Below are 57,671 nucleotides of genomic sequence, written 5' to 3'. Positions count from 1 at the left end.
CTTCGCCACCGCGGCCTGGTAGGTTCCGGGGTCGACGCCGCCGAGGAGCCAGAACGTGTAGGGAACACCGAAGGCGTCCGGAATGCGGCTGAAGTCCTCGGAAGCGGTCTGCCTCTCGGCGGTGTGCACGGCATCCGCGCCGAAATGCGCCGTGAACGCGGCCCGGACCTGCCCTGTCACGGCGGGGTCGTTGCTGGTCAGCGGGAACTGGTCGTAGTACTCGAACTCGGGTTCCCGGGGCGATCCTGCGGTGATGCACTCGCCCTTGACGATCCGCTCAATCGCGGCGAGCACCGTGGACCGGACCTGGTTGTCGTAGGTCCGGATGTTCAGCAGGAGGGTGGCCCGGTCCGGGATGATGTTCGATTTCGCCCCGGCGTTGAGCGCCCCCACGGTGACAACCGCGAAGTCGCCAGGCTTCGTCTCCCGCGAGACGATGGACTGCAGCCTGAGCACGATCGAGGAGGCCAGCACCACCGGATCCACGGACATGTGCGGCATCGAGCCGTGCGCGCCCTTCCCGTAGACCGTGATCTTCAGCGAATCCCCGGCCGAGAGGACCGGCCCCGCCGTGGTGGCGAGTGTCCCCGCGGCCATCGGCATCACGTGCTGGGCGAGGGCGACGTCGGGCCGGGGCACCTTGGCTGCGAGGCCGTCGTCGACCATTGCCTTGGAGCCGGCTCCAATCTCTTCGGCCGGCTGGAACAGCGCGATATACGTCCCGGACCAGGCTCCGCGCCCGTCCGCCATGAGCTTGGCGGCACCGAGCAGGGCGCTGACATGCAGGTCGTGTCCGCACGCGTGCATGATTCCGTCCACCGCCGACGCATAGGCCAGCCCCGTGGACTCGGTGACCGGCAACGCATCCATGTCGGCGCGGGCCAGGACCGTTGGACCCTCCCCGTTCGCGAGGACGCCGACGATGCCGGTGCCGCCGATGCGGGTCACGGAATAGCCGAACGCGGCGAGTTTCTCCTCGGCAAGCGTCGAAGTCGTGTGCTCCTCAAGGCTCAGTTCGGGATGCTGATGCAGCTGCGTGTACGTTTCCCGGAGCCAGCCAAGCTCCTGATCAAGGCCTGCCAATACTGTTTCGCAACCGGTCATGGGCGTCACTCTCTGTAGGCGTCGAGGCGCCTGTGCCATCCAGGCGCAGCTGGCAAAATTCAGCATAGTCCTGACAGGCCGGTTGGGGGTTGGGTGATGCCTGGCTGCGGCCCCGGGGTTGGGAGCCCATCCGGCCGCAGCAACGTGGCCTGCAGGCCGGCCGCCCGCTTTGGCGGTAGTTTGGACCCATGAGTCAAACCGCTTCGAGCTACAACGATGACCTGCGCCTTGCCCATGTCCTGGCAGATTCCGTAGATTCCCAGACCATGAGCCGCTTCAAGGCGCTCGACCTTCGGATCGAAACGAAGCCAGACCTGACGCCGGTGACCGACGCCGACAAGTCCGCGGAGGAAGCCATCCGCGGCCAGCTGTCCCGCTCCCGACCGCGCGATGCCGTCCTCGGCGAGGAATTCGGCAGCTCCGGCCATGGCTCCCGCCGCTGGGTCATCGACCCGATCGACGGGACCAAGAACTTCGTCCGGGGCGTCCCGGTCTGGGCCACCCTGATCGCCCTCATCGACGAGGGCGAGCCCGTCGTCGGCGTCGTCAGCGCCCCGGCGCTGGGTAAGCGCTGGTGGGCGGCCAAGGGCGCCGGGGCCTACACGGGCCGATCGCTGGCGGCTGCCACCCGGCTGAAGGTGTCCAACGTCTCCAAGCTCTCGGACGCGTCGCTGTCCTACTCAAGCCTGGGCGGCTGGAAGCAACGCGGCAACCTCGACGAGTTCCTGGGCCTCACCGAGGAAGTCTGGCGCACCCGGGCCTACGGCGATTTCTGGTCCTACTGCCTGGTCGCGGAGGGCGCGGTGGACATCGCCTGCGAGCCGGAACTGAACCTCTACGACATGGCCGCGCTGGTGCCGATCGTCACCGAGGCCGGCGGCCGCTTCACCTCGCTGGAGGGGGAAGACGGCCCGTTCGGCGGCAACGCCCTCGCCACCAACTCCATCCTCCACTCCGAAGTCCTCAAGCGGCTCAACCCCGGCCTGGACGACCTGCTCTAGGCCCCGCCGTCCCGTAACAAACGGCTTCACATTCCAGTCCGGCCTTTTCCCCGGCGGCGTGGATGTCCTAGGCTCGTGGCAGGTCACGAGTGCCAGCGCTAAACCCCGGTTTGCTGGCCGGCAACCCTCCATTCGCGGCGGGGTGCCCCGGGTGACGACCTGGCCGGTCCGGAACGGACCCGGCAAGCGCGGATCCCCGGAGTGAGGGGTCCTTTTCGAGCGAGGTCCTTTTGACAACTGCCACTTTTCCCGCAAGCCCCCGATTCCGCCACGCCGAAGGTGCAGCGCACCCCGGGGAGCAGCCTGACGCCGACGCACGGTTTGCCGTCGCGGGCCACCCCCTCTCCGCGGTGACCGGGGCCGAGATCCAGGCCCCGCTGATCCAGGGCGGACACGTCCGCTACGCCAACCTGGACTACGGCGCCTCGGCCCCTGCTCTGTCCGTGGTGTCGGCCTACCTGAACGAGATTCTCCCGTTCTACGCGAGCGTCCACCGCGGCGCCGGCTACGCCTCCCAGATCAGCACGTCGGTCTACGAGAACGCCCGCACCATCGTGCGCGGGTTCGTGGGCGGCCGGGACGACGACTCGGTCATCTTCACCCGGAACACCACCGACTCCCTGAACCTGCTGGCCGGCTGCCTGCCCGTGAGCGATGGCAAGCACACCGGAGAGGTCCTCTACCTCGACATCGAACACCACGCCAACCTGCTGCCGTGGCAGAATGTGCCGCACCGCAGCGTCGTCGCCGCCCCCACCCTCACGGCCACCGTGGAGCGGCTGCGCGGGCAGCTGGCGCTCGGCGGGATCAGCCTGCTCGCCGTCACCGGAGCCTCCAACGTCACCGGGGAGATCCTGCCCATCCGCGCCCTGGCCGCCCTGGCCCACGAGTACGGGGCCCGGATCGTCGTCGATGCGGCCCAGCTCGCCCCGCACCGGCGCATCGACATCGCCGCGGACGACGTCGACTACCTCGCCTTCTCGGGGCACAAGCTCTACGCGCCGTTCGGTGCCGGCGTCCTGGTGGGACGGCCGGACTGGCTCGACGCCGGGACCCCGCACCTGGCCGGCGGCGGCGCCGTCAGCGACGCCAGGCTCGACACTGTCAGCTGGACCACCGGGCCCGCCCGGCACGAGGCCGGCTCCCCCAACGTCCTCGGCGCCGCCACGCTGGCGCGCGCCAGCCAGGTGATCGCGGCCCTGGACGAGGAGCAATGGCACGCCCATGAAAATGCCATCCGCTCTTTCCTCGTCGAGGGGCTCCAGCGCATCGACGGCGTGACCGTGCACCAGATCTTCGCCGACACGGAACCGGGCGCCGGGACCATCGGCGTCGTCAATTTCTCCGTGGCAGGCTACGACGCGGGCCTCGTGGCCGCCTACCTCTCGGCGGAACACGGAATCGGACTGCGTGACGGCCGCTTCTGCGCCCACCCGCTGATCCGCCGGCTCGGCCTGCCCTCGGGCTCGCTGCGGGCCAGCTTCGGCCTCGGTTCGCGGCTGGAAGACGCCCAACGGCTGCTGGCCGGCATCCAGGAGCTCCGGCGGGCCGGTCTCGGCTGGGACTACGTGGTGGATGCCGGCCGCTGGGTCCCTGCCAACGACACCCGCAGCTACCCGCACTGGGCGCCGAACACGCCGGGCACCGCGGGCGCGGCGCCCTGCTCGCTGGACCAGGCCTGACCGGACCGGGCCCAGGGCCGCTGCCCGCTGCCGCGTGCGGTAAATTCGAAAGGTACCCGCACCGGACCTGCCGAAGGAGATCGCACGTGGCACGCGGCGGCCCCAAACTCCACCATGAGCGACGCCAACAGCTCGGGCAGAGCTTCCAGGATGGCGGAGAGCACTATGAGCGGGTCCGTCCCGGGTATCCGGAAGAATCGGCCGGCTGGCTGATCCCCGCCGGTGCGAAGGACGCCGCGGACGTGGGCGCGGGAACCGGAAAGTTCACGGCACTGTTGGTCGGGCGCGGCCTGCACACCGTGGCAGTGGATCCTTCCCCGGACATGCTGGCGCAGCTGCACCGGACGCTGCCGGGCGTCACCGCCGTCGAGGGCAGCGCAGAGAACACCGGGCTTGAGCCCGAAGCCTTCGATCTTGTCACGGTGGCCCAGGCCTGGCACTGGTGTGATCCGCTCCTGGCCAGCACCGAGATCGCCCGCATCCTGCGGCCGCACGGCGTCCTGGGGCTGATCTGGAACCAGCTGGACACCTCGGTCCCCTGGGTGCACCGGCTCTCCCGGATCATGCACGCCGGCGACGTCCACAAACCCCACTTCAAGCCGTCCGTGGGCCCGGAATTCACCGGCCTCGAGAGCCACCTGACCCGGTGGGAGGATGCGCTGACCACAGAGGACATCATCGCGCTGGCGAAGTCCCGCAGCTACTATCTGCGCGCTTCCGAGGCCACCCGGGACAAGGTCCTGGCCAACCTCGGCTGGTACCTGCACGAGCACCTGGCCCATGCCCCGGGCGAGGTCCTCCGGCTCCCCTATCTGACCCAGACCTGGCGGGCCTTCCGGGCCTGACTGTTTACTTTCCGCATTGCATGCCGGGCCCGTCAGGCTTATGGTTTCGGTATGCCTAATAATTATCTTTAGGCCTACAACACTTTGCCGACGGCTGCCCCAGCCCGGCAGAAGCCCTTACGCGTCAATGCGGACGTGCCAAATTACGGGAGACCGCAGTGCTGGAAGTGACCGGACACGAACCCCAGTTCCCGGGAGCCCCCGCCCGGCGGACGCCGGGTGCCCGCAGGGCCCTGCTCGGCCTGCTTGGACCGGCCTTCGTCGCCTCGATCGCCTATGTGGACCCGGGGAACGTCGCCGCCAACCTGACGGCCGGCGCCCAGTACGGCTACCTGCTGGTCTGGGTCCTGGTTGTTGCCAACGTCATGGCCGTTCTCGTCCAGTACCAGTCCGCGAAGCTCGGCATCGTCACCGGAAAGAGCCTGCCGGAGATCCTCGGCGAGAGGCTCAAGCCGTTCTGGCGGCGCGCCTTCTGGGTCCAGGCGGAAATCGTGGCCGCGGCGACCGATCTGGCCGAGGTCGTCGGCGGGGCGATCGCACTTTATCTGCTCTTCGGCCTTCCGCTGCCGCTTGGCGCCCTGATCGTGGGCGCCGTGTCGATGCTCCTGCTGGCGGTACAGCGGAGGAACCGCCAGCGGCCGTTTGAATTCGTCATCATGTTCCTGCTCGGCATCATCACCATCGGCTTCCTGGCCGGCCTGTTCTTCAGGCCGCCCGATCCCGGCGGGATCCTTGCCGGACTCGTGCCCGGTTTCCAGGGCCCGGACACCGTGCTGCTGGCGGCCAGCATGCTCGGCGCCACCGTGATGCCGCACGCCATCTATGTCCACTCCGCCCTCTCACGGGACCGGCACCGCCCGAACCCGCACCTCCATGTTCCGGTCCCGGCCATGGCGCGGCTCGTCAGGGCCACCAGGCTGGACGTCGTCGCCGCCTTGGCCATCGCCGGAATCGTGAACATCGGCATGCTCCTGCTGGCGGCGTCAAGCCTGGGCGGTGCGGACGGGACCGACACGATCGAGGGCGCCCATGCCGCCATTACGGCCAGCCTGGGCCCCGTCGTCGGCGTCATCTTTGCCGTCGGCCTGCTCGCCTCCGGCCTGGCCTCAACCTCGGTGGGCTGCTACGCCGGCGGATCCATCATGCAGGGCCTGCTCAGGATCCGGATTCCGCTGCTCGTGCGCCGTGTCGTGACCCTCATTCCCGCGGTTGTGCTGCTGACGGTCGGCTTCGATCCCACCTGGGGGCTTGTCCTCAGCCAGGTGGTCCTGAGCTTCGGCATCCCCTTTGTCCTCGTCCCCCTGGTCGTGCTGAGCAGCGATAGGGCCCTGATGGGCCGCTTCGCGGATGGACTGGCCCTCCGGATCGCCGCGATCGTCAGCGTGGTGCTGGTGGTGGCCTTGAACCTCGTCCTGCTGTGGCTGACCTTCTCCGGCCGCGGCTGACGGTAGGCTTGGGTCTGTGAAGACCGGTACGCCCTCCTCCTCCATTGAGGACTACGTCAAGGTCATCTACTCCTTCACGGAGTGGCAGGACAAGCCCATCACCTCCACGCAGCTGGCGCAGCGGCTGGGCGTCGCCAACTCCTCGGTCTCCGAAATGGTCCGCAAACTTAAGGACCAGGGCCTCGTGGACCACAAGCCCTACAGTGCCATCACCCTGACCGGCGACGGCGTCCGGCTGGCCGTATCCATGGTCCGGCGGCACCGGCTGATCGAAACTTTCCTCGTCCAGGAGCTCGGCTTCCGGTGGGACGAGGTCCATGACGAGGCCGAGCTCCTGGAACACGCCGTCTCGGACACCTTCATCGAACGGATGGCCGTCAAGCTGGGGAACCCGCTGCGGGACCCGCACGGCGATCCGATCCCTGCCGCCGACGGATCCGTCCGGATGCCCGCCGCCCACCGGATGAGCGACCTCGACGACGGCCACACCGGCCGGATTACCCGGATCAGCGACGACAACCCCGAGTTGCTCCGCTACCTTTCCGCCGAGGAGATCGGCCTGGATGCGGAGGTCGAGGTGCTTGGCCGCAGGCCCTTCGGCGGCTCCCTCGTGGTGCGGATCGGCTCCGGCGGAACACGGCGGGAATTCGATCTCGCCGCGGAGGTCGCCTCAGCGTTGTGGGTCCACAGCGAGGCCGCCCATGCCGGCTGCAGCGTCCCTGGACGCTGAACGCCTGGCGGGACGAAGGCGTCCTCATCCGGCGGTCCCGCGGGCGGCGCCGTCAGGCTCGCCGCGGGGACCGTTCCGGATGCCGACGGCTGAGGCCAGCGCCCCCACAATGAGAAGCGCCGCCGTCACGGCCACCGTGGCGTGCAGGCCCGGCGTCGTTACGGCTGATCCCGTGATCAGCCCGGCAAAGGAGATGGCCACCAGGCCGGCAATGCGGGCCACGGCATTGTTGATGGCGGAGCCAATGCCGGCCTCTTCGGCGGCGACTGCTCCAAGGATCGCGGCCGTCAGCGGAGCCACCGTGATGGCCAGCCCCAGCCCGAAGACCAGCAGCCCCGGCAGCACCATGTCAGGGTAGTCCAGCGGCACATCCACGCCCAACAGCAGCAGGAACCCGGCGGCGCACAACAGCGGGCCGCCGGTCATGAACCAGCGGGGGCCGAAGCGGCCCGCGAGGGCGCCGATCCGGGAGGACAGCAGCAGCAGGATCAGTGTGGACGGAAGCATGGCGAGCCCGGCCGCCGTGGCCCCCAGGCCCGCGACCTGCTGGAGGAAGAGTCCCAGGACGAAGAACCCGAGCGACACCGCCCCGTAGATCGCCGTCGTCGCGATGTTGCCCCAGGCGAAGTTGCGCACGGCGAAAAGCCGCAGGGGCATCATCGGGGCCGGCGTCCTTGCCTCATGGACCAGGAAAACCGTGAGTGCCAGCACCCCGGTGGCCAGCGGCAGCCAGACCTGCGGACTGCCCCAGCCCAGGCTGCCCCGCGAGATGAAGGCATATACCGGGCCGCCGAGCCCCACGACCGCCAGTAGGGCCCCGGCGACGTCGATCCGGCTGTCAGGGCTGTGGGGCAGGTCCAGCTCCCGCAGCTTCCGGAGGAACGGCCAGACGGCAGCTGCCGGAACAACGTTGAGGAAGAAGATCAACCGCCAGGTCAGCAGGTCGACGGAGAGGCCTCCGAGCAGCGGTGCGGCGACGATCGCACCGGACGTCCACGCCGACCACCTGCCGATCGCGAGGGACTGCGCGGCCCCCTTGAATACGCTGACGATCAGGGCCAGCGAGCCCGGCACGAGCAGTGCCCCGGCAACACCCTGCAGTCCCCGGGCCAGGATCAGCGATTCGCCGCTCCAGGCGAGGCCGCAGAGCACCGAGGTGGCGGTAAAGCCGCCGAGTCCCCATTGCAGGACCCGCACCCTGCCGAACTGGTCGGACAGCGAACCGGCCACCAAGATGAGCCCGCCGAGGGTAAGGAGGTAGGCGTCAACGACCCACTGCTGGACAACGAGCCCGCCGCCCAGCTCCCGGTTGATCGCGGGGAGGGCAAGGTTGACCACCGAACCGTCCAGGAACACCATGAAGGACGCGACAATGGCCACGTACAGCACGCGCCTCTCCAGCCTCGACGCGGCGGCACCCGGGTTGCCGGACATGGCTCCTGCCTTCCTCCCAGCGTCCCCCGGGACAGGGCTCCGCGGGTGTGTGACGAGCCTAACACCGGGGTGCCGGGCAGACGCAGGGTCCGGGAACAGTGCGTTCCGGGGCCCGTCCGGACGGGGAATGACAGGCATCCGGCTGCCCTGTCATCCCGTATCGTTGAAGGATGGTTACCCGACGTGAAGCAGCCCAGATCCTCGACATTCCGCTGGAAATGGCACACCGTCACGGCATCCCGCCCCGGCTCTCCGATGCCGAACTCGGGGAGCTGCTGGATCATCCCCCGGCGTGGCTGCTCCAGTCCAAGGCCAACCGGACAGGCAAACGCCCGGTCTGGGTCCAGCTGACGTGCGCTGTCTGCGGTTTCTCCGAGGCGGCCCGGCCGAAGAAGTGGTGGCCGGACTTCACGTATGTCTGCTGTGCACACCATGCACCCTATGAGGTCCCGGCCGTGGGCGCGGGACTGGTCCGCGGCGAGTATGAGGGTGTCGGGAGCCGTTTCGTCGGCATCGTGGACGTCGCGGTGCCCGAGGCGTAACTTAAAAGCACGGGCCCATTCCGGACCCCCGCCGTTAGGGAGTGCACAATGCCTGACAAATCGCCGCACCGGAGCATGGCCAAGAAGCCGGTGAAGACCATCAAGGAAAAACGGGCCGAGAAGAAGACGAAGAACGTCGCGGAGACCCACGCCGACCCGGTGGCACACATCAAGAAGCGCGGATAGCGCAGGGCAGGCCAGGAACCGCTGAGCCGCTTAAACCAGAAGGCCGGAAGCTGATGCTTCCGGCCTTCTGGTTGGAACTTTACGGGGTGGAACTCCGTTGCCGGGGTTCCGATGGTGGAGATGGGGGGAATTGAACCCCCGTCCGATGTCGTGTTGTCAGGGCTTCTCCGGGCGCAGTTTGCGTCGGATTTTCTCGGCCCCAGCCATGCCGCAAACAGCTGGCTGATCCGGGCCCAGTCATCTAAGAGTCCCGTTCACCCCGATGACGGGGGTAAACAGCAGTGGCTATCTAAATGACGCCAGGATCCGGGGCAATAGCAACCTCGGGCTGACGGACTGTCTTACTGCTTAGGCAGCGAGAGCGAAGTCAGTGCGTTTTGATTCGGCACTTATTGGTTTGCAGACAGCGTTTACGAGATAATTCTGCATCCTCGGCCCGCTTCACCTGTCGCGACTAACATCGTCGAAACCGATCATCCCCGTATTTTTTTATCAAACCCGATGGTGAACCTCGCGGTTCCTTCCCGGACTATCAAGCATAACGCACGCCGGCGCGGAATCATTCCCGGTTTCCGGCAGCGGTGCCGGCGCTACTTCCGGTTGCGCTCGCGCATGACGCGCAGGGCTTCGCGCTTGTCCTGCTGCTCACGCAGCGTCTGGCGCTTGTCGTATTCCTTCTTGCCGCGTGCGACACCGATCTCCACCTTCGCCCGGCCGTCCAGGAAGTACAGCTGAAGGGGGACGATCGTGAAGCCCGATTCGCGGATCTTGTGCGAGATCTTGGTGAGCTCGTCGCGGTGCAGCAGCAGCTTCCGGCGCCGGCGTGCGGCATGGTTGGTCCAGCTCCCCTGGTGATACTCGGGGATGTGGATGCCCTCCATCCACAGCTCGTCATTGTAGAAGGTGCAGAAGCCGTCAACCATGGAGGCATGGCCCTCGCGCAGGGACTTCACCTCGGTGCCCATCAGCGCGATTCCGGCCTCGTAGGTGTCAAGGATGTGGTAGTCATGCCGGGCCTTGCGGTTGGTGGCCACTACCTTACGGCCACTTTCTTTGGGCACGGTAGAACTCCTCGGATCTCTTGGTGGCTCACTCCGGCCGGGCGGCGCGGAGTACATCTCCAGTTTAGAGCAGGGTCATCGGATCCACGGCCCGGCCGTTGAGCCAGGTCTCGAAGTGCGAGTGGCAGCCGGTGGAGTTGCCGGTGGTGCCCGAGTACGCGATCAGCTGGCCCTGGCTGACCTGCTGCCCCACCGAGACCGCCACCGAAGTGTTGTGGTAGTAAATGGTGGTCAGCGAGTTGCCCTGGATGACGCCGTGCGAGATCTTCACGTTGTTGCCGCCGCCGTCGTTCGCCCAGCCGGCGGAGAAGACGGTGCCGGCCGCCGCAGCATAGACGGGGGTGCCGCAGGGGGCGCCGAAGTCGATGCCGGTGTGCATGTAGCCGCCCTGGCCGTAGAAGTCGATGGTCCCGGGCGGCGTCGCACGCCAGCCGAAACCGGAGGTGATCGGGATATTACCCGGGAACGGGTGCTGCAGTCCGAAGGCCGACGGCGATCCCTGGGCCGGCGCGACGTACGGCTGGACGGCCTGGCCCTGGGCCCGGGCGGCCGCTGCCGCCGCTTCCGCGATGCGCCGCTGCTCCGCTTCCCAGGCTTCGCGCAGCTTCCGGTCGCGCTCGGCGATTTCCGAGGCGACGGAGTCCTGCTGGGCCTTGACCTGGGCGAGCTGGGTCTGGATGCCGGGCTTGGCAGCCTGAAGTTCGGTGTTGAGCCGCGTGGTGTCGTCGATGAGCTTGTCCACCTGCGCCTTCTTGGCTTCGGCCTCATCGCGGGCCGCCTGCTCCCGCGCCAGCGCGGCATCGGCCTTGGTCTTCAGGTCCTTGATTTCGGCTTCCACAGCCTCGAGTCGGGCCTGGGAGTTCACGTTGGTGGCGTTCTGCTGGGAAAGCTTGTCCATCGCGGAGTTCTGGCTCCGCATCGCCTGGTCGGCGAGGTCGATCGTGTCCGTCAGGCTGCCGCCCTGGTTCGCGCCGAAGAACAGTGAGAGGTTGGAGGGCACTCCCCCGGATTTGTAGGCCTGGGTGGCGATCTGGCCGATCAGCTTCCTGGTATCCGAAATCTTCTGCTTGTCGGTCGCCAGCTGCTGCGTGATCTTGGCCTTGTTCTGCTGCGCCAGATCCACGCGGGCAGCCAGTGCTTCCGATTCCTTGACGGCGCCGGCCACCCGGCCCTGGGCATCAAGGAGCGCCTGCTGGGCGCCCGGGAGCTGCCCCTGGTAGAGCACCAGATCCGCGGCGGCCTGCGAGATTTTGGCGTCCACGAACTCAAGGGAGTCCTGGACCTGTGCCGCCTGGTCCTTCAGTGCAGCCTGCTGGTCGTCAAGGTTGTCCGCAAATGCCACCGGAGCCGACGCGCCCAGGCTGCCCGCGAGGACCAGCGCCAAGCTGGCGCTGATCATGCGGCTGCGGCGTCCGACCAGGCGGAGCCGAAGGGGGCGACGGGCCATCGGTGTCATAAGCATTCCCTTTTCGTTGCGCACAGCTAGACCCGCAGGTATCGGCGGAGGGTCAGGAGAGAGGATATTCCGGCCAGGACAACACCCAGTCCGATCAGGGCAGGTGCCAGGATCAGGGTTTGGCCCGGCGAGATGAAGGCGGTGTCCGGGTAGAGCTTGGACAGGTAATCACCGAGGAAGAAGTGGGCGACCGCCCACAACGTGCCCGAGGCAAGGGTCGCCCCGATCACGGCCGCGATCACGCCTTCCAGGATGAACGGCAGCTGGATGACCGCCTTGGAGGCACCCACAAGACGCATGATGCCGGTCTCACGGCGCCGGCTGAAGGCGGAGAGCCGGATCGTCGTCGCGATCAGCAGGATCGCGCAGATGATCATCACGCCCGCGATGCTCACCGCCACGAGCGAGGCGGCATTCATCGCTGAGAACAGTTTCTCCAGGAGCTGGCGCTGGTCGATCACTGTCTCCACGCCGGCCTGGGAGGAGAAGGTCTCGCTGATGATCTGGTACTTCGCCGGGTCCTTCATATTGATCCGAAACGATGCCGGGAGCTGGTCCGGCGTGACCGAGTCCACGATCGGGGAATTGGAGAACTGCTCCTTGAAGTGCTTGTAGGCTTCATCCTTGGACTCGAACGCGAAGTCATTGACGTACTGGGCGACCGCGGGCGACTCGAGGAGCTTGCGCAGGTTGTCCTGCTGTTCCGGTGTGGCCGGGCCGGTGGCGCAGCCGGCCGCCGTCGACCCGTCACTGCAAAGGAAGATGGCCACCTGGACTTTGTCGTACCAGTAACCCTTCATCTGGTTGATCTGCAGCTGCAGCATGCCGGCAGCGCCGACGAAGGTCAGGGAAACGAAGGTCACGAGGATGACGGAAACCACCATGGACAGGTTGCGGCGCAGGCCGCTCCCGATCTCGCCGAGGACGAACGCAAGCCTCACAGCGCACCCTCCACTGCGGTGCGGGCTTCGTTGCGCGAAGACTCGGCGGCGGTCTCCGGGCCGGGGTCCCGGCCGCTGGCATCCTTCAGCCGGCGCGACTGGCCCACGACCGGAATCATGGAGGTGTACAGGGCCCTGGCCTCGTCGCGGATCACGACGCCGTTCTTGAGTTCCACAACCCGTTTGCGCATCTCGTTGACGATGTCGTCGTCGTGCGTGGCCATCACGACCGTGGTGCCGTCCTGGTTGATTTTGTCCAGCACGCCCATGATGCCCATGGAGGTGGTCGGGTCGAGGTTTCCGGTGGGCTCGTCGGCGAGCAGGATGTCGGGACGGTTGACGACGGCGCGGGCGATCGCCACGCGCTGCTGCTCACCGCCGGAAAGTTCATGCGGCAGGCGGTTTTCCTTGCCTTCCAGGCCGACCGTCTTGAGGACCTCCGGGACGGTGTCGCGGATGACGCTGCGGCTCTTGCCGATGACCTGCATCGCGAAGGCGACGTTCGCGAACACGGTCTTCTGCGGCAGCAGCCGGAAGTCCTGGAATACGACGCCGATGCCTCGGCGGAGCCTGGGCACGCGCCAGCTGGGGATCTTTGCCACATTCTGGCCGGCAACGTAGACGGCGCCGGAGGAGGCGCGGTCCTCCTTGAGGACCAGGCGCAGGAAGGTCGACTTGCCGGAGCCCGAGGCGCCGACGAGGAAGGCGAATTCGCCACGGCCGATCTCAAGGGTGATCGAGTCCAGCGCCGGACGCGCGGTCTGGTCGTAGACCTTGGTGACATTTTCGAAACGGATCATGGCCCTAAGTACCCTGCAGACACGGCCTTACGGCCCAGTTCTGCTGCCGGCGCGCGGGCTTTCGTTTGGGGGAAGTAGAGCCCCGGCTCCTCGACTATACGCACGGGCACCGGCGCGGCGGCCGGAGCGGCGGGGCGTGTCGCGCGATTGTCAGGGAGCTCCCAGCCGAGGCGCGGCCGGGGCTACTTCTCGGCGTTCCGGTTGTCGGTCCGCCACCGGATGCCGGCGTCGATGAAGTCGTCGATCTCGCCGTCGAACACTGCCGAGGTGTTTCCGACCTCATGCTCGGTGCGGAGGTCCTTGACCATCTGGTACGGGTTGAGGACGTAGGAGCGCATCTGGTCGCCCCAGGAGGCCTTCACATCACCGGCGAAGGCCTTCTTCTCGGCGTCTTCCTGCTCCTTCTTGAGCAGGAGCAGGCGTGACTGCAGCACACGGAGGGCCGCAGCACGGTTCTGAAGCTGTGACTTCTCGTTCTGCATGGACACCACGGTGCCGGTGGGGATGTGGGTCAGGCGCACGGCGGAGTCCGTGGTGTTGACCGACTGCCCGCCCGGGCCCGAGGAACGGAAGACGTCGACGCGGATCTCGTTGTCCGGGATGTCGATGGAGTCGGTCTGTTCGATCAGCGGGATCACTTCGACAGCGGCGAAGGAGGTCTGCCGGCGGCCCTGGTTGTCGAAGGGGCTGATCCGGACCAGGCGGTGGGTGCCGGCCTCGACGCTGAGCGTGCCGTAGGCGTAGGGCGCCTTGACCTCGAAGGTGGCGGACTTCAGTCCGGCCTCTTCGGCGTAGGAGGTGTCCATGATGGTGGTCGGGTAGCCGTGGCGTTCGGCCCAGCGCAGGTACATCCGGAGCAGCATTTCGGCGAAGTCCGCGGCGTCCACTCCGCCGGCCCCGGCCCGGATGGTGACCACGGCTTCGCGCTCGTCGAACTCGCCGGACAGCAGCGTCACGACCTCGAGCTCCTGGAGTGCCTTGCGGATCGACTCCAGTTCCGTGGCGGCTTCGCCCATGGAGGCGGCGTCATCCTCGTCCTGGCCCAGTTCCACGAGGACCTCGAGGTCGTCGATCCGGGAGGCGAGCGAGTCCAGGCGTGCCAGTTCGGACTGGCGGTGCGAGAGCCTGGAGGTGATCACCTGGGCGGCCGCGGGATCGTCCCAGAGGTTGGGTTCGCCGGCCCGTTCGCTGAGTTCGGCGATGTCTTCCTTGAGCGCGTCGACATTCGAAACGTTCTCGATCGAGGCGTAGGTGGCGCGGAGGGCGCGGATTTCAGCGGGAAAATCAATGTTTGCCATGGTTTTTTAAGCGTACGCTATCGGCCCTGCCCGGCCCGACGTGTGTCAGTGGCGCCCCGGCGGCAGGCCACGGTCCGCTTTGGGGGCGGTGCGGTCAACGGGTCAGCCGCGAGCGCGCCGTCGAGCTTGCCTCAATCCTGATGCCATCAGGGACGAGGAAGTTGACCACCGGTGGGTGGACGGCGGCGCTCAGGACCACGACGGCGGTGGAGCCGTCCGGACTCCCGGTGGCCGGAGTGACGGCAAGGCCGCCGAACCGCGTGAATGCAGCGTTTCGATTCAGGTAGTCGACGGCGGCGCTGTGGACCCGCCCGGCACTGAGGACTGCGGTGGGGGTGCCGCCGGCACTTTCGAGCTGACCGAGAGTGAAGCTGTCCGCCGCGGCCACGGATGCGCCGTCCGCCATCGAGAGCAGCTTCTTGTGCTCGATATAGACGCTGGACGCGGCTATCACGACGGAGGTGACAAGCAGGGCCACAAGGACATAGCCGATGATCAGCACGGCCAGCTGGCCGTCTTCCGTGCTGTCCCCGCCGAAGCCCTTATTCCCTTCGCGTTTCCCTTCATGACGATGGGCTGCCCTGCGCGGGCACCGGACGTTTTCGCGGCGGGGTCTCATTTGAAGCGTCCGACCATCTGGGTCGCCGAGGCGCTGAGCTGGCTCGCGTTGAGGTGGAGCGCCTCGCTGAACGGCACAAACGGCAACGGAACCGTCAGGTGGACCGTGACAGTCACGGCCGAACCGGCAGCCATGCAGTCCGCGGGCTGACAGCTGGTGTCAATGCTCGCGTTGCCCGCCGGATGACCGTAATCGGCGAGCGCAAGGAGGACCGCCTGCTCGGCGGCCGCCCGGCCGCTCGCCGGGTCCGGCTGGGCAACATAGACCTTGGCGGCCTGGTCCGCAGCGCCGACCACCGCGAACGATCCGCCCTGGATCTGTCCCACGGTAATGATGAAGTAGACGAGCGGGACCATCAGCAGCAGGGACAGGAAGGTGAACTCGACGACCGCGCTGCCGCGTTCGGCGTCGGCCGCCTCGCCGGCGCCCCCGGAGCGTGATCCGGGGGAAGGGCCCGCGGCGGTGCGTGCCGTGCCGGGGGAATGGCGGGGTACTTCCGTTTCATGGCTGAATGGCCGCATGGCCGGTCACCTCCAGCAGCGCACCGGGACCGATCAGCCCGATCACTGGCAGCGGGGCTCGGACGGTCACCGCCAGGGTGCGGATCCCCTGGTACGTGGATTCAACGGTGACCACGTCCCTGGCGAAGTCGGGATTCAGGGCTGCGCCAATCAGCTGTGCCGTCCTGGCGCGGGCATCGCCGGCGTTGCGGTCCGCGAGCGTGCCGTATCTGGCACCGGAGGCAGCGGCGTCGATCAGCGTGTTCCGGATATGGAGGACCAGGGCCAACTGGACGACGGCAAGGAAGAACATGGTCAGCAGCCCGCCGACCAGGATGAAGTCCACCACTGCCGAACCGCGCTCGCCGGTGCTGCCGGCCAGAGCCCTTCCCCGGATGCACCAAGGGGTACTGTTCCGGTTCCGGTGCCGCCCGTTGCCCCGGCCTGGGCCGGGTGCGCTCACCGGCTACCCCCTGACCTTGTCCATGGCCTGGTTGAACAGCGCCTCAAGCGCCGGACCTGCGAGAGCCAGGAGTGCAGCGACGAGAACGGCAGACATCAGGGTAATCATCACCCAGCCCGGGACGTCACCGCGCTCGTGATCGTCGTTGCGGCGGGCAGGCGACTGCCCGGCCCCGGGCCCCGGGGCGGAGTGCCGCCGGAGCAACAGGCTGTACGTGGAAATCAACAACGCGAAGCGGATCCCGATATTCTTCATTTTCTCCCCTTTTTTCAGTGTGTGGTTACGTCTGGTGGCCTTCTGCGGTGCTGCTTGTGTCTTCCCGGTTCGGACTTCCTGGTTCTGGTTTCTCCTGATATGGACGCCGGCTTCTTCGCGGAGTCTTTGCGGAGGATCTGGACGGGGCCCCCGTTCACAGTCCCAGGCTGATGGCGGCCAGACCCGGGAAAACGGCGAAGACGACAGTGAGCGGCAGCACTCCAAAAACGAGCGGCACCATCATTCCGATCTCCTTCTTCCCGGCGGACTCCATCAGCTCGCGCTTCGCCGTATCCCTCACGTCCTGGGCCTGTGCCCTCAGCACATCGGCGAGCGGTGTCCCGCGCTCGACCGCCACGATCATTCCCTCGACGAAGCGGATCAGCGGGCCGAGCTCGGTCCGGGAGGAGAACTCCTGCAATGCCTCGACCAAGGGCTTCCCTGCCCGGGTTTCGGCAAGCACGCGGGTGAACTCCTTTGACAGTTCGCCGCTTGCACTGCGGCAGACCCTGTCCAGCGCGCCCGTGGCACTCTCCCCGGCACTGACCGCAAGTGCCATCAGTTCCGCGATACTGGGGAACTCCGCCATCATGCGGGATTCGCGCTTCCTGATGTGGGCACCCAGCAGATAATCCCTCAGCAGGAAGCCGCCGATGGCACAGCCCAGCACAGTCACCACTGCGGCGAACGGGCTGAACCGTCCTGCGGCGCCGGCGATCACCACGATGCCGAGATCCAGTACAAAGCCTCCGGCGGCCCACAGGAGTTGCTCTGCACGGAAATCCACGGCCGACCTTGCGCTGCCTGCTCGGGCAAGACGCCGGTTCAGAGCCGTGATGCCGAGGTTGGCCCTGCCAAGCGACGCGATTCCGTCATGGATCACGGGGCGAAGAATACGTTCCAGCGGCCCAAAGGCCGTGACGTTTCTGGGCGCGGGGCGCAGTAGCCTGGATTCCAGGTTGTGGGACTTGAGTTGAGGATGGATGCGGTCGACGAAAGTGACCGGGCGCAGGAACGGAAGCCTTGCCAGCATCAGCCAGAGGCCGCCGCCGAGGATGACTCCGCACACCGTGGCACCTGCCATGAGCCCTGTCACCGGAGTACCCTCTCGTCTTCAGGAAGGGCGCCGATGCGCAGCATGATGGCGTACGAGAACAGCGATACGGCGAGTCCGGCGAGCAGTACGGCGGCTCCGATTGGCGTGTTGTAGGCCGACACTGCTTCCGGGCGGCTCGCCAGCAGTACCAGGACAATCCACGGTGCCGCAACGGCGAGCCGTGCCGCGTTGACCGTCCACGATTGCCGGGCTTCCAGCTCGCTTCTGGTCCGGGCGCTCTCCCTCAGGAATTCGGCGAGTGTGCCCAACAGCCGGCCAAGGTCGGAACCGCCTACCTCCCGGGTCAGCCGGAGGGCTTCGACGATCCGGTCCGCGACAGGGTCGGCCAGGCGGTCTTTAAGCCGCGTCAGGGAAGGATCGAATTGCCCGCCGGAGCGGTAGTCGGAACCAAATTCGAGGAACACGTGTCGGAGCTCCATCGGCCCCTTGTCCGCCAGTTGGATGAGCGCCTCCGGCAAGGACAGGCCGGCCCTGATGGCCGACCGGAGGTGGTCGACGACGTCGGGCCAGAGCTGCCGCAGGACTGCTGAACGCTTTCGGGCACGCCATCGGACGATGGCCAGGGGCAACCAACTGCCGAAGAGCCCAAAACAGCCTGAGATCGGCCATGACCGGGTTCCGGCAAAGAAGGCGATGGCAGTGAAGGCCCCCACGCCGAGACAGGTGGCCAGCAGCCCCAGTGCACTGACCTTTTCTATTCCTGCCGTGCGAAGCAGGTCCTCCAGCCTGCTGGTCCGGGGCGCGGCCTTGGCCGGTGGCTGCTGCTCCCACGCGGACCACCAGATCAGCAGGAGACCGCTACCGGCCAGAACCCCCAGAAGCGGCGCCATCAATGAGGCTCCAGCAGGGTCGCGACGTCATACCCGGACCGCGCAAACTTCTCCGCGGCCGGCATCGAATTGGCCTTGGGCTGCAGCTGGCCATCCGTCATCGCGAAGACCATGGACGATTCGATAATGCCGTTTTCCACCCTCCGGCCCAGTGACAGGATCTCCGTGACCTGTCGGCGCCCGTTGGCATGACGGCTGCAATGAACGACAAGGTCGATGCAGGAAGCCACGGTGGGGACAACGAAGGCACTGGAGATATTTTCGCCAGCGAGCAAAGGAAGCGTACAGATTTTCGTCACCGCGTCGTGGGCCGAGTTCGCATGGACGGTACACATCCCGGGCAGCCCGGAATTCAAGGCAATCAACATGTCCAGGCGTTCAGCTTCCCTGACCTCTCCCACCACCAGTCGGTCGGGCCGCATGCGCAGCGCCTCTTTGACCAGCCGGCGCAGGGGAATCTCGCCTTCACCCTCGAGGTTCGGTTGCCGGCACTGCAGGCCCACCACGTCCCGGAGGGGGAACTGCAACTCGAATATCTCTTCCACGGTGATGACGCGCTCGCGGGTACCGATGCTCGCGGCAAGGCAATTCAGCATGGTGGTCTTCCCCGCCTGCGTCGCCCCGGACACCAGGATGTTAAGCCCGCTCGCCACGGCGGCACCGAGGAATCGGGCCGCCTGAGGCGTGAGCGTGCCCAGTTCCACCAGATGCTCAAGCCTGCTGGCCTTGACGACAAACTTGCGGATGTTGACGGCCCAGTGACGCCGGGTCACGTCCGGAATCACCACATGGAGCCGGGATCCGTCCGGGAGGGCGGCATCGACGAACGGGGAGGACATGTCCAGCCGGCGACCGGAGCTCTTGAGCATGCGCTCCACCAGGTCCCGGACCTGCTGGTCCGTGAGCGAGACGGAGGTCAGCTCCGATTCGCCATTTCTGGCCACATAGATTTCATGCGGGGCGTTCAGCCAGATTTCCTCGATCGCGGGATCATCCAGCAGCGGCTGCAACGCACCAAAACCGGCCACGGCGTCGTAGACAAACCTGCGCGCCGATTCCAGCGGACCGATAGGAGGCAACGGCGCCAGGAGGGCCCGCTCGTCATAGTCGCTGACCGCTGCATCGACGAGTCGGCGGACTTCGCCGGCCTGCCGCAGCGGGTCCAGACCCCGCCGACGGATCAGCTCACGGACTTCATCCTCAATAATGCGCACAGCCTCCACATGGCCCCCACTACGACTGGTGCCTCGGTTCGAGGCGGTGCAATTGGCTTAAAGCTAGGAGCCGGCGGTCAGCCCGGCAAGGGCTCTGCGGGCCACATGTGGATAACCGCCAAGATTGCGGGAAGACAACGAAGGAGATCCCATATGGCCCGGATCCGAAAGCGAGTCATCGTCCCGGAGCGGAAAATGAAGCGGATCCTGCTCCGCCACCTGAACACGCGGCACTAATAGGCCGAATCCCGAGATAAGAAACTGAGTGGTCCGCCCGAAAAGACAGGTAGTCGGCACTCATACCCTGACTGAGGACCCGCTGTAGGGTCGAAGCGTCTGCCAACCACAACGCTCGGCGGACGTCTACCCGCCACCCATGGCCACATGTGACGCACGGGTGGCGGATACAGAGTACCCGCTCCAGTAACGAACGGGACGTGCCGGGTGACCGACATGCCCCGACCAGTCTCAGTTCTGAATCGAGTCAGGTCCCATGAAACTATTCCGGCGTCGCGGCCCGAAGGGCCAGCTTATACAACAAACCCCTCCGGCGTCCGCAGGCCGGTGGACCGGGGCCACACCCCCTGGACAGAGCCACGCTGTGAAAACCCGTAAGACGAACTGGGCCGCCGCGGCAGCCATGGGCACGGCAGCACTTCTGCTGGCTACGTTCTTCAACGCTGCGGTCCTGGTCCAGCCTGCCCACGCCGCAGCCCCGGTGATCGTGTCGCTGACCTTTGATGATTCCCACGTGGACCAGGTGGCCGCTGCAGCCTATATGAATTCCAAGGGCCTGCACGGAACGTTCTACGTTCCATCCGGCTTTCTCAATTCCGACCCCGTCTACATGAACACGGCCCAGGCCCTCGCTCTTCAAGCAGCAGGCAATGAGATTGGCGGGCACACCGTCACCCACCCGGATTTGACCTTGGCCGACACCGCTGAGCAGCAGCGGCAAATCTGTGACGACCGCAACAGCCTGACCGCGTTGGGGTTCCGTATCACCAGCTTCGCCTATCCGTTTGCTGCATCAAGTCCGGCAATCGAGAGCGTTGTGTCGGCGTGCGGCTACAACAGCGCGCGGGGCCTGGGTGACATCTTAAGCCAGAACCCTGATTCCGTCGGCCTCCCGCCGGCCGAGACCATCCCGCCGGCAGACCCGTTCCTGACCAAGGCCCCGGACCAGGTCGAGAGCACCTGGACGCTGCAGAACCTGGAGGACCTGACCCTCAAGGCCGAGCCGGGCGGCGGCTGGATGCAGTATTCCTTCCACCACATTGGCGTCGCGGGTGAGTCGCTCAGCATCCCCACGGCAGATTTCAATGCCCTCATCGACTTCCTGGCGGCCGAGCAGGCCGCGGGGCGGGTCACCGTGAAAACGGTGGACCAGGTGATCGGTGGAGCGGTGAAGCCGCTGGCTGCCAACGGGCCGACGCCACCGGCACCCATCACTTCAGGGAACCTGCTCCGCAACCCCGGATTTGAGACGGCGGGTTCCGTGGTCGGCGGCCCCCCGGACTGCTGGGTTCCGGGCTCCTACGGCACCAATACCTACACCACCAGCACCGTGGCGACTGGCCATACGGGTACTGCCGCGACCCAGCTGGTCATGTCCGCCTACACGAGCGGCGATGCCAAAATGCTGCCCCCGCTTGACACCGGGCAGTGCTCACCGACCGTCACTCCGGGTCATCGCTACACGATGTCGGCCTGGTATACCTCAACGGCACAAACCCAGTTCGAACTCTATTACCGGATGGGCCAGGGAGCCTGGCACTATTGGACGTCCAGTCCGTTTGTCCTTCCCGCCACGACCTACACCCAGACCAGCTGGACATCCCCGCCGGTTCCTGCCGGTGCCACCGCCATGTCCATGGCATTGACCCTCAGCAGCACGGGAACGCTCGTCACGGACGACTACAGCCTCACCGATGGCCTGACGACTCCGGGAGCGTTCCAGCCCATCACACCGGCCAGGCTCCTTGACACGCGCACAAGCAGCGGGCCCGTGGCACCCAACGGGACGGTTTCCTTCCAGGTGGGCGGCGTGAACGGCATCCCGGCAACCGTCTCCGCGGTGACTTTCAACCTCACCGTCGCCAACCCGACGTCCAACGGTTTTGTCACGGCATATGCTTCCGGAACCACCCGGCCGAATGCTTCCAACGTGAACTATGCCAAGGGGCAAATTGTCCCCAACAGTGTCACAGTCCCGGTGGGAACGGACGGAAAAGTTACCCTCTTCAACGCCTCCGTGGTGGGAACTGCGCAGCTGATAGCCGACGTCTCTGGCTACTATTTGTCCGGAACGGTGGCCGCTCCTGGTGCATTCCAACCGATCGCGCCGACGAGGTTCCTTGACACCCGCAGCCCCACGGCGCCGCCAGTGGCTGCCAAAGGGACCGTGTCGTTCCAAGTTGGCGGAGTCAGCGGAATCCCGTCAAGCGTCTCAGCAGTTACTTTCAACCTCACTGTGGCCGACGCAAAGTCCGACGGATTCGTCACCGCCTACGCCTCCGGCTCGGCTGCTGTGCCCAATGCGTCCAATGTGAACTATGCCGCCGGGCAGATTGTCCCGAACAGCGTCACCGTCCCGGTGGGAACGGATGGGAAGGTGGCCCTGTTCAACGCCTCCGTCGGCACCGCGAACCTGATCGCGGACGTCTCCGGCTACTATCTCGCCGGCACACCCACACTTCCCGGCACCTTCCAACCGGTCGCGCCTACCAGGTTCCTGGACACACGGACTCCAACACCGGCAACACCGGCAACGGCCGACGGAACCGTATCGTTCCTCATCGGCGGTGCCAACGGTGTCCCCACGTCCGCATCAGCCGCGACGTTCAACCTGACCGTGGCCAACCCGACATCCTTCGGGTTCATCACGGCCTATGCCTCCGGTGGCACACTGCCCAACGCATCCAACGTGAACTTTGCAAAAGGGCAGATTGTTCCCAATTGCGTCACCGTCCCGATCGGGGCCGACGGAAAGGTCAACCTCTACAACAGGTCAAACGGGACAACCCAACTCATCGCGGATGTCTCGGGGTACTTCCTCTGACGCCATAGCCTGGGTGGGGCCGGCGAACCGGTTGGAACTGGCCCACACACGCAACACTGCGCGAACGGCCTGAGGCCTGCTGCGAACGGCTCCACCACAAGCCTCGTTCGCGGCAGGCCCCAAGCTATCCGGCCCCTCGCCGGCTGAGCCTGACCCACCGATCCGCTGTTGGCCCTGATTGATTTCGGGTCGGCAGCGGATTCTGGTTCGGGCATGACGCGTCGTCAGCCTCGCCGCTATTCGGTGGCCATGCCGGCCAACCGGTCCGCGATTCCGATGTGCGATGTCATCTCTGGCTTAATGGCATGCCAGGCCGTGCGGCAGGAGATGCCCAGCGGGTTGGCCAGCGGGTGCTCATCGGTGAACGTCGTCCTCGCGCAGCCCGCGTCCGGACAACGCCGACATGCTTGGACCGCAGTAGCCGCACCGGTCGGCCGAAAGTCGGGATGTCATGGAGGCGGATCTTGCGGCGTCCATGTCCGACCCCGAGGACACCTCAGCCAGGGCAGCCGCTGACTGTGTCGCCGATCTCGACGCCCAGCACCAGTCCGGCCGCGGTTGCCGTGACGGAGCCGACGTGGATTCCTTCGAGGCCGAGCATCGCATCCGCGCGCGTGCACCAGCGGCCCTCGGAACAAGACATAAGGATGTTCACGGTCTCTTTTGGGTATTGGTTTGCCTGGTGGCCACCAATTCAAAGAGGCCCGGACCTCTTCCCCGCCGCACCACGCCGGGCCGACTACGTCCAACGCCGTGGCGGCAGTCCAAGACCGCCCTAACCACGCTTATCTGCGAAGAGAGTCCCTAACCCAAGGTTTTCATGGCGGGTCCGGCGGGATGGCGTGTTAATCAGGGAAAGGGTGCTCTGAACTGGGAAAATAGTGGTTGTCGAGACCGTTATTTGCCGAGCGAGGGAGCACCCTTTCGATGCAGAAGTCTACCGCTGTTTTTCCGTCCCCGCCGGTCAGTTTCACCGGCCAGTCGCTGATCTCCCACGCCGGGGTTTCGGTGCTCACCGGCTTCATGGACGCGCTGGGTTTCGGCAGGCTGTGTGAGGACAGGCTGGGCCAGTTTGTTCCCTCTGGCGCGAAACACCGGCCTGGCCGGCTGGTTGGTTCTTTGGCCGCCATGCTCGCCGCCGGAGGCGAACACGCCTCCGATCTGGACATCCTGCGTTCCTCACCCGGTGTCTTTGGTCAGCTGCCCTCGAACGCGACCGTCTCCCGGTTCTTCGAACGCACCGTGGCGAACCCGGAGCTGTTCGGCTACGGATTCGAGACCCTTACCCGGGAACTGCGCACGCGGGCCTGGGACGCGGCCGGGGACCGGAACCCGGCACTGGCCGCGACGGCTGCGGACCCGCTCATCATCGACCTCGACGCGACCCTGGTGACCTCGCATTCGGATAAGGAGAACGTCGCCGGAACCTACAAGGGCGGCTACGGGTTCGCCCCGTTCATCGCCAGCGTCGACTACGGCGGCGGCAACGGTTCCGGGGAAATCCTCGCCGCAATGCTGAGGCCGGGCAACGCCGGGGCGAACAGCGCCGAGGACCACATCCGGGTCTTCCACACCGCCGCAGCCCAACTGCCCGAGAGCTTCTTCACCGAGGCCGGGGCCCTGGCCGGGGAAAAGGTCCTGGTCCGCACCGACGGTGCCGGCGCCTCGCGGAAATTCCTCTGGCACCTGCACAGCCTGGGCGTGCAGTTCTCCACCAGCTTCGCGCTGCCCTTGGGCAAAGCGCACATGATCGACTGGATCAACGACAAAGAGCACTGGCAGCTGGCCCTGGACCAGCACGGGAACGACCGGAACGATGCGTGGGTCATCAACGCCACCGACGTCATCCCGCTCACCGATTACCCGCCGGGCACCAACCTGTTCCTCCGCGCCGAGCCGCTGCACCCCGGCGCGCAGCCGACCCTGCTCGACGTCGACGGGCACCGGATCACCGCGTTCCTGACCAACTCCCCACGCTGGCACGGACCCTTCCTCGACGCCAGACACCGCGCCCGCGGCCGGTGCGAGAACCGGATCAAAACCCTGAAAAACACCGGCCTGGGCAAGCTGCCGTTCTTCGATTTCGCCGCGAACCAGGCCTGGGCAAACATCGCCACCCTGGCCCTCAACCTGGTCTCCTGGCTCCAGCTCGCCGCCCTCCCGGACGGCCACCACGCCAAAGCCTGGGACATCAAACGCTGGCGCTACCGGCTCTTCGCGACCGCCGGGAAAATCATCACCCGCGCCCGCCGCCACCAGCTCCTGCTCCCGGAAACAGCGCCCGAGAAAGACCTCCTGAAACTGCTTCTGGAGAACACCGCCCGCCTCAGCAAAGGGCTCGTTCCTTCCACCGGCTGATCGTGGACCTCATCCTGTCCCAACGAACAGCACGATCACCGGAAGTGGAACCGGCGCCAACCCCGAAGCGAACCGACGGGCCACACCAGACTGCCCGAAAACAGAAAACAACCGCCCACCAGCCACGGCCACAAACCAGCGGCCATCAACGAGCATCATGAAAAATCGAGGCTAACCTTTGTCAAGCGATTTTTTGCCACGGACCGCCGCATGGGTGATTGTCCCGTCACCGGCGTTTGCGGCGCGGCCGCGTCCGTCCGGATTAGTAAGTAACGAGCTGGCAGCCGAGCGAAGAGTTACCTGAGCTGAATTGCGCAATCCCAATGCCGTAGGTGCAAACGGTGTATTTCCCTCGCTGGGTGATGGGGACTTGGGTAGAGTACCCGTGGTTTCCGGAAATACCAACGGCGCTGTTCACATCAGCCCGCGGAAGATTTGCCGTGAATGCATAGCCTTGGCGAGTCCCATCAGGATAAGTGATGTAGACATGCACCGGGTTTGATGATCCGGAAACCGCCGGGTCATAAGTCCATCCCGTCGTTTTGATACTGGTTTGACCCGCTGCCGAGAGAACGCTGGCGGAGTCAAGATATCCCGATGTTGGGGGTGTGTTCGTCACCTGGATGGTACGGCAGCCGAGCGGTGTATTGCCGGGAGCAAGCGGGGCAACCGACAGAGCGTATGCGCAGGCGGTGTATGTCCCCGTACTTTTTATCCCCAATGACGCACTGAAGCCGTGGTCACCGGCAATTCCAAGGATGCTGTTCAGGTCAGGGCGAGGCTGGTTGGCAGTGAATGCTGTGCCGACATTGGTGCCGTCCGGTGACTGGACATAGACATGGACGGGGATATTGGCCCCTGTGTTGGTGGGGTCAAATGCCCAGCCAGTCGCAACCAGGTTGGCTGCCCCTGGCGCTTGGACGATTCGAAGGGAATCATAGTAGCCCTTGGGTTCCGGGTTGGCTCCAACCGCTATGTCCTTGCAGCCCATTGAGGTGTTGTAATACTGGCCGATGGCGTAGACGCAGGCGTGATATGTTCCGGCTTTGTTCAGACCAATCAGCGTGTCGAAGCCATGATTCGATCCGTAGCCCGTTGCGGTGCCCACATCCGGCCTGGCCGCGGCGGCCGACATCCGATATCCGGTGGTCTGGCCGTCCGGGTCTGTGACGTAGGCATCTGCGAAGGTGGCCGATTGAGCATTTGCACGATCCACGGCCCAGCCTGTCAATCGAAGTGAAACACTGGTTGGGGTGCGGACTTGTCCCAAACCATCGAATGACCCGACGGGCGGTTCGACACCACTCGCCTGCAATGTCTTGCAGCCAAGATCAACATTTCCATTGGTACCGACGGCGGCAGCGCAGACTTTGTAGGTGCCGGATGATGTGATCTGGATGTTGCTTCCAAAACCATGGGCAGGGCCATAGCCGTAAACACTGTCCACGTCCGGCCGATAACCGTTCGCCAGGAATGAATATCCAGTTGTCTGGTTGCCTGGGTCCGTGACTGTGATGGCGACGGCAGTCGATACCCATGGTTTTGAGAGATCGACCGACCAGCCCGTAACGTTCAGATATGCCGAAGTAGTGTCCCGCACCAGCGAGAGCGAATCGAATGACCCCTTTGCCGGATCGCTCGCAAACTTCTGCAGCGAACTGTAGTCGCCGTTCCACACGTTCGAGTCGCCGGCGAAGGGACCGGTGCTGCTGTACTGCCAGACGCTGTAGGCACCCCAACTGGCTGGAATGCTTCCGGCATCATTCGAAGGAGCGCCGGGGTATGCCGCAATCCAGAGCGGATAGTCCCCAAAGCCAGCAGGATCCCCGGTGCACTGTTTCCACCAACTCGTGTTTGTGTAGATCATGGGCAGCCTGCCGGTGAGGGCACGAACGGTGTTTCCGAAATCGTGGACCCACGCAGTGAGCTGGGCAGCAGACATGTCGTAGCATGTGTTGCCCATGTAGACGCCATTAATGGTTTTGCCCGCGTATGGATTGAACTCAATATCGAGGACGGGAGGCAGCGTCGAGCCGTCGGCGCTCCATCCTCCACCGTTTTGCACGAAGAAGCTTGCCTGCTCCGACCCTGCGGACCAATTCGGAATCGCGAAATGATAAGCCCCGCGGATCATGCCGACAGACCGGGATCCCTGATATTGGGCTCCAAAGGAAGGGTTCGTATAATAGTCCCCCTCACTGGCTTTAACATAGGCGAATCGCGCCCCCATGTCCCACTGTTGCTGCCAGTTGACGTTGGGCTGGTAGTAGCTGACATCAAGACCCTGGACACCAAAGCTGGGCGTCCACGTGCCCTGCGTTGTCACGTTGGTTCTGGTTAGGCCATTGACCAGCGGCGAGAGTTGTCCCATTTGCGCTCCCCCAGGACCAACGGCCTGCCGCATCGCGGCTCGTTTCTCGTCACTGCCGTTTACGGAAGAAGCGCTCGCGGGAACGGCCGCCGAGGGAGAGGACGCTGCGGTTTGGCTTTGTTCCATGGGTGCCGGGCTCGGCGAAGACGTTGCCTGCCCAGAGACTGGAGCCGACGCCGTTGGGGAGGGCACCGGTGTGGCTGCGGGAGCGGCAGCGGCCGACGCAGTTACGGAAGGCGCCGGCGTCGGAGCGGCGGCGGCCGCAGTTGCTGAAAGCAGCAAGACAACTGCCCCGCAGAGGGCCGTCAACGCCAGACCCTGGCCCCGGCTCCCTCTGGTCACTTTAGAGAAAGCGGCTTTGGATTGAGTGGTGTTCATTTCTTCGCTCCACACTAGATCACCCGTTTCAGAGAGGCGCCACATGGTGATTCCGGCCTCTTAACCAGTTGCGGCAGTTGAACTTTGGCATGCTATGTCGCTGCCTCAGACTAACATCCGTGTGCAAGGTGTTGTTTGTGTGGCCAACGAGGTTCAAGTGACGGGATCCAACCAAAGAAGTTTGCCCCAGTAGATCGTTGCGGAGCCACCGTCCGAGTGCCGTTGTGCGGCAACGGCCGCGAGGACTGCAATGTTCCCGGACATGGGATCCGGCCAAGGAGACCACCCGCCCAACCAGTGGCCACGGTACTCAGCCCCGGGCTAGCGTCGAAGCCGATCACATTGGAGTTCAACAGACCAAAATGCCGGCGTAATCGGAACGACTATGGATCCAAGCTGCGCGTCGCCACTACACGCTGTCCGTTGCGCCTGAACTGACTCCTGCCAAACCGGTCCATCCTGTCTGATGACGGAGACCGGAAAGAAATAGACAACTTGAAGCACCAGGAAGCCTCCGAGTACAGCCCGCCACCAGCCTGGCGACTTCCTTTCGAGCACTGCGGCCAGCAGTGGAATAAGCCCCAGCAGGAGCATTGAAGTGATCGTGGCGTACCGGGTCAGATAGAAAACCGTCCAAGCAGATTTATCAAAGGTCACGTAGTCGGCAACCTTCGAGAAATTGACCGTCTGTGCAGCCGCGTAGGCAACAAACGATCCCAGCATAAATACGCAGGCAAGCAGCCTCTGCTGGTTTGTCCCCCAAATCAGAATGCCAGCAAACGCGCCAAAGAACGGGATTGCCGCAAGAACGATGGAGGCAGCCCCATAAAACACAATATTGTTGGTTATCTGGTGAGCATTCCCAAACATCAGGGCCGAACTTCCATGCAGGAACCACCCCTCCACTACAGACCATACGTTCAGCGGATAGTTGCCCTCTGGAGCAGGGCGAGGATAAGTAAGTGTTGTGGCTACCTGGCAGGCCACCCCGACAAGGACTCCAAATCTGGCTGGCCAGAACGATGTGTCTTTGTACCGGTACAAGAACAGCGGCAGGAACATGGCACTGGAAATCTCTGTCAAGGACGCCAACGCTGCAGCCACGAAGAGAGTGATGCCTTCGAATTTCGACGAGGCCGGCTTCAAGAGCAGCCACGGGACGAGCCAGAGCAGGTACCAGTGGATGTTGGCAAAGTTTCCCAGGGCCTCGATGGGCGCCGGGGCAACAAAAATCGTAATGGATGCCCATGCCAGGCGGATGTAGATATTTTTTGTCAGCGCTTTTGAACAATGGAATACCAAGAATGCAATGAGGGATACTGTCAGGCAACTTAGAAAATTCATGACGATGCCATAGCGGTCCACCGCAAACAGTTTTACCGTCAGGCTTGCGGCCAGACGCGGGACCACATGAAGGTATCCGGCATAGGGGGCAAACAGTCCAGTCACGTTGTTAGATTCGAGGGCCTTTTGAAGGAAGACACTCCCATCCTCGCCCCAGATAGCGCCTTGGGCCGCGACGGGCAATCTGGAAAATGCGACAAACGCTCCTGCGACAACTGCGCCTGCGGCCGCGGGCACCTTCCATCTTCGGGCATGAGAAACCCGAAAAACCTCGCTAGACATTAGATCTCCCCCAGAACTTCAAATAAGGTACTCCGATTTTCACTTAGAATACGAATTCTGCCCATTCACTGATTTCAGCCCAAAATACGGCCTGAGGCCCGGGATGCAAGAAGCACCGCTCAATCACTTGGTCCAGCCCAACACCGCCACCATTATCGGGCCGTACGGACCTTGAAAGAATTAAGCTGCCCAGCGGAACCCACAGGCAGTCGGTTACTGAAAGCCACGTCGGCCCTGGACCACTTGATTGTTCCCCCACCCAAGCCTGACAGAAGGGCGGCCCTTCGACATCTTCTTCAATGCTCGATGCCGGCTGCAACCTGTACCGACGATAGTCTAGTCAAAGTGGTTCGATTGGATCGATCACATCCCATTACTTGCTCGAAGGGAATGCTCTGTGAACCGTCGGTGGTCGGGACGATACAAGGCTGCGGTGGCACTGTGCTCCGTTGCGCTGCTGGGCGCATGCGCCGGTCCGTCGCACCCGGACGCGGTCCGGGGCGCCCTGATCATTGTTGGAAGCGGCACCCAGGAGGGAGCCATTAATGCCTGGCGCAATGCATGGGTTGCCGCCAACAAGAGTGTTTCAGTGAGCTTCTCCCCGGACGGACAGGACGTAGGTCTGCAGGCACTGCTAGCCGGAAACACATACGTGGCGACCAGCGATGCCCCTCTCAGCGCAGCGGACGCCGCTGCATCAACAACGGTGTGTGGACCGGATGGCGCCTTCACGCTGCCAACCTCAATCACTCCGGTGGCCGCAGCCTTCAACCTGGGCGGCATCCATGGACTGAAGCTCGATGCGCCGACGCTGTCCGCCATCTTCACCGGGACGATCAAGTCCTGGAACGACCCGCAAATCGTTGCACTGAATCCCACAGCAAATCTGCCGGCGAAGGCCATAGTTCCCGTAACTTCCAAGGCACCGTCCGCACTGGCCCTGACGGGCAGCCGCTATCTGTCGGACAACTCAGCGGCGGTCTGGCCGTCCAAGCCCTCCGCCAACTGGCCCGCCACTGTGACGGGGACAAAGGTTGCCAAAGACAGCGACATTGCCAAGGAAGTCGATGACAACTTCGGCACCATCGCCTTCCTGAACGTCGGCGACATCGGCAATCGCTTTAACACGGTTGCCCTCGAGTTCAACGGCAAGTTCTTCACCCCCACCACGGACCCCATCAACATGGCCATCGCGGGCAGCGCAGTGGCATCCTCGTCGCACGGTGTGAGCGTAGACATCGCGCCAAACGGGGGCACAGGCTACCAACTGGCGTCCGTCAGCTATCAGGTTTTCTGTTCAAGTTACAAAGTTGACGCCATTGCCACGATGGTGAAGTCCTGGGCCGAGTTCATTGTGAGCGAGCCCGGGCAGACCACGGCGAAAATCTACGCTGGCACGTATCCCCCCAGCGGTACCGCGCTCGAGGCTGCCCAATCGCTGGCCGCCACCATTGCCTCCCCGCACTAGTGGACAGGAATCGATGACGAGTGGCTAATCTGCAGACACCCAAAATTAGACGGAGCAGCATGTCGGAGCAGTCAACACCAAGAACGGTGTCCGGTGCCGAGGGGCAGCGGGCATCAACCGGCGCTTCCCGTCCCAAGGCCCTGTATCTTCGCTTATTCCTGTTTTTTGCTGTCCTGGGCACCTTGTGGGCAGTTGCCACTCCCCTCATGGCGTACCCGGATGAGCCCTCTCACACGATCCGGGCTGCGGCCGTTGTGAGGGGCCAGATTGCGGTAGAGCCGGGCCAGTCGTTCGGAAACGGCGTCCACGTCCAGGTTCCCGCCTACATTGCCAATCTGGAAGCCCAGAAGTGTTTCGCCTTCTATCGAGAGAGAACGGCCAATTGCGCACCGGCGATTCCTGCCGGAGACAATTTTGATGCCATCGGAGTCACCTCAGCCGGGACGTATAACCCGATGTACTACTGGTTCGTCGGTCTTCCCAGCCTCGTCATGTCGGGCGCGCCCGCTATCTATGCCATGCGCATTGTCAGCGTGCTGGCGTCCGCGCTCTTCTACGCTGCGGCCTTCATGGCACTCACACGGCTCCGACGGCCCAAGTGGCCGATCGTGGCGGCGTCCCTCGCGATCACGCCAATGGCCTTGTTCCTGGCATCGGGGATCAATCCGAACTCCATCGAGATACCCACAACCATGGCTGCGTTCTGCGCACTCCTTGCGGTCCTGGACAATTCAGGAAGGCTCCGGCAGGTGCTGCCCGCCATCGCCACCGTCGGCGCTGCCACGGCTGTGCTCGCCAATACACGCTCAGTGTCGCTGGTCTGGCTGTTGTGCGGCGTTGTCACAGCCTGCCTGTTCTTTCGCTGGGGAAGTGTCAAGCGGCTCTTCGTCAACCGATACGTGCTGGTGACGGTTGGGCTCGCCGCGATTGGGGTGGCTTTGGGCCTGCTCTGGATTGTGGTCAGCATGAATGCACCGGCGTCCACCGGTACAGCCCCCGAGGGTATCGCCAACCCGGCACCCAACGTTGCCCCGTACCAGGCATTCGTGACGATGCTGGACCGGACCTTTGATTTCATTCCCCAATACATTGGCGTGACCGGATGGCTTGATACACCTGTTCCCCAGGGTGTTGTTGCTTTCTGGAGCATGCTGTTCGTTGCCACGTTCCTTCTGCCGGTCCTGGCGCGTCCCCGCCGGTTGTTCTGGGGCATGCTCGTGGCGCTTCTTGCTTTGGCTGTCGTGCCGGCCTTGCTGCAAGCTTCTTTGATCAGTACCGTGGGCTTCTTCTGGCAGGGCCGCTACAGCATGCCATTGGTCCTGATTGCTTTCGTGTCGGCGGGTATGGCCTGGCGCACGCACCATTTCCCCTCGGGACAACGAAGCCGTGCCATCGGGCGTGTGTTGATGCTCGCAGTTGTCGTCGCCCACGTTTCGTCCTTCCTCTACATCTTGCGGCGTTATGTCGTGGGCATCATCGATATCAGCACCTGGCAGACAATGATCAGCCATCCTTCCTGGCAGCCGCCACTGGGATGGTTCGTCCTGACCGCGCTGTACACGGTGGTGCTGCTCTGGGCCGCACAGCGGTTATACACATACCTCTTCCCCGGGCATTCGCTGCTGCGCCTCCCCGCGAAGCTGGCCCGGCGCCTGCCAGGCCAACCCGCTAACGCATAGCGGGCCTGGAACCACAGCAAGGGCGCCCCATCGTTGATGGGGCGCCCTTGCTGTTCGTGGACCCGCGGTCGTCTGCGGAGGGGACTAACCCAAATAGTCCGTGAGGCGGGTCCTGGAGGCCGCAGGAGAAAAGCCGGTGGCCTTGATGCGGCCCAGGTCCATGGTGCTGCTCAGCGGCCGCGGTGCTGCCGCCTTGCCCTTGAAATACTCGGCCGTGCTGACGCCCGTCACTGCAGCCCGGTCGGCACCCGCGAGCTCGTAGACGTCCGCGGCGATGTCCGCCCACGACTGCGGGTCCCCGTCGTTGCTCAGATTGTAGACGCCGTACCCGGCGCCGGTGGCCAGCAAATGCTTGATTCCGGCGGCGATGTCCTCGGTGAAGGACAGGCGGCCGATCTGGTCGTTGACCACAGCCGGGGCAATGCCGCGCCCGGCCAGCGATGCCATGGTGCGGACAAAATTGTTGCCCTCACCAATGACCCAACTGGTGCGCACGATGTAATGCCGGGGCACCACCGAGACGACGGCGTCGCCGGCGGCCTTGGTCTGGCCGTAAACGCCCAGGGGCGCCAGTGGCTCGTCCTCGCCGTGCACCGGCTCGGTGCCGTCGAAGACATAGTCGCTCGAAACATGCACCAGCGTGATGCCGTGGGCCGCGGCCACCTTCGCCAGACGCGCAACGGCGGTGACGTTGATCGCCCACGCTGCGCGGCGGCCCTCCGGGGTCTCGGCCGCGTCCACCGCGGTGTAGGCGGCGGCGTTGATGATGGTCGAGTAGTTCTTCCAGTTCCGCGAGGAGTAGGATTCCTCGGCCAGGAGGTCAAACTCGGCCCGGCCCGCGAACTCGACGCTGGCATCGCCGTCGTACGCGGCACGCAGCGCCTTCCCCAGCTGGCCGTCCGCACCCACCACCAAAGTCCTCTTTGGCGGCATCGGAACCACGTCCGCCAGGCGCGGGTGGGCCTTGTCCTTGTCGGAGAGTTCGGCTTGCTCCAGCGGAATCGGCCAGGCGATGGCGGCCGTCCCGTCCGCCAGGTTCAGGAACGTGTACTGACCCTGCGCATCCGCGGACCAGTGGTCGTTGACCAGGTACGTGTAGGCGGTGTTGTCCTCCAGCGTCTGGAAGGCGTTGCCCACGCCGCGCGGAATGAAGATGGCCTGGGAGGGATCCAGTTCGGCGGTGAAGACGGCACCGAACGTGGGGCCTTCGCGCAGGTCGACCCAGGCGCCAAAAATCCGGCCAGCCGCCACGGAGATGAACTTGTCCCACGGCTCGGCGTGGATGCCCCGGGTGGTGCCGGCCTTCTCATTGAAGGAGATGTTGTTCTGGACCGGGGAGAAATCCGGCAGCCCGAGTGCGACCATCTTCTCGCGCTGCCAGTTCTCTTTGAACCAGCCCCGGTTGTCACCGTGGACGGGCAGGTCATAGAGGACGACGCCGGGAATCGGGGTTTCGTGTGCTGTGAGCTTCTTCGAGAACTCGATCGACATCGTCTACTGGCCCTGTTCCTTGTACTTGGCCTCGGTCGCGGCCTTCTGCGGACGCCACCAGTCCTCGTTGTTCCTGTACCAGGCGATGGTGTCCTCGATCCCGGCGTCGAAGTTGGAGAACTGCGGCTGCCAGCCGAGCTCGGTGCGCAGCTTGGAGGAGTCGATCGCGTAGCGCATGTCGTGGCCGGGCCGGTCCACGACGTGGTCGTAGGCGTCCGCCGCCTGCCCCATATGCTTGAGGATCAGCTCCACAACTTCCTTGTTGTTCTTCTCGCCGTCGGCGCCGATCAGGTAGGTCTCGCCGATCCGGCCCTTGGCGATGATCGCCAGGACGGCGGAGGAGTGGTCATTGGCGTGGATCCAGTCCCGGACATTCTCGCCCTTGCCGTAGAGCTTGGGGCGGATGCCGTCGATCACGTTGGTGATCTGGCGCGGAATGAACTTCTCCACGTGCTGGTAGGGGCCGTAGTTGTTCGAGCAGTTGCTGATGGTCGCCTGCAGGCCGAAGGACCGCACCCAGGCGCGAACCAGCAGGTCCGAGCCGGCCTTGGTGGAGGAATACGGGCTGGAAGGGTTGTACGGGGTGCTCTCGGTGAACCGCTCGGGATCGTCGAGCTCGAGGTCGCCGTACACCTCGTCGGTGGAGATGTGGTGGAAGCGCTTGTTGTGCTTCCGGGCGGCCTCGATCAGGGTGTACGTCCCGATGATGTTCGTGTCCAGGAACGGGCGGGGGTCGTGCAGCGAGTTGTCGTTGTGCGATTCGGCGGCATAGTGGACGACGGCGTCCGTGGCGGCCACCAGGCCGTCAACCAGGACGGCGTCGCAGATGTCGCCCTGCACCAGCGTGAAGCGGTCTGCAGGAAGGCCTGCCAGCGACTCCACGTTGCCCGCGTAGGTGAGCTTGTCGAGGACCGTGACGTGGTGGTCTGTGTTGGCCATCACATAGTGGACAAAGTTCGAACCGATGAAGCCGGCGCCGCCGGTAACCAGGAGTTTCTGCATGTACTCCAGCGTACCGAACGGACGTCTCCGGTTTAGAACCGCTTGCGCGTCCGGCGGCACGCCTCGGCCATCAGCCGGAGCAACATGACCCGGGCCGCCAGTATTTTCGGGAGCGACCGCCAACCGGCCGGAGTCTGGTTTTCCTCATGGAGGCGCCGGAGAATTGTGGACTCGTCGAGGTGCGTGATCGACCCGGCAACATTCCCGCAGACCGCCAGCCAGAGGTCGTGGGACTCCCGGACATACCGGGGAATCGGAGCGAAGTACCGGAGGGCGTCGCGCCGGAACGCCATTCCGCAGCCGTAGTACGCCCGGAATCCGATCAGGATGGCGGCGAGGTTTGCCAGATGGCGGCGGGAGTCCGTGGAACGCAGCCGCGGTATCCATGGCCGGGGGCCGCCCCCCAGCATGTCGAAGTTGCTTGCGACCACCTGGGATTTCGCGAGGGCCGCGATCATCAGTCCGACCCGTCCGGGAATCCAGATATCGTCCTGGTCGGACAGGAAGATGTACTCGCCCCGGCAGAGCCGGACCGCTTCTTCGAAGGTGCGCACATAGCCCCTGTTGCTGGGCGCCCGGACCAGCCGGATGCGGGGGTCCGGGATCGCCTCAATGATGGAAGCAGTCCCGTCAGGAGAGGCGTCGTCCACGATGACGAGCTCGTCGTCGGGGCCCAGCTCGGCGAGAATCGAAGCCACCTGCTCCTGCACGAAGGGCTCTCCCTTATAGGTGGCCATGCACACGCTCACCCGGATTTTCCGCCGCTCCGGCGTCGTCAAATCGTTCATGCAGACCACTCTAGGTGAACTATTGCGGCGCCGGCCCGGGCCGTGCCATCGCGTACTATCGTTAGGTCAAGCCCTCAAGCACTAGGACCGTACCCCCATGAGATCCGTTTTGCTCCGGCTGGCAGGCTTTACCCTGCTCCCGCTGCTGGCGCTGGTCCTTCCCTTTCTCCTCCTGCCGATTATCGCCCGGGTCGTGGGCGCAGCGGGATGGTCCAGCATCACCTCCGGCCAGGCGATCGGGGTTATTGCGGCGACGATCATCCTCTGGAGCTGGAACATTTCCGGCCCGGTCGAGATTGCCCGGGCCGGGGCCTCCCCCGTCCGGGCGGCGCTGTATTCCAGCAGCATGCGATCCCGGATGGTCATCGCGGCGGTTGTCCTGCCCCTTATGACCGTGATCGTCGCGCTCGTGGCCCACGCGGGCTTCCGGCTGGATGCAATCACCATGGCCTGGGCGACGGCCCTCACGGGATTTTCACCGGCCTGGTACGGGATAGGGACGGGGCAGCCCCGGATCCTCGCCGTCTTCGACACCTTCCCCCGCTTCTGCGCCGCGGTCCTCAGTGCGCCGCTGATCGTCCTGACCGGCCAGGTGTGGACGTACGGCGCGATGTCCGTGCTGGCGACCCTTGCGGCACTGGTGTCTTTCCACAGGAAGTTCGGCGAGTCGGGCACCTGGTTCCCGAAGAGTCCGCGGAACGTCATGCGGGAGATCATCCCGGATGCGGGGACCGCGGGGATCAACCTCACCGGGAGCGCCTACGCGTCCTCGCCCGTGCCGATTGCCACTGCCACGGTGCCGTCCGCTACGGCCACGGCCGGCTTCGCCTCCGCAGACTCCATCTACCGCCTGGGAATCTTCAGCGTTGTTGCCCTCGGCAACACCTTCCAAGGCTGGACGCTTGAGCGCGACGCCGCCGATCCGCGGCAGCGGCACCTCATTGCGCTGGCCGCTCATGCGCTTCTCGGCGTCGCGGGCGGGCTCTTCCTGGCCTTGTTCGGGCCCTGGGTCTCCGGCGTGATGTTCGGTGAAGCCGTCCGCGCCGACACGCTGACCTGTGTGTACTACGGGCTGTCCTTCTTTTTTCTCTCCGCCTCAACGCCGCTGATCAGGAATCTCCTGATTCCGGCCCGGCGCCAGAGGACCGTCCTGCTGTGGACGGGGATTTCGGCTGCGGCGGGTGTCTTCCTCATGATTGTTGCCGGCCTGAGCTCCAACGTTCCGGCGGTCGCGCTGGGAATGGCGGTGAGCGAGGCGCTCCTGTTCCTCGGGCTGCTCGCCCCTGCGGTGCGGGCCCTCCCCGCCGTTGCGCGCCCGGCAACGGTCGAAAGGTAGGATCGACAGGGTGACTGACAGACAGGACCGGCGCGTTGCCGCCGTAATTGCAGCGTTTAATCCCGATGAGGACCTGCTGGTCAATGCTGCCGCTATCCGGGCGCAGGTTGACGAACTGGTCGTCGTCGACGATGGCAGCCCTGCCCCGGCCGCGGCCGGCATCTTCACCCGGCTCCGGGACCAGGGTGTCGAAGTGTTGGTGCAGCCCCATAATTCCGGGATAGCCGCTGCGCTGAACCGCGGCGTGGGCGAGCTCCGGTCCACGATGTCGCCGGAATTCATCCTCACGTTCGACCAGGACTCCCTGCCCGCCCCCGACTATGTCGCCAACGCGCTCGCGAGCTACGCCCGGGCCACCGCGTCAGGCCGGAAGGTCGGCTTCGTCTGCGCTGAATCGTTCAGCGGACACCCGGTCCCTGCGCTTGGCCGGGCGGACAGCCTTGCAGAAGCCTTTGATCCGATGCAGTCCGGCTTTCTTATCCCGGTTTCCACCTTCGCGGCCATCGGCACGTTCGAGACCGGTTTCTTCATTGACTGCGTGGATTCCGAGTTCACCGCCCGGGCGAGGGCGGCCGGATACAGTGTGCTGATCGGTGCGGGCTGCGAAGTGGGCCACCGGCTCGGGGCACGTCTTCCGGCCAGGTTGTTCGGCCGGCCGCTGCGGTTCAGAGGCACCGGTTTGTCGTTCAATTACTATTCCCCGTCCAGGATGTACTACATCGTGCGCAACGGGACCACCCTTGTGCGGCGCTATTGGCGCAGGAACCCTGCCTGGGTCCTCCGCCGCCTGGTCGAGGAGACAAAGGCGCAGCTGCTGCGGTTCGTGTTCAGCCCCGATCGTGGCAAGCTCACGATTGCCGCGTGGCACGGGCTTCTGGACTCCCGGCGCGGACAACAGGGCCGGATCAGCGATGAACTCGTCAGCCGCTTCCGGGCCCGTTGATATATTGGAGAACTATGAGAATTCATGACTCGACCCGTGTCCTGGTCATCATGCCGGCGTGGAACGAAGCCGAGTCGGTGGGCAACACCGTTCTCGAAGTGCTCGGCCTCGGACGCCCCTACGATGTGCTCGTCGTCAACGACGGGTCTACCGATTCCACGGCCGAGATCGCCCGGGAAGCCGGCGCGACCGTACTGACGCTGCCATTCAACCTGGGAGTCGGCGGTGCCATGCGGGCGGGATTCAAGTACGCCCAGCGCCTTGGCTATCGTCGCGTGATCCAGGTGGACGCCGACGGCCAGCACGATCCGCGCAACATCGACGACGTCCTGGCGGGCCTGGAGCACGCCGATATCTCCATTGGTGCGCGTTTCGCAGACAAGGGCGACTACGAAGTCAGCGGTCCGCGCAAATGGGCCATGCAACTTTTGGCCAAGGTAATATCCGGGCTGGCCAAGACCCGGCTGACGGACGTCACATCGGGCTTCCGTGCGGGCAATGAACGGGCCATCATCCAATATCTGGACCACTACCCGGCGGAGTATCTGGGTGACACCATCGACTCCCTCGTCGTCGCTGTCCGGTCCGGGTGCAAGGTGACCCAGATTCCAGTCGCGATGCGGCCGCGCCAGGGCGGCACTCCCAGCCACAACCCATTCAAGGCAGCCATGTATCTGGGACGCTCGATCTTCGCCCTGATGCTCGCCTTGACGCGGAAGCGGTCAAGGCTTCCAGCGGGACCGCTGACCGCCCAGGAGGGGGCACTGTGACCAATCTGGCAGCATTCCTCCTCTCGCTCGCGATCGTCGGCGTCGTCTTCGAGATGCTCCGGCGGAAAAAACTTCGCGAAAAGTACGCCGCGCTGTGGCTGATCGTCGGCATCGGGACCCTCATCCTGGCCGCCTTTCCCCGTCTGCTGACCATCGTCACGGAACTCGTCGGGGTGCAACTGCCCTCCAACCTGCTTTTCATTATCAGCATCCTGCTGCTGCTGGGCGTCTCCTTGCACTTGTCATGGGAAATCTCGGTCGTGGAAGACGAAACCCGCACCCTGGCTGAAGAAGTGGCCATCCTGCGGGCCATTGTCGAAAAAATGTCCGCCCAGGACTGCGACGGCGACCCGTCGGCGTCGCCGACCTCGCCGACCGCAAAGTAGAGGACACCGAAAACCACCCATGGCACTCGACATCTTCATCCCCTACTGGGGGGATGTTAACTACATGAAGCAGGCAGTCGACAGCGTCCGCGACCAGACCAACGGCGACTGGCGCCTGACCGTCGTGGACGACGCCTACCCCGGTGACGAGGTCCGTCGCTACGTTGAGGAGACCGGCGACCCAAGAATCAAGTACATCCGGAAAAGCATCAACCAAGGCATTACCGAAAACTTCCGGACGTGTGTCTCGCTGGCAACGGAGGATGTCCTGGTCGTTATGGGCTGCGACGATCTGTTGCTGCCGAACTTCGTTGATGTCGTGCTGCGGGCCCATTCAGCCTTTCCGCATGCCTGGATCATCCAGCCCGGTGTCCAGGTCATTGATGAAGCCGGCACCCCGGCCGCGCCGCTTGCCGACAAGGTCAAGCAACGGCTGGTGAAGCCCCGCGGCGCGGGTCCCCGGATCCTGGCAGGAGAACCTCTGGCAGTCAGCCTGCTCCACGGCGACTGGCTCTACTGGCCGTCCCTCGCCTTCCGCCGGGACCGCATCCGCGATTACGATTTCCGCGACGGCTTCCCGGTCATCCAGGATCTCGCCCTCGTCATGGACATGGTCCTGGGGGGAGCAGAGCTGCTCATCGAGCCCGAAACGTGTTTCGAGTACCGCCGGCACATCAGCAGCGCTTCCTCGGCGAAGCTCGTTGACGGATCCCGGTTCGTCGGCGAACGTGATTATTTTGACCTGGCCGCGCAGCTCTGCGCCGCGAAGGGCTGGCACAAAGCCGCGCGCGCGGCACGCTTAAGGCTGACGTCCCGGGCCCACGCACTCCTCTTCGTTCCCGGCGTGCTGCGCACGAACGGCTCTGGCCCCCTGGGAACCCTCCTCCGGCACGCTTTCGGAAAGTGACAGCGCATCCGGTGAACGACATGCAAACTGCCGCGCAGCGCGTCCCCGGCGTTAGCGGCGTGGTTACGGCCTTCCAGCCATCCCCGGAGCTGATCACAAACGTTGAATCACTGCTGCGCCAGCTGACCGCCGTGGTGGTGGTGGACGACGGCGGCGGTCCCGGCTTCGACCACATTTTCGCGGCCCTCGCCGAGGCCGGCGCAGTGATCGTCCGGCTGCCGAGAAACTCCGGCATCGGTGCGGCGTTGAATGCGGGTATCCGCCGGGCGAGGGAATGCGCCGACCCTGAGTACATTGTCACGGTGGACCAGGACTCGCACTTGCCGGCGGGCTATGTCCAGGCGCTGCTGGACGCGGCCGTGGCCGCGCGTGCCGCCGGCATCGAACCCGGGCTTATCTCGCCATCGAGAATTCATGGAAACCCCGTCAAACGCGCCGGATCCAGGCATGGCATAGCCCTGGGCAAAGAACCCATCCAGTCCGGACTCATGCTCCCCGTCACCACGCTGGAGGCAATCGGCGGGTTCTGGGAAGAGCTGTTCATCGACCTCGTTGACACCGAGTACTATTTCCGCGCCCTCAACGCCGGCCTGCCGACCGTCCTCGCGGATGCGGAATTCGACCATTCCCTGGGGACGATGGTTGACGCCAGGGTCTTCGGCCGGAGTATTGCAGCCGCGGGGCGCCCCTTGAAGGTCCGCATCGCCGCGACGTGGCGTTACTATTACATCTTCAGGAACCGGCTCCTCGTAAGCCGGCGGTACGTTTCCCGCAATCCGGGCTGGGTGGCCGCCGGGATCTGGACGGATCTGCGCCACTTGCTGGTTGTCACCCTGCTGGCGCCGGGACGCTCCGCCCGGCTCAAGTCCGTGTTCCGCGGCATCGCCGACGGCCTCCGCGGCCGCAGCGGCCGGGGACAATTCCGCTGAACCGGTCCCGGCCGGCGGAACAATCGCGCACGGCGCTGGTTTGGCCCACTGCTGGCCGGTAGGGGAAGATATAGACCATGCGCGGAATTATTCTTGCCGGTGGGACCGGCTCACGACTTCATCCCATCACCCATGGCATCAGCAAGCAGCTCGTGCCTGTGTACGACAAACCGATGATCTACTACCCGCTCTCGACCCTGATCCTGGCCGGAATCCGCGACATCCTGATCATCACCACCCCGCACGACGCCGCGCAGTTTCAGCGTCTCCTGGGCGACGGCTCACAGTTCGGCATAAGCCTCAGCTATGTCGAACAGCCTTCACCTGACGGCCTGGCACAGGCGTTCATTCTCGGCGAGCAGCACATCGGCAACGAGACCGTGGCTCTTGTCCTCGGTGACAATATCTTCTACGGCCAGGGAATGGGCACCCAACTGCGCAAGCATGCCGACATCGACGGCGGCGCCGTCTTCGGTTACTGGGTCAAGGACCCCAAGGCCTACGGCGTGGTTGAGTTCGACGACGCCGGCCAGGCCATCTCGCTCGAGGAAAAGCCCACCCACCCCAAATCGCATTACGCGGTGCCTGGCCTGTATTTCTACGACAACGACGTCGTGGACATCGCAAAGAACCTCGACCCTTCGCCCCGGGGGGAACTTGAAATCACGGATGTCAACCGCGCCTACCTCGACAAGGGCAAGCTCCGCGTCGAAATCCTGCCACGCGGGACGGCATGGCTCGACACCGGGACCTTCAATGATCTCAACGACGCCTCCAATTTCATTCGCACGGTGGAAAACCGCCAGGGCCTCAAGATCGGCGCCCCGGAGGAGATTGCCTGGCGCCAGGGATTCCTGACAGACGACGAGCTCCGGGAGCGCGCCCTCCCGCTCGTCAAGAGCGGCTACGGCGCATACCTGCTCGGTCTCCTAGAGCCGTAACGGCCGCATGTGGTGGTCGGTCTTACCGCAGATTATCGGCGCCGCCCTCCTCTTGATCTTGCCCGGGCTGCTTGTTGCCCTGGCCGTTCGATTCAGGGGATTTGACGCATTAGCGCTCGCTCCGGCATTGACGGTGGGCGTCGTCGTTGCCACTTCGACGATGACTCCGCTCATCCATGTCCGGTTCGGACTGGTTCCCGTGACCGTCGTGTCGGTGCTGGCCGCCGCAGCCGGGTTCTTCGCCGCACGGTTCCGCCGGGTACGTTCCGGATCAGCGGCACCGGACGGCATCCGGTGGCGGACACGGAGCGGACTGGCGCCGTTCGCCGCTTTCGGTATTGCAGCAGCCCTGCTGGCGGCCAGCGCCGTCCGCGTCATCGGCACCCCGCAGTCCTTTTCGCAGACCTACGATGCCGTCTTCCACCTGAACTCCGTCAAGTTCGCCCTGGACACCGGCCAGGCTTCTTCGCTGACCATCGGCGCCATGACCGGCGGCGGGTTCTACCCGGCCGGCTGGAACGCCGTGGCTTCGCTGGTCGCCTCGACAACGGGCGCCGACGTGCCGACCGCGGTCAGCATCACCAGCATCATCCTTGCCGCCATATTCTGGCCCCTTGGCTGCCTCCTGCTGGTCCGGTGGGTCGTCGGACCGGGCGTGGCTGCCACCATCGCGGCCGGCATCGCCTGCGCCTCGTTGGGCGCCTTCCCGATCCTGATGATGGATTTTGGCGTCCTCTATCCGAATTTGCTCGCCATCAGCATCCTGCCCGGGTGCATTGCGCTGGCTGCCTCCCTCGCCGGCCTGACCCCCGGACAGCAACGCCGCGACGTCGGCACGGTGCTGGCGCTCCTGCTGGGGCTCGCCGGGCTCGTCGTCGCGCATCCCACGACGTTCATGGCGTGGCTGACCTGGACGCTGCCCATGGCTGCGTTCCTGGTGTGGAGGACGTTTCCGGAGCTGTGGCGGAAAAGGCGCAACGACCGGGCCGCCGTCGCCAGGTATCTGGCGGGCGTGTCTGCCTGCGGCCTTGCATTCGTGGGCCTGTGGGTCTTCCTCCGGCCGCCGGAAGAGGCCTCCTTCTGGGGCCCGTACCACACCGTTCCGCAGTCCTTCGGTGAAGCACTGACCTTCTCCCCCATGAATCTTCCGCCGGCCTGGCTGGTGGCCCCGCTGGCGCTTCTCGGCCTCTGGGTCTGCTGCCGGCGCCCCGCGAGGTACGCGTGGGTTGCGGCTGTCTTCGTGATCTTCACAGCGTTGTTCGTCGTTGTGGCCGGCTTTCCGATCTCCCCGATCAGAAACTTCCTCACCGGGGTCTGGTACAACGACAGCTACCGCATAGCCGCGCTCCTGCCCCTTGTGGGCGTGCTGCTTGCCGCCATCGGGGTGGACTGGGCCGGCGATGCCCTGGCAGGTATCCGGGAGCGCGGTGCTGCCCGGAAGACCGTTGTTGAAGGCCAGGCACGCTGGCGAAGCCCGATCCGGGCAACCTGCCGGGCCGCGGGCGGAATCGTCCTGGTCCTTGCCGCCGCCGCTCTCGGGCAGCAGGGCGGTCTCGGGAAAGAGGTCCACGAGGCCGCGTCCCGCTACACCCTGGACGGGGACTCAGCCCTTGTCTCCCCGGATGAGCTCGCGGTGATCCATCGGCTGAAACAGACCGTGCCGCCCGATGCGGTGCTCATCGACAACCCTTACACGGGGGCCGCGCTCTCGTACGCCCTTGGCGACCGGAAGTCCGCCCAGCTTCATATCCTCAGCAGCGTCTCCCCCGGGGTCGAAAAGATCTATGAGTCGGCGGGGGCGGTATCCACGGATCCGGGCGTCTGCGAGGCCGTCCGGGCAGAACACGCTTACTACATCCTGGACTTCGGCTCTAAGGAAGTTCACGGCGGCCACCACACGCCGGCAGGCCTTACCCATCTGGATCAGAACCCCGGACTCCAGCTGGTCGACAGCCAGGGCGACGCGAAGCTTTACAAGATTACAGCCTGTGGGGGGTAGCCGCGCCGGCTCTGACGCAGCCTGACGCCGGCCGACGGGTCGCAGGCCGCCAGGCGGGACGGGTCGAACACGAAGGGCAGCGCCGCCGCTACTGCACCGTGGTCCGCCGCCTCAGTTCGCCGACGACATCATGCACTTCCCCGTCCATTATGATCTTGCCATGCTCGAGCAGCACGCCGCGCTCACAGACGGTGGAGACCAGATCGAGGTCGTGGCTGACCACGAAGAGGGTCTTGCCGTCCGCCGCCAGTTCCTTGATCTTCTTGATGCATTTGCGCTGGAACGGCTCATCACCCACCGCCAGGATCTCATCGATCAGGAAGACCTCGGGATCGGTGTGGACGGCGATGGAGAAGGCCAGCTTGAGGTACATGCCCGAGGAGTAGAACTTCACCTCGGTGTCGATGAACTCGCCAATCTCGGAGAACTCCACGATGGAGTCGAACATCGTGTCGATCTGCTTCTCGGTCATGCCCAGAATGGCGCCGTTGAGGTAGACGTTGTCGCGTCCGCTGAGGTCGTGGTGGAACCCTGCCCCGACCTCGATCAGGCCCGCCACCCTGCCACGGGTCCGCACGGTGCCGCCGTCGGGCTGGAGTACGCCAGAAATGAGCTTCAGCAGCGTTGACTTGCCCGAGCCGTTGAGCCCAAGCAGCGCCACTGTTTCTCCCTGGACAACGTCCAGGGAGACATCCTTGAGGGCATCGAACTTCTTGGAGAGGTCGCCCTTGCGGCCCTTGAGGAGCCACACGATGGACTCCTTCATGGATCGCGTATGGCGCAGTACAAAGACCTTACGAAGGTTGCGGCAGGTGATGGCAACGTTGTCGGCCACGGTGTCAACGGCGTTCATGCTAGAGCTCCTGGGCAAAGTGGACGGCCAGTCGGCGGAAGACCAACTGTCCGAAGAAGAGGACGGCCAAGGAAACGAGCAGTGCCACCGGCAGCCAAAGCGACAGCAGGCCCGGCGGCAGATCCACCATCCCCACCTGGTCGGCCTTCAATGTGGGGTACCAGAACGCCCAGTGGAAAATTTCCACGGCAACCGTCATCGGGTTGGCCTGGTACACGGCAAACCATGGTCCCAGCGCGTCCCGCGCCATGGTCCAGATATAGAGCACCGGGGAGGCCCAGGTGACCACCATGAGGATCATGTCCACGATGTTTTCCGAATCACGGAAATAGACGTTGATAGCCCCGAAGAGCAGTCCAAGGCCTGTGCCAAGGATGGCCACCACAATGAAGGCCGCGATGACGGCGAGCAGCTGAACCAGCGAGGGCGCCCATCCCACAACGAGGCAGGCCCCGACCAGGATCAACACCTGTGGCAGGAAATGCGCCGCCGAAACCCACACTGTGGAAACGGGAAAGAGTTCCCGCGGCAGGTAGATTTTGCGGATCAGGTCCCGGTTGTCCACGATGGAGCGGGTGGCGTTGCCGAGCGTCTCGGTAAAGAAATTGATCATGACAATGCCGGAGAACAGGTAAATGGCGTAGTTGGGGGTCGCCCGTTGCAGGTTGAGGAAAATGCCCAGCGCCACGAAGTAGATCATGAACTGCATCAGCGGCTTCACATAGGACCAAAGCAGCCCCAGCACCGATCCGCGGTAGCGGACTTTGATCTCCTTGCGGACCAGCAGCTTGAGCAGGAACCGGTTGGAATAGACATCCAGCAGGCCACGGCCACCGCCGGGCGTGGTCAGCTGATTGTTCACCGTTGCCATCTAGCCCGCGTCCTTGGAGTTTGCCTCGAAGGTCTTCTTCCAGGCATCGATCGAGCTGATCTCCCCCACAGCGTTCCGGTACTGCTCAGCAAGGGTGTCCCACTCACGGAACAGCCGAAGATGCAGCCGGGTCGCTTCGGTCAACATCGACTTCAGTTTCTTCGGGTCCCGCTGATACCACGATGCGCCTGTGCCCTCGGCGTTCGAGACCAACACGCTGTCGTAGTGGGCCACCCTGAACCACCGGTTGTCCCGGTGGGCCAGGTAACCCTGCGGCCTTTCGGCGCTGTCGGGTCCCGGGGCCTTGATCAACTGCCGCGCAACGGTTTTGATACCCCAGGGAATCAGTTCCTTCTTGCTGGGCATGCCGACGACGGTCCCGCCCATTGGTCCCCTCCCCAGCTTCGGTGCCGGGAAGTCGTCAACGTCTTCCTTCAGCTGTGCATCGGGATAGTCAGATTTGAGGGCGTTGATCTCCGGCAGCTTGGTCGCCAGGATGTTGTGCAGGCCGTCCGGGCCCTTCAGGATGTCCTTCAGTGCCTCGATGCGGCCGTGCTCGGTAAAGTACTGCATCGACACGAGGTGCTTGACGTCCGACTGAACGGATTCGCGCAGCACCCGGCCGCCCTTCGGGTACGGGCTGTGGATCAGCGTGGCGATCAGCCTGTTGCGTTCGTGGAAGTAGGCCTGCCAGCCGACCAGGTCGTCCTTGTCGATCCAGGACACATGCCACACGGCCGCGCCCGGAAGGGACACAGTGGCGAAGCCGGCTTCACGGGCGCGCAGCCCATACTCGGCGTCGTCCCATTTAATGAAGAGCGGAAGCGATAACCCGATTTCCTGGATCACCTTCGTGGGGATCAGGCACATCCACCAGCCGTTGTAGTCCACGTCCACCCGGCGGTGCAGCCAGGCGGTCTGGCGCAGGTTGGCGATGCCGAAATCGTGCCGCACCTCCATGTCCGCATGGGGAAGGGCCGGCACGAACCTGTACGGGTCAACGACCTCGCCGAAGGTGTGCAGGATGCTTCGGTTGTAGAGGTCGAACATGTGGCCGCCGACGATCGTCGGCTTGCGGCAGTGATCGGCGAACGTCAGGAGCCGGACGATGCTTTCGGGTTCGACGACGATGTCGTCGTCGAGCAGCAGGGCGTAGTCGCTGCCGTTCTCGACCGCCTCGTACATGCCCCGGGCGAAGCCGCCGGAACCGCCGAGGTTGGCCTGGTTGATGATCCGGAGCTTGCCGCCGAGGGCGTCCCGGACGGCAGCGAAGCCTTCCTGATCCTCGACCTTCTGCGTTCCCTGGTCCACGATCAGGATTTCCTTCACGTTTTCAAGGACGTCCTGGTTTTCGGCCAGGATGCGGGCGTTGTTCAGGCAGAAATCCGGCTTGTTCATCGTCGTGATTTCGAGGGTGACCTGGCCCGCGCGGTCCGTCCCGCCGGTGGCTTCCCACTGGCCGTTCTCCAAAACGAGGTCTCCCGAACTGGCGGCCAGGTCGAACCAGTACCAGCCGCCGTCGCCGAAGGGTTTCAGGGAAAGGTCGAACACGGAAGTGGAGGCACCATCAACGTGCCTGCCGTCAACGCGCTGAACAGACCCGCGGGCGTTCGATTTGTAGACAGTGACCGCGCCGGTGCCGCTCGTGCTGACAACCAGCCGGACGTCGCGGACGGACGTCCACCGCCGCCAGTAGCTCGCCGGGAAGGCATTGAAGTAGGTGCCGAACGAGATCTGCTCGCCGGAGCGCACCCTCATGGAATGCCTCGTGAGAAGGTCCTCGAAGTGGGCTTCACGGCTGCCCGAACTGAACATCTGAAGCTTCTCTTCCGGATGCTTCGGGGTGCGCGCCAGTTCGTCGTTTTCCCGCAAGCGGATGCCGTTGGCGCTTCCGGCGTCTACATACAGCGGAACGGTGTCTGTTTGATCTGCCGACGGCAGAATGACCCGCTGGATTGTTTTCCAGCCGGGTGATGCTTCAGCGCCGCTCATGCGTCGACTCCCCCGCTTTCGATCGTGGCGCCGCTTTCGAAATGCGGCCGGATCTTGTTCTCGAACATGGTCAGGGCGGAGCCGATGGCCATGTGCATGTCGAGGTACTTGTAAGTGCCCAGCCGTCCGCCGAAGAGGACGTCCTGCTCGGCGGCCGCGAGGTCACGGTACTTCAGCAGGCGTTCGCGGTCTGCGGAGGTGTTGATCGGGTAGTAAGGCTCGTCACCTTTTTCCGCGGCGCGGGAGAACTCCCGCATGATGACGGTCTTCTCCGTCTGGTAGTCGCGCTCCGGGTGGAAATGGCGCGGCTCGATGATCCGGGTGTAAGGAACATCGGCGTCGTTGTAGTTCACAACGGACGTCCCCTGGAAATCCCCGACGTCGAGTACTTCTTCTTCGAAGTCGATGGTGCGCCAGGAGAGGCCGCCCTCGGCGTAGTCGAAGTAACGGTCCACCGGGCCGGTGTAGATGACGGGGATCGTGCCGACGACCCGGTCCTTGCTGTACTCGTGTGAGTCATCGAAGAAGTCTGTGTTGAGCCGGACTTCGATGTTGGGGTGGTCCGCCATCTTCTCGATCCAGGCGGTGTAGCCCTCGGTCGGGAGGCCCTCGTACTTGTCATTGAAGTACCGGTTGTCGTAGTTGTAGCGCACCGGGAGCCGGGAGATGATGCCGGCGGGCAGGTCCTTGGGATCCGTCTGCCACTGCTTGCCGGTGTAGTGCTTGATGAACGCCTCGTAGAGCGGCCGACCGATCAGCTGGATGCCCTTGTCATTGAGGTTCTGCGGGTCGGTGCCGGCAAGCTCACCGGCCTGTTCCTTGATCAGGTCCTGGGCCTGGCCGGGTGTGAGGTTTGCCCGGAAAAACTGGTTGATCGTCGCCAGGTTGATCGGCAAGGAGTAAACCTCGCCCTTGTGCACGCCGTAGACCTTGTGGACGTAGTTGGTGAACGTGGTAAAGCGGTTCACGTATTCCCAGACACGTTCGTTCGAGGTGTGGAAGAGGTGGGCACCGTAGCGGTGGACCTCGATGCCGGTCTGCTCTTCCTTTTCGCTGTATGCGTTGCCGCCGATATGGTGCCGGCGGTCCATCACGACGACCTTCAAGTCCAGCTCAGTGGCGGCCTGTTCTGCGATTGTCAGGCCGAAAAAGCCCGACCCTACGATGACGAGGTCAGCGGTCACAAAATCTCCTGGTTCGAATGTGGGCAGCCCAATGTTGTGCATCGTCTGCTGCTCTAGCCTACCGAGGGGTATGCCGGAGCTACGAATCGCGCCGCCCCGGCGGTGCACCGCCGCTATCCACATGGCCGGATTTCCGAGGGACCGTTTCCCGTCGCCGCCCCTACCGTGGGAGGTACGTGAGACGTAGCGGGCGGCGCTGGAAAGGAGTTCCCCGATGATGCTCCACTGCACCCTGGTGCCGGCGCCCGGTTCTGCGCTGAGCCGGGAACCGGTCGAGCTCGCCGTCGACCTCCCGGCCGCCTGCCCCGGCGCGGTCCTGCAGGAAGCAGTGTCCCGGCGCTACGGAACCGGCGAACTCTCCGTCGACGGGTACCGCCTGGCCGCCCTGACTCCCGGCAAAGCGCCGCTCGTCCACGGAGCCGTCCTGATCGACGGACAGCCCTCGAAGCCCCGGGCCGAGGCCCGGCGCCCGGCAGCCGCTGCGCTGGTACTCGCCGTACACAGCGGACCCGGCGCCGGCACAACCATCGGCTTGCGCCGCGGGCGATTCGGAATCGGGCGCGGCGGGACGGACATCACCATCCCGGACGCTGAGCTTTCCCGCGAACACGCCCGGCTGGAGGTCTCGGATTCTTCGGTCAGCATCGTGGACCTGAACAGCGCCAACGGAACCACCGTCGACGGCCGGAAAGTCCGGGAGGCTGCAGTGACAACCGGCTCGGTGATCCGCTGCGGAAACTCGACGATGTCGCTCATCTTCGACCGCGGGGCCACGCCTTCCGGCGCCCCCGCCGCGCCGGCAGCGGCGGGATCCGGCGTCGCCGAGCCCCTTATTGTCCGCAACACTGCGGCCAACGGCACCCGGACTGCCCTGGTCCTGGCCGCGGGACTGCCGCTGGCCATTGGTGTCGGGCTGGCCCTCCTGACGGGGATGTGGATGTTTCTGGCCTTCACCGCTGTCTCCGCGGTGTCTGTCCTGGTGTCAATCGCCTCCGGCCGCCGGCAGCGCCGCGAACTGGCAGCCGCCCTCGCCACAGCGGTGCACCAGGACGAGGAACGGCGACGGCGGTCCGCACCGTCCGCCGCTGACCTTGCCCTCAGCGGCGCATCCGACGGCCAGCGGCAGACGGCAACCGGATCGGGACCCGTGTGGCTGCGGATCGGGTTGGCCGAACAAGAAGCAAACGTCCGGCTGGAACCCGCGGATCCCGGCTTCCGGGCGCCCTCACTCGGCCTGATGCCCGTGACGCTGGACCCGTCCGTGTGCCTCACCACCATCCGTGGCCCGGACGCCGCGGTGGCCGGGCTGGTCCGCTCGTTGCTCATGCAGCTCGCCGGCTATCCGCTCGCCCGGTGCACCCGGGTCCTCATTCACGGCTCGCCTGCGTCGGTACCATGTGCTTCCCGGTTCCTGCCCCGCGTCACACTGTCATGCCACGCGGCGGCCACGGGTGCCATCCTGGCTGCGGGTCCCGGCCAAGGCTGCGACCACGGGCTGCTGATCATCCTGGGCGGAACCAGGGAAGGACCGGCACCCGGCCCTGCACCAGGGACAGTGTCCGCACCCGGGGCCGGGGCGGCCAACCGACGGGATGAACCCGGGGGGATATCCATGCTGCGGTCCTTGGCCGCCAGCCAGGGCTGGCAGGTGATCGACTGTTCAGCCGGAGCACATCCAGCGGGCAGCATAGGAATTGTGCTCGGCGGCCGCACGGCCCGGCTGACAACCGGTTCCCGACAGCTCACCTTCATTCCCGATCTGGTGCCGCTTCACGTCTTCGACCGTTACTGCCGAAGGATCGGGGGCACGGAGCCTTCCACGGAATCCGCTCCCCCGGCCATCCCCGCCTTCTGCGCCTTGGGCGATCTCCTGCCGCTCTCGCCGGCGGACATTTCCCGGCGCTGGTCCCGCTCCGGGCCCATGCCGGGGCTACCTGTTCCTGTCGGCACCGGCGGCTCAGGTCCCCTGCTGATGGACCTCCAGGCGGACGGTCCCCATTTCCTGGTTGCCGGCACCACGGGCTCCGGGAAATCGGAATTCCTTCGTACTCTCGCGGCAGGGCTCGCCGCCAGCTACCCGCCGGACCGCATCAACCTGCTGTTCATCGACTTCAAGGGCGGCTCCGGCCTTGGACCACTGACCGGGCTGCCGCACTGCGTCGGGATGCTGACGGACCTGGGGACGGGTGAGGTGGAACGTACTTTGGTGTCCTTGCGGGCCGAAGTGCTGCGCAGGGAGGAAGTACTCGCCGCCGCGCAGGCCCCTGATCTCACCTCGTACGAAGGCCTGGATCCTCCGTTGCCTGCCCTGCCCCATCTGGTCCTGGTCATTGACGAATTCAGGATGCTCGTAGAGGAAGCGCCGGGAGCGCTATCCGAGCTCATGAGAATAGCGGCCATCGGCCGGTCCCTGGGGATCCACCTCATCATGGCCACCCAGCGGCCACAGGGCTCCATTACCGCCGATATCCGGGCCAATGTGACCAGCTGCGTCGCCCTGAGAGTCCAGTCCGACATGGAATCCATTGACGTCATGAATTCCAGGCTCGCGGCAGCCATCCCCATAGCCAGTCCCGGTCGTGCCTTCCTGGTCCGCGGAACCGAAGCACCGGAGCCGTTCCAGACGGCTACGCTCACCCCCGCGAAGCCAGGGGTGGCCGCGGGCACGGTGAGCGTTTTCACAGTCAGGGAATTCCTCGAGCAAATACCGGCATACGCCGTGGGCGACGCGGACGAGGCCGGTACCGGTGAGCTGGCCTCTCTGGTTCCGGCGCAGGCAGCCGCACCCCTTGTCGGAGAGATTGCGCGCCTGTGGGCAGCGCTGGGCGGCGTTCCGCCCCGCCGTCCGGTGGCCGCGCCGCTCCCGGTATCGTTGCCGTTTCCCACTGCTGGCTCCCTGGACGAGGGCCAGTTCCCGGATACACCCTCCGTCCAGCCAGGACCGGGGGCCACAGTCAGGCTCGGGCGGGTGGACTTCCCGGAACAGCAGCGCGTCGCCGAGCTGCGGTGGCGTCCCGCCGACCACGGACACCTTGGCCTGATCGGGGGCATGGCGGGAGCCGGCGATGGCGCCCTGGCGTTGGCGGTGGACCAGCTGCTGGCCGATGAGCATGAGAGCCACCTTTATCTCCTGGATGCCTCCGGCGCCTGCGGCCCCGCAGCGGCCTCGGGGCGCGCCGGAGCTGTTGCCGGCCTGCACGAGCTGCGTCGGGCCGTGAGGGTATTGGAACGTGTTGCAGAGGAAGTGATCCGGAGACTGGGCGCCCCCTCAGCTGGCGGCTCACCGCCCCTGGTGCTGGTCATCAGCGGCTGGGGGTCGTGGGCATCCGCGTTCCGGTCCGGTCCCCTGGCCTGGGCCGAAGACCTTCTCCAGGACATTGTCCGCGACGGTCCGAAGGCCGGAATCACCGTGCTGGTCTCCGGCGAGCGCGAGCTGGTGACCGCACGGTTCTTCGCCGCCATCCCAAACCGGGTCTTCTTCCCTTCCGGTTCCACCGAGGAGAGCCGGCTTGCCTGGCCGCGGCTTCCCGTGCTGGAGCCGGTTCCCGGCCGTGTGGTCGTCTTCGGCGCCTTCGTGGCGGGCCCCGCATCCGGCGGCCACATCGGCAGGCTCTATGAACGGCCTTCGCCTGCCCACGGGCGCATGCCCGGCGCGCCCCCGCGGAGGAGCCCGTTCCTGGTCGAAGCACTTCCCCTGCGTGTCTCTGTCACCGAGGTCCTGGCCCGGTTCGGCCCCGGTGCCCCCGGCCCGGGATCGCTGTGCGTCGGGGTCGGCGGAGACGAACTCCTGCCCTCTGCTGTTGCCCTCCCGGCCGGCGGCGTGCTGGCCGTCCTCGGAGGTCCCGCTTCCGGCAAGAGCACCTTGCTGGCGGCCCTTCCGGCCCTCAATCCGTCCGTCGGCAGCTGGCTGGCGCCCGGCACAGGAACCGATCCTGAACAGTATTGGGCGGATCTGCATGCCGATGCCTTGGCCGGTGCGGTAGACCGGGCAGCGATCCTCCTGGCCGACGATATCGACCTGCAGACAGCAGAAACCAACAGCCGCCTGTACGAGCTGAACGGCCTCGGCTGGACGGTGATCATGACGGCGGCATTTGGTGCGGCCCTTCAGCAGCGGGTGCCCCTTGTCCTCCCTGCCCGCACACTGGGAAGGGGACTCCTGGTGTGTCCCCGCAGCCTCATGGACGGGGACCTTTTCGGAGTACGGTTCGAACTGGAGCACAACCCTCCCCCGGGGCGCGCCGTCGTTATCTCCGACGGACGGGCAGCAGCGGCCCAGCTGGCATCACCGGACGCGCCGGCCGCCCCGGCAACGAAGGGACTGCGATGACGCCGTTACAGGGCAGGCGGTGCGCCGCCGGCCCTGGACGCGAAGGCGATGACGCCTTTGTCGAACAGCAGCACGATCGCGGCGGCTGCCGGCACCAGCATGGCCAGCCCGGCCAGCGGGTACCCGCCGGTCAGCGTCGGGAAGCCGATCGTGAGGGCGAAAATCTGTGCCACGAGCGCGCCGGCCCGGGGCCAGCGGTAGCCGCGGAAGAGGAAGCGGGCCACGGCGAAGAGCCAGGTGGAAAACGCCAGCAGCAGCCCCAGGGTGAAAACAGCGCCCCAGAACGAAAGCACCGGGGCGGCCGTCAGAAGCTGGACTCCGTACCAGCCCGCCGCCGCCAGCAGTGCGGTTGCCTCGAGCGCAACAACTATTGAAACGATCAGGACTCCGGCCGGCCTCGCGGCCCCGGCGGCCGGGACACCGCCGGATTCTGCCGCGGACCCGCCTTCGGGCACTCCGGCGGGCGCACCGGGGGAATTATCAGCGGGATCGGAGGGGTTCACCGGGGGTCTTGACACATTGGCACCCTACCGGACATAGTCGACTAAATGTGCGGACGCCGCCATCCAATGTGATGCATCGCTCACGATCCCACGGCATTTTGCAGCCAAATACCCCTTGTTTACACAGCGTTAACATGACAGGCTTAATGCAGATGACCAAGGGGGCCCCAAAGGGCCCTTTTCTTATGAAGCCTTTAGTGAATAATTTCACAAGGCTATTTAATGCGTTCCCACGAAATGGAGTGACTGATCAGCATGGATTGGCGTAACCGCGCAGCGTGCCTTGACAAGGACCCGGAGCTGTTCTTTCCCGTAGGAAACACCGGTCCTGCGCTCCTGCAGATCGAAGAAGCAAAAAGCGTCTGCCGGCGCTGCCCCGTTGTGGATACCTGCCTCCAGTGGGCCCTCGAATCCGGCCAGGACGCCGGGGTCTGGGGCGGCATGAGCGAGGACGAGCGCCGTGCGCTCAAGCGCCGGGCCGCACGGGCCCGCCGCGCCTCCTGATTTTCCGCCCCGGCCAGCACCCGCCGTCGGGAAAGACGCCCGTTCGGGCAACAGGCAGTAATGGCCGCAGACCTTCGGGTCCGCGGCCATTGCCCGTTAAAGCACCCGGACCGGGGATGCGTTCAGCGCGGGGTCAGGCTCAGGACAATCTGGACCGCGGTGCCGCTGCCCTCCCGGGCTTTCCACTGGATGCTCCCGCCCAGCTCACTGGTCACAAGCGTGCGGACAATCTGCAGGCCCAGCCCCTCCGCGTAGGGCGTTTCGGGGAGCCCGACGCCGTCGTCCTCCACCGTCACGGTCAGTAGCTCCTCCCCGTCTTCACTTTCGGAGCGGTCGGCGATCAGCCAGACCGTCCCGGTCCGCCCTTCCAGGCCGTGTTCGACGGCGTTGGTCACCAGTTCGTTGATGACCAGGGCGAGCGGGGTCGCGAAGTCGCTCGGCAGTTCACCGAACAGCCCCGAGCGCTGCGTCTTGACCTGCTGCGACGGCGAGGCAACTTCGGCCGAGAGCCGGAACTGCCGGCCGATGAGTTCATCGAAATCAACGCTCTGGGTCAGCCCTTGGGACAGCGTCTCGTGCACCAGCGCGATGGTCGCCACCCGCCGCATGGCCTGCTCAAGCCCCTGTTTCGCCTCGTCGCTGACCATCCGGCGCGACTGCATCCGCAACAGGGCCGCCACCGTCTGCAGGTTGTTCTTGACCCGGTGGTGGATCTCGCGGATCGTGGCGTCCTTCGTGACGAGTTCCATCTCCCGGCGCCGCAGCTCGGAGACGTCGCGGCAGAGGACAAGCGCCCCAAAGCGCTGCTGTTCGTCGCGCAGCGGAATCGCGCGCAAGGAGAGACTGACCCCGCGGGATTCGATCTCGCTCCGCCACGGCATCCGCCCGGTCACCACCAATGGCAGCGTTTCGTCCACCATACGGCGGTCCTTCAGCAGCCCTGCGGTCAGCTCGGCGAGGGACCGGCCCTCGAGGGACTCGCCGTCGCCGAGGCGGCGGAAGGCAGAGACACCGTTGGGGCTGGCGTACTGGACGATCCCCTCGGCATCGAGCCTGATCAGGCCGTCGCCCACGCGGGGCGCGCCCCGGCGCGAACCCGTGGGCGACGCGAAGTCCGGCCACAGCCCGAGCGTTCCCATCCGCAACAGGTCATACGCGCACTGCCTGTAGGTCAGCTCAAGCCGTGACGGCATCCGTGAACTGGAGAGATCCATGTGGGAAGTCACGATCGCCAGTGTCCGGCCATTGCGGACCATCGGCACCGCCTCGACCCGCAGGGCCATGTCGCTGCTCCAGTTGGTCTCGTTGGAGCGCTCAATCGTGCGGCTTTCCCACGCCTTGTCGACCAGCGGTTGCAGGTCCGATCTGATCCCCTCCCCCACGAAGTCGGCATGGAACACGGTATGCGTGGTGGAGGGTCGCACGTGGGCGAGCGCCACGTAACCAAGCTCAGGATGCGGGAACCACAACGCCAGATCGGCGAAGGCAAGGTCGGCGACCATCTGCCAGTCGCCGACCAGCAGGTGCAGCCACTCGGCATCCCCCGGCCCGAAATCAGCATGCTCCCTGATAGGGTCCGTAAAGATTGCCACAGCACCTCCATGTGAGACGCGGCGGGCAGCGGGAGGCCGCCCCTAGCGTCGAACGATTGACCTCAAGAGCCTCAATGCTACCGACAGCGAGGCCATGTCATCCGACTGGAGCGCATTGACCTCGTCGAACATGCTCTTGGCGCGGTCCAGTTGCTCGAGGTTCTGGCCTTCCCAGGCCACCAGCCGTTCTTCCGCAGGTGTCCCCGGAGGTGTCGACTCCAGCACCGCCGTCGTCATGTCCGAGATGGTCGAGTACAGGTCGTCGCGCAGGGCCGCGCGGGCCAGCGCCTGCCAGCGGTCCCTCCTGGGCAGCTTCGTGATCCGTTCGAGCAGGGAATCGGCGTGGAAGCGGTTGAACACCGTGTAGTACACGTGGGCAATCTCTTCGACAGGCTCGGGACTGACGTGCACGATCTTGGCGATATCCAGGAGCACGAAGCTCTCGAACAGCTCCGCCCACCGGTGTGCCAGGTCTTCCGGCAGTTCCCAGCCCCGCGCCTTCTCAAGCCACGCGGCCACCCGGTCACGGTCGTCGCCGCGCAGGTAGTCCAGCAGCCTGGCCCGCATCGGGTCCATCAGCGGCTTGAACTCCGCAACCGTCTCGGCGATCGGACGGGAGGTGTTGCCCTGGCTGAGGAGCCAGCGGACCGCTCGGTCCAGGAGCCGGCGGATATCCAGGTGGACGGTGCTCCAGTGTTCGGTCGGGAACGACGCCGGCAGTTCGTTGAGTTCTGCCACCATGATGTCCAGCTCGTACACCTTGCGGAGCGCCACGAAGGCCTTGGCGACGGCGGCCTCGGTGGCCGATGTCTCCTCCATGGCCCGGAACGCGAAGGTGATGCCGCCGAGGTTGATCATGTCGTTGGCAACGATCGTCGCGATGATTTCGCGGCGCAGCGGGTGGCTGTCCAGTTCGGCGTCGAACCGTTCCCGCAGCTGCTTCGGGAAGTAGGCCCGGAGCGTCGCCTTGAACCACGGGTCCTCGGCGAGGTCGCTGTCCCGCAGCGCGGTGGCCAGCTCGATCTTGGAGTACGCCGCCAGGACCGAGAGTTCCGGGGCCGTCAGCCCCTGGCCCTGGTCCAGTCGTTCCCGCAGCGTTTCCGTGGTGGGCAGCGCCTCCAGGTCCCGCTTGAGGTCGGCCGACTTTTCCAGCCAGTCCATCAGCCGTTCGTAGCTGGGGCTCCATTCGGACACGCGCATCCGGTCGTTGAGCAGCAGGATGTTCTGGTCGATGTTGTCCTCGAGCACCAGCCGGCCGACCTCCTCGGTCATCGATGCCAGGAACTGCGCGCGTTCGGCCGGGTCCAGCTTGCCCGCCGCCACCATCCGGTCCACGAAGATCTTGATGTTGACCTCATGGTCGGAGCAGTCGACACCGGCCGAGTTGTCGATGGCATCGGTGTTCAGGATGACGCCCTGCAGTGCGGCCTCGATGCGTCCGCGCTGGGTCATGCCCAGGTTTCCGCCCTCGCCGATGACCTTGACGCGGAGCTGGCGCCCGTCGACGCGGATGGAGTCGTTGGCCTTGTCGCCGACCTCGGCGTTGGTCTCGGTGCTCGCCTTCACATAGGTGCCAATGCCGCCGTTGTAGAGCAGATCCGCCGGGGCCAGCAGAATCGCGCGCAGCAGTTCGGGCGGGCTCAGCTGGGTTGTGCCGTCCGGCAGGCCCAGCGCAGCCCGTACCTCGCCCGAGATCGGGATGACCTTCGCCTGGCGCGGGAACACGCCGCCGCCCGGGCTGATCAATGACTTGTTGTAGTCATCCCAGGAGGACCTGGGCAGCTCGAAAAGCCGCTGGCGCTCCGCGAAGGAAACAGCCTCGTCCGGGGTGGGATCGAGGAAGATGTGCCGGTGGTCGAACGCGGCCAGCAGGCGGATATGCCGGG

At 65.1% G+C, this 57,671-nt stretch carries 48 protein-coding genes, 1 other RNA gene and 1 riboswitch (2 of these 50 running past the window's edge); of the genes, 21 read left to right on the top strand and 28 right to left on the bottom strand.

The genetic code is table 11. From position 1 onward, the window contains the following. Positions 1-1,104: the 5' portion of an amidohydrolase gene (locus tag E5206_RS08615; protein ID WP_136322123.1), read on the bottom strand. The gene continues 138 nt to the left of window position 1, outside the view; the window shows 1,104 of its 1,242 coding nt (coding positions 1-1,104); its start codon is at positions 1,102-1,104; the stop codon falls past the left edge of the window. 188 nt (positions 1,105-1,292) lie between these two features. Here E5206_RS08615 and hisN point away from each other — a divergent pair, with 188 nt between their 5' ends. The 5 genes from hisN (at position 1,293) to E5206_RS08590 (ending at position 6,807) form a co-directional block, all read left to right on the top strand. Continuing rightward, positions 1,293-2,105: a histidinol-phosphatase gene (gene hisN / locus E5206_RS08610; RefSeq protein WP_136322122.1), complete on the top strand. Its 813-nt coding sequence runs from the start codon at positions 1,293-1,295 to the stop codon at positions 2,103-2,105. 81 nt (positions 2,106-2,186) lie between these two features. Further along, positions 2,187-2,300: riboswitch (SAM riboswitch) on the top strand. Between the two features lie 155 nt (positions 2,301-2,455). Continuing rightward, positions 2,456-3,787, top strand: coding sequence for an aminotransferase class V-fold PLP-dependent enzyme (locus E5206_RS08605; protein ID WP_240690157.1), 1,332 nt, complete (start codon positions 2,456-2,458; stop codon positions 3,785-3,787). 86 nt (positions 3,788-3,873) lie between these two features. Continuing rightward, positions 3,874-4,632, top strand: a complete 759-nt coding sequence (locus tag E5206_RS08600; protein WP_136322120.1) for a class I SAM-dependent methyltransferase — start codon at positions 3,874-3,876, stop codon at positions 4,630-4,632. 158 nt (positions 4,633-4,790) lie between these two features. Then, positions 4,791-6,077: an Nramp family divalent metal transporter gene (locus tag E5206_RS08595; protein ID WP_136322119.1), complete on the top strand. Its 1,287-nt coding sequence runs from the start codon at positions 4,791-4,793 to the stop codon at positions 6,075-6,077. 16 nt (positions 6,078-6,093) lie between these two features. Beyond that, positions 6,094-6,807 carry a metal-dependent transcriptional regulator gene (locus E5206_RS08590; protein WP_136322118.1) on the top strand — a complete coding sequence of 238 codons (714 nt, stop codon included), beginning with the start codon at positions 6,094-6,096 and terminating at the stop codon, positions 6,805-6,807. A gap of 24 nt (positions 6,808-6,831) precedes the next feature. On the opposite strand, the gene E5206_RS08585 is transcribed toward E5206_RS08590, so the two are convergent. Beyond that, entirely contained in the window at positions 6,832-8,241 is a 1,410-nt protein-coding gene (locus E5206_RS08585; protein WP_136322117.1) for an MFS transporter, read from the bottom strand. A 170-nt stretch (positions 8,242-8,411) separates the two neighbouring features. On the opposite strand from E5206_RS08585, the gene E5206_RS08580 reads away from it, so the two are divergent. Both E5206_RS08580 and E5206_RS19225 read left to right on the top strand, forming a co-directional pair. Continuing rightward, positions 8,412-8,783, top strand: a complete 372-nt coding sequence (locus E5206_RS08580) for a hypothetical protein (RefSeq protein WP_136322116.1) — start codon at positions 8,412-8,414, stop codon at positions 8,781-8,783. 48 nt (positions 8,784-8,831) lie between these two features. Further along, positions 8,832-8,969, top strand: a complete 138-nt coding sequence (locus tag E5206_RS19225; RefSeq protein WP_168709291.1) for a hypothetical protein — start codon at positions 8,832-8,834, stop codon at positions 8,967-8,969. Between the two features lie 112 nt (positions 8,970-9,081). Here the strand turns inward: E5206_RS19225 and ssrA are convergent. From ssrA to E5206_RS08515, 13 genes are all read right to left on the bottom strand, one after another. Continuing rightward, positions 9,082-9,450, bottom strand: a transfer-messenger RNA (tmRNA) gene (ssrA, locus tag E5206_RS08575). A 109-nt stretch (positions 9,451-9,559) separates the two neighbouring features. Then, positions 9,560-10,030, bottom strand: a complete 471-nt coding sequence (gene smpB / locus E5206_RS08570; protein ID WP_136322115.1) for an SsrA-binding protein SmpB — start codon at positions 10,028-10,030, stop codon at positions 9,560-9,562. A 64-nt stretch (positions 10,031-10,094) separates the two neighbouring features. Further along, positions 10,095-11,486, bottom strand: coding sequence for a M23 family metallopeptidase (locus E5206_RS08565; RefSeq protein ID WP_136322114.1), 1,392 nt, complete (start codon positions 11,484-11,486; stop codon positions 10,095-10,097). A 26-nt stretch (positions 11,487-11,512) separates the two neighbouring features. Continuing rightward, positions 11,513-12,427, bottom strand: coding sequence for a permease-like cell division protein FtsX (gene ftsX / locus E5206_RS08560; RefSeq protein ID WP_136322113.1), 915 nt, complete (start codon positions 12,425-12,427; stop codon positions 11,513-11,515). Further along, on the bottom strand, positions 12,424-13,227 hold the full coding sequence (ftsE, locus tag E5206_RS08555) for a cell division ATP-binding protein FtsE (RefSeq protein ID WP_136322112.1): 804 nt from the start codon (positions 13,225-13,227) through the stop codon (positions 12,424-12,426). Before ftsE ends, ftsX begins: the two co-directional genes overlap by 4 nt. 182 nt (positions 13,228-13,409) lie before the next feature. Next, positions 13,410-14,525 (bottom strand): peptide chain release factor 2, encoded by a 1,116-nt coding sequence (gene prfB, locus E5206_RS08550; protein WP_136322111.1) that lies wholly within the window; start codon positions 14,523-14,525, stop codon positions 13,410-13,412. Between the two features lie 94 nt (positions 14,526-14,619). Continuing rightward, positions 14,620-15,144: a pilus assembly protein TadG-related protein gene (locus E5206_RS08545; protein WP_346763470.1), complete on the bottom strand. Its 525-nt coding sequence runs from the start codon at positions 15,142-15,144 to the stop codon at positions 14,620-14,622. Then, complete coding sequence (locus tag E5206_RS08540) at positions 15,141-15,665, bottom strand: hypothetical protein (RefSeq protein WP_240690057.1); 525 nt, start codon at positions 15,663-15,665, stop codon at positions 15,141-15,143. Before E5206_RS08540 ends, E5206_RS08545 begins: the two co-directional genes overlap by 4 nt. Next, positions 15,646-15,957: a TadE/TadG family type IV pilus assembly protein gene (locus tag E5206_RS08535; protein WP_136324041.1), complete on the bottom strand. Its 312-nt coding sequence runs from the start codon at positions 15,955-15,957 to the stop codon at positions 15,646-15,648. Before E5206_RS08535 ends, E5206_RS08540 begins: the two co-directional genes overlap by 20 nt. Before the next feature lie 153 nt (positions 15,958-16,110). Beyond that, the gene (locus tag E5206_RS08530; protein WP_136322110.1) at positions 16,111-16,362 is read right to left on the bottom strand and encodes a hypothetical protein; all 252 of its coding nucleotides are present in this window, start codon (positions 16,360-16,362) and stop codon (positions 16,111-16,113) included. Between the two features lie 154 nt (positions 16,363-16,516). Further along, positions 16,517-17,458 (bottom strand): type II secretion system F family protein, encoded by a 942-nt coding sequence (locus E5206_RS08525; protein ID WP_136322109.1) that lies wholly within the window; start codon positions 17,456-17,458, stop codon positions 16,517-16,519. After that, the gene (locus E5206_RS08520) at positions 17,455-18,309 is read right to left on the bottom strand and encodes a type II secretion system F family protein (RefSeq protein WP_136322108.1); all 855 of its coding nucleotides are present in this window, start codon (positions 18,307-18,309) and stop codon (positions 17,455-17,457) included. The genes E5206_RS08525 and E5206_RS08520 overlap by 4 nt, the downstream gene beginning before the upstream one ends. Next, on the bottom strand, positions 18,309-19,532 hold the full coding sequence (locus tag E5206_RS08515) for an ATPase, T2SS/T4P/T4SS family (protein ID WP_136322107.1): 1,224 nt from the start codon (positions 19,530-19,532) through the stop codon (positions 18,309-18,311). Before E5206_RS08515 ends, E5206_RS08520 begins: the two co-directional genes overlap by 1 nt. A 592-nt stretch (positions 19,533-20,124) precedes the next feature. On the opposite strand from E5206_RS08515, the gene E5206_RS08510 reads away from it, so the two are divergent. Continuing rightward, positions 20,125-22,584, top strand: coding sequence for a polysaccharide deacetylase family protein (locus E5206_RS08510; RefSeq protein WP_168709290.1), 2,460 nt, complete (start codon positions 20,125-20,127; stop codon positions 22,582-22,584). Positions 22,585-23,080: 496 nt separating this feature from the next. On the opposite strand, the gene E5206_RS19220 is transcribed toward E5206_RS08510, so the two are convergent. After that, complete coding sequence (locus tag E5206_RS19220) at positions 23,081-23,227, bottom strand: hypothetical protein (RefSeq protein ID WP_168709289.1); 147 nt, start codon at positions 23,225-23,227, stop codon at positions 23,081-23,083. 284 nt (positions 23,228-23,511) lie between these two features. Between E5206_RS19220 and E5206_RS08505 the strand changes: the two genes are divergently transcribed. Beyond that, positions 23,512-24,942 carry an IS1380 family transposase gene (locus E5206_RS08505; protein ID WP_136322105.1) on the top strand — a complete coding sequence of 477 codons (1,431 nt, stop codon included), beginning with the start codon at positions 23,512-23,514 and terminating at the stop codon, positions 24,940-24,942. A gap of 262 nt (positions 24,943-25,204) precedes the next feature. Here the strand turns inward: E5206_RS08505 and E5206_RS08500 are convergent, their stop codons facing one another. Both E5206_RS08500 and E5206_RS08495 read right to left on the bottom strand, forming a co-directional pair. Then, entirely contained in the window at positions 25,205-27,313 is a 2,109-nt protein-coding gene (locus E5206_RS08500; protein ID WP_240690055.1) for a lysozyme, read from the bottom strand. A gap of 699 nt (positions 27,314-28,012) precedes the next feature. Then, complete coding sequence (locus E5206_RS08495) at positions 28,013-29,317, bottom strand: hypothetical protein (RefSeq protein WP_136322103.1); 1,305 nt, start codon at positions 29,315-29,317, stop codon at positions 28,013-28,015. Positions 29,318-29,750: 433 nt separating this feature from the next. Between E5206_RS08495 and E5206_RS08490 the strand changes: the two genes are divergently transcribed. Beyond that, positions 29,751-30,785 carry a substrate-binding domain-containing protein gene (locus tag E5206_RS08490; RefSeq protein ID WP_168709288.1) on the top strand — a complete coding sequence of 345 codons (1,035 nt, stop codon included), beginning with the start codon at positions 29,751-29,753 and terminating at the stop codon, positions 30,783-30,785. A 20-nt stretch (positions 30,786-30,805) separates the two neighbouring features. Continuing rightward, on the top strand, positions 30,806-32,464 hold the full coding sequence (locus E5206_RS08485; RefSeq protein ID WP_136322101.1) for a DUF2142 domain-containing protein: 1,659 nt from the start codon (positions 30,806-30,808) through the stop codon (positions 32,462-32,464). A gap of 84 nt (positions 32,465-32,548) precedes the next feature. Here the strand turns inward: E5206_RS08485 and E5206_RS08480 are convergent, their stop codons facing one another. From E5206_RS08480 to E5206_RS08470, 3 genes are read right to left on the bottom strand one after another with little or no spacing between them, the layout of a single operon-like run. Further along, on the bottom strand, positions 32,549-33,955 hold the full coding sequence (locus E5206_RS08480; RefSeq protein ID WP_136322100.1) for a bifunctional dTDP-4-dehydrorhamnose 3,5-epimerase family protein/NAD(P)-dependent oxidoreductase: 1,407 nt from the start codon (positions 33,953-33,955) through the stop codon (positions 32,549-32,551). Positions 33,956-33,958: 3 nt separating this feature from the next. After that, positions 33,959-34,957, bottom strand: coding sequence for a dTDP-glucose 4,6-dehydratase (rfbB, locus tag E5206_RS08475; protein WP_136322099.1), 999 nt, complete (start codon positions 34,955-34,957; stop codon positions 33,959-33,961). Between the two features lie 32 nt (positions 34,958-34,989). Next, positions 34,990-35,745, bottom strand: a complete 756-nt coding sequence (locus E5206_RS08470; RefSeq protein WP_136322098.1) for a glycosyltransferase — start codon at positions 35,743-35,745, stop codon at positions 34,990-34,992. Positions 35,746-35,842: 97 nt separating this feature from the next. Here E5206_RS08470 and E5206_RS08465 point away from each other — a divergent pair, with 97 nt between their 5' ends. From E5206_RS08465 to E5206_RS08430, 8 genes are all read left to right on the top strand, one after another. Continuing rightward, positions 35,843-37,081 carry a polysaccharide biosynthesis protein gene (locus tag E5206_RS08465; RefSeq protein WP_136322097.1) on the top strand — a complete coding sequence of 413 codons (1,239 nt, stop codon included), beginning with the start codon at positions 35,843-35,845 and terminating at the stop codon, positions 37,079-37,081. Between the two features lie 10 nt (positions 37,082-37,091). Continuing rightward, positions 37,092-38,024 carry a glycosyltransferase gene (locus tag E5206_RS08460; protein ID WP_168709287.1) on the top strand — a complete coding sequence of 311 codons (933 nt, stop codon included), beginning with the start codon at positions 37,092-37,094 and terminating at the stop codon, positions 38,022-38,024. 14 nt (positions 38,025-38,038) lie between these two features. Then, positions 38,039-38,794, top strand: coding sequence for a glycosyltransferase family 2 protein (locus E5206_RS08455; protein WP_168709286.1), 756 nt, complete (start codon positions 38,039-38,041; stop codon positions 38,792-38,794). Then, entirely contained in the window at positions 38,791-39,180 is a 390-nt protein-coding gene (locus tag E5206_RS08450) for a DUF2304 domain-containing protein (RefSeq protein ID WP_136322095.1), read from the top strand. The genes E5206_RS08455 and E5206_RS08450 overlap by 4 nt, the downstream gene beginning before the upstream one ends. Positions 39,181-39,199: 19 nt before the next feature. Beyond that, entirely contained in the window at positions 39,200-40,087 is an 888-nt protein-coding gene (locus E5206_RS08445) for a glycosyltransferase (protein WP_136322094.1), read from the top strand. Between the two features lie 20 nt (positions 40,088-40,107). Beyond that, positions 40,108-41,016, top strand: coding sequence for a glycosyltransferase (locus tag E5206_RS08440; protein ID WP_136322093.1), 909 nt, complete (start codon positions 40,108-40,110; stop codon positions 41,014-41,016). A gap of 77 nt (positions 41,017-41,093) precedes the next feature. Next, positions 41,094-41,957, top strand: coding sequence for a glucose-1-phosphate thymidylyltransferase RfbA (rfbA, locus tag E5206_RS08435; protein ID WP_136322092.1), 864 nt, complete (start codon positions 41,094-41,096; stop codon positions 41,955-41,957). 7 nt (positions 41,958-41,964) lie between these two features. Next, on the top strand, positions 41,965-43,956 hold the full coding sequence (locus tag E5206_RS08430) for a DUF6541 family protein (protein ID WP_346763469.1): 1,992 nt from the start codon (positions 41,965-41,967) through the stop codon (positions 43,954-43,956). A gap of 88 nt (positions 43,957-44,044) precedes the next feature. Here E5206_RS08430 and E5206_RS08425 read toward each other — a convergent pair whose 3' ends face one another. The 4 genes from E5206_RS08425 to glf are packed head-to-tail and all read right to left on the bottom strand — an operon-like array spanning position 44,045 to position 48,856. After that, positions 44,045-44,809: an ABC transporter ATP-binding protein gene (locus E5206_RS08425; protein ID WP_136322090.1), complete on the bottom strand. Its 765-nt coding sequence runs from the start codon at positions 44,807-44,809 to the stop codon at positions 44,045-44,047. 1 nt (position 44,810) lies between these two features. After that, entirely contained in the window at positions 44,811-45,680 is an 870-nt protein-coding gene (locus E5206_RS08420) for an ABC transporter permease (RefSeq protein ID WP_136322089.1), read from the bottom strand. Further along, a complete protein-coding gene (locus tag E5206_RS08415) occupies positions 45,681-47,672 on the bottom strand; it encodes a glycosyltransferase (protein ID WP_136322088.1) in 1,992 nt (663 codons plus the stop codon). Beyond that, entirely contained in the window at positions 47,669-48,856 is a 1,188-nt protein-coding gene (gene glf / locus E5206_RS08410) for a UDP-galactopyranose mutase (protein ID WP_136322087.1), read from the bottom strand. The genes E5206_RS08415 and glf overlap by 4 nt, the downstream gene beginning before the upstream one ends. A 214-nt stretch (positions 48,857-49,070) precedes the next feature. On the opposite strand from glf, the gene E5206_RS08405 reads away from it, so the two are divergent. Further along, complete coding sequence (locus E5206_RS08405) at positions 49,071-53,186, top strand: FtsK/SpoIIIE domain-containing protein (protein ID WP_136322086.1); 4,116 nt, start codon at positions 49,071-49,073, stop codon at positions 53,184-53,186. Between the two features lie 5 nt (positions 53,187-53,191). Here the strand turns inward: E5206_RS08405 and E5206_RS08400 are convergent, their stop codons facing one another. Continuing rightward, a complete protein-coding gene (locus E5206_RS08400) occupies positions 53,192-53,704 on the bottom strand; it encodes a hypothetical protein (protein ID WP_136322085.1) in 513 nt (170 codons plus the stop codon). Between the two features lie 240 nt (positions 53,705-53,944). On the opposite strand from E5206_RS08400, the gene E5206_RS08395 reads away from it, so the two are divergent. Continuing rightward, positions 53,945-54,193: a WhiB family transcriptional regulator gene (locus tag E5206_RS08395; protein WP_003804966.1), complete on the top strand. Its 249-nt coding sequence runs from the start codon at positions 53,945-53,947 to the stop codon at positions 54,191-54,193. A gap of 122 nt (positions 54,194-54,315) precedes the next feature. Here E5206_RS08395 and E5206_RS08390 read toward each other — a convergent pair whose 3' ends face one another. Together E5206_RS08390 and E5206_RS08385 are read right to left on the bottom strand one after the other, a co-directional pair. Next, positions 54,316-55,785 (bottom strand): PAS domain-containing sensor histidine kinase, encoded by a 1,470-nt coding sequence (locus tag E5206_RS08390; protein WP_136322084.1) that lies wholly within the window; start codon positions 55,783-55,785, stop codon positions 54,316-54,318. A 42-nt stretch (positions 55,786-55,827) separates the two neighbouring features. Continuing rightward, positions 55,828-57,671, bottom strand: partial view of an NAD-glutamate dehydrogenase gene (locus E5206_RS08385; RefSeq protein WP_136322083.1) — the 3' end only. It continues 3,022 nt past the right edge of the window; the window shows 1,844 of its 4,866 coding nt (coding positions 3,023-4,866); its start codon lies off the right edge, out of view — the gene reads right to left on this strand; the stop codon is at positions 55,828-55,830.

It is taken from the genome of Arthrobacter sp. PAMC25564, from assembly GCF_004798705.1.
Classification (GTDB): Bacteria; Actinomycetota; Actinomycetes; order Actinomycetales; family Micrococcaceae; genus Arthrobacter.
The sequence above is the reverse complement of the archived record's forward strand: the minus strand, read 5'-3'. Positions and strand labels throughout refer to the sequence as shown.

Coding starts and splice junctions, on each gene's coding strand:
- hisN (WP_136322122.1), top strand. CDS start 1,293: ATGAGTCAAACCGCTTCGAGCTACAACGATGACCTGCGCCTTGCCCAT.
- E5206_RS08585 (WP_136322117.1), bottom strand. CDS start 8,241: ATGTCCGGCAACCCGGGTGCCGCCGCGTCGAGGCTGGAGAGGCGCGTG.
- E5206_RS08580 (WP_136322116.1), top strand. CDS start 8,412: ATGGTTACCCGACGTGAAGCAGCCCAGATCCTCGACATTCCGCTGGAA.
- E5206_RS19225 (WP_168709291.1), top strand. CDS start 8,832: ATGCCTGACAAATCGCCGCACCGGAGCATGGCCAAGAAGCCGGTGAAG.
- E5206_RS08565 (WP_136322114.1), bottom strand. CDS start 11,486: ATGACACCGATGGCCCGTCGCCCCCTTCGGCTCCGCCTGGTCGGACGC.
- ftsE (WP_136322112.1), bottom strand. CDS start 13,227: ATGATCCGTTTCGAAAATGTCACCAAGGTCTACGACCAGACCGCGCGT.
- prfB (WP_136322111.1), bottom strand. CDS start 14,525: ATGGCAAACATTGATTTTCCCGCTGAAATCCGCGCCCTCCGCGCCACC.
- E5206_RS08545 (WP_346763470.1), bottom strand. CDS start 15,144: ATGAGACCCCGCCGCGAAAACGTCCGGTGCCCGCGCAGGGCAGCCCAT.
- E5206_RS08540 (WP_240690057.1), bottom strand. CDS start 15,665: ATGCGGCCATTCAGCCATGAAACGGAAGTACCCCGCCATTCCCCCGGC.
- E5206_RS08535 (WP_136324041.1), bottom strand. CDS start 15,957: ATGTTCTTCCTTGCCGTCGTCCAGTTGGCCCTGGTCCTCCATATCCGG.
- E5206_RS08530 (WP_136322110.1), bottom strand. CDS start 16,362: ATGAAGAATATCGGGATCCGCTTCGCGTTGTTGATTTCCACGTACAGC.
- E5206_RS08520 (WP_136322108.1), bottom strand. CDS start 18,309: ATGGCGCCGCTTCTGGGGGTTCTGGCCGGTAGCGGTCTCCTGCTGATC.
- E5206_RS19220 (WP_168709289.1), bottom strand. CDS start 23,227: ATGTCTTGTTCCGAGGGCCGCTGGTGCACGCGCGCGGATGCGATGCTC.
- E5206_RS08505 (WP_136322105.1), top strand. CDS start 23,512: ATGCAGAAGTCTACCGCTGTTTTTCCGTCCCCGCCGGTCAGTTTCACC.
- E5206_RS08500 (WP_240690055.1), bottom strand. CDS start 27,313: ATGGGACAACTCTCGCCGCTGGTCAATGGCCTAACCAGAACCAACGTG.
- E5206_RS08495 (WP_136322103.1), bottom strand. CDS start 29,317: ATGTCTAGCGAGGTTTTTCGGGTTTCTCATGCCCGAAGATGGAAGGTG.
- E5206_RS08480 (WP_136322100.1), bottom strand. CDS start 33,955: ATGTCGATCGAGTTCTCGAAGAAGCTCACAGCACACGAAACCCCGATT.
- rfbB (WP_136322099.1), bottom strand. CDS start 34,957: ATGCAGAAACTCCTGGTTACCGGCGGCGCCGGCTTCATCGGTTCGAAC.
- E5206_RS08470 (WP_136322098.1), bottom strand. CDS start 35,745: ATGAACGATTTGACGACGCCGGAGCGGCGGAAAATCCGGGTGAGCGTG.
- E5206_RS08465 (WP_136322097.1), top strand. CDS start 35,843: ATGAGATCCGTTTTGCTCCGGCTGGCAGGCTTTACCCTGCTCCCGCTG.
- E5206_RS08455 (WP_168709286.1), top strand. CDS start 38,039: ATGAGAATTCATGACTCGACCCGTGTCCTGGTCATCATGCCGGCGTGG.
- E5206_RS08445 (WP_136322094.1), top strand. CDS start 39,200: ATGGCACTCGACATCTTCATCCCCTACTGGGGGGATGTTAACTACATG.
- E5206_RS08440 (WP_136322093.1), top strand. CDS start 40,108: ATGCAAACTGCCGCGCAGCGCGTCCCCGGCGTTAGCGGCGTGGTTACG.
- rfbA (WP_136322092.1), top strand. CDS start 41,094: ATGCGCGGAATTATTCTTGCCGGTGGGACCGGCTCACGACTTCATCCC.
- E5206_RS08430 (WP_346763469.1), top strand. CDS start 41,965: ATGTGGTGGTCGGTCTTACCGCAGATTATCGGCGCCGCCCTCCTCTTG.
- E5206_RS08425 (WP_136322090.1), bottom strand. CDS start 44,809: ATGAACGCCGTTGACACCGTGGCCGACAACGTTGCCATCACCTGCCGC.
- E5206_RS08420 (WP_136322089.1), bottom strand. CDS start 45,680: ATGGCAACGGTGAACAATCAGCTGACCACGCCCGGCGGTGGCCGTGGC.
- E5206_RS08415 (WP_136322088.1), bottom strand. CDS start 47,672: ATGAGCGGCGCTGAAGCATCACCCGGCTGGAAAACAATCCAGCGGGTC.
- E5206_RS08405 (WP_136322086.1), top strand. CDS start 49,071: ATGATGCTCCACTGCACCCTGGTGCCGGCGCCCGGTTCTGCGCTGAGC.
- E5206_RS08395 (WP_003804966.1), top strand. CDS start 53,945: ATGGATTGGCGTAACCGCGCAGCGTGCCTTGACAAGGACCCGGAGCTG.